Here is a 56,750-nt window from a genome sequence, read left to right as displayed (position 1 = left end):
CCCCATCCCGCTAGCTCCGACCGCGCAGCGCCCGGTACTTGGCGACCAGGGCCTTCGTGGACTCGTCCAGACCCGGCACCTCGGCGCCTTCCGTGAGGGCCGGCTCGACGCGCTTGGCGAGAACCTTGCCCAGCTCGACCCCCCACTGGTCGAAGGAGTCGATGTTCCAGACGGCGCCCTGGACGAACACCTTGTGCTCGTACAGCGCGATGAGCTGACCGAGGACCGACGGGGTCAGCTCCTTGGCCAGGATCGTGGTCGTCGGGTGGTTGCCCTTGAACGTCTTGTGCGGCACCAGCTCCTCCGGCACGCCCTCCGCCCGCACCTCGTCCGGCGTCTTGCCGAAGGCCAGTGCCTGGGTCTGGGCGAAGAAGTTGGCCATCAGGAGGTCGTGCTGGGCCTTGAGCGTGTCGCTCAGCTCGGCGACCGGCTCGGCGAACCCGATGAAGTCCGCCGGGATCAGCTTGGTGCCCTGGTGGATCAACTGGTAGTACGCGTGCTGCCCGTTCGTCCCGGGCGTGCCCCAGACCACCGGCCCGGTCTGCCACTCCACAGGCACCCCGTCCCGGCCCACGTACTTGCCGTTGGACTCCATGTCCAGCTGCTGGAGGTAGGCCGTGAACTTGGACAGGTAGTGGCTGTACGGCAGCACCGCGTGCGACTGGGCGTCGTGGAAGTTGCCGTACCAGATCCCCAACAGGCCGAGCAGCAGCGGCACATTGGACTCGGCGGGTGCCGTGCGGAAGTGCTCGTCGACGAGGTGGAACCCGTCGAGCATCTCCCGGAAGCGGTCGGGACCGATCGCGATCATCAGGGACAGCCCGATCGCCGAGTCGAACGAGTAGCGGCCGCCGACCCAGTCCCAGAACTCGAACATGTTGGCGGTGTCGATACCGAAGTCCGACACCTTCTGAGCGTTCGTCGACAGCGCCACGAAGTGCTTGGCGACAGCCTCGGGGCCGGCCTTCAGCTCGGTGAGCAGCCAGTCGCGCGCGGAGGTCGCGTTGGTGATCGTCTCGATCGTGGTGAACGTCTTGGAGGCGATGATGAACAGCGTCTCCGCGGCGTCCAGGTCCCGCACCGCCTCGTGCAGATCCGCCCCGTCCACGTTGGACACGAAGCGGACCGTCAGATCGCGGTCGGTGCAGGAGCGCAGCACCTCGTACGCCATCGCCGGGCCGAGGTCGGAGCCGCCGATCCCGATGTTGACGACGTTCTTGATACGCCTGCCCGTGTGGCCGGTCCACTCACCGGAGCGGATGCGCTCGGCGAAGCCGGCCATCTTGTCGAGCACGGCGTGCACGCCGGGCACCACGTTCTCGCCGTCGACCTCGATGACCGCGTCGCGCGGGGCGCGCAGCGCGATGTGCAGGACGGCACGGTCCTCGGTGGTGTTGATCTTCTCGCCGCGGAACATGGCGTCCCGCAGCCCGAACACGTCGGTCGCGGCGGCCAGCTCGCGCAGCAGCCGCAGCGTCTCGTCGGTGACCAGATGCTTGGAGTAGTCGACGTGCAGATCGCCGACCTCCAGTGTGTACCCGGCGCCGCGCCCCGGGTCGGCCGCGAACAGCTCACGCAGCTGGACGTCGCCCTGCTGCTCCCGGTGCTCGGCCAGCGCGGTCCACTCGGGCGTCTGGTTGAGCCTGGTACGGCTTTCTGCGTTCATCTCGGACTTCAGCCTTCTTTCCTACCTGGTCCTGCCTGCGTACCTTGCCCCGCTGCCGTTCCAACCTAATTGATCACGACGGAACACAAGCTGTCGTACTCCGGTCGTACGGCACAACAACAGATACGTCCGCCTGGAGCACCGGTGTCAGCGCGACGACGGACAGGACGAAGAAGGCGACGGCGAGCAGGTCGACCGCCCCGAACACATCCGGCCGGGCACCCTGGGTGCCCGGCCGGTGTACTGCCTAGATCTCGCCCCGCAGTTTGGCGAGCGCCTCGGCGAGGATCGCTTCGCCGTCCGCGTCGCTGCGCCGCTCGCGGACGTACGCGAGGTGCGTCTTGTAGGGCTCGGTGCGCGGTGGGTCCGGCGGGTTGTCCCGGTCCTGTCCGGCCGGGAAGCCGCAGCGCGGGCAGTCCCAGGTGTCGGGGACCTGTGCGTCGCTGGCGAAGCTCGGCTGGGTCTCGTGTCCGTTGGAGCACCAGAAGGAGATGCGCAGCCGGGGTGCGGACTCGCCGCGCTCGGCTTCGCCCATCGGCCCCGCCCCGACCCGGCTTCCTCGGATCGCGTTGCCACTTGCCACGGTCGTAACTCCCTGCGTGATGGTGCGGCGAAGCGAGTCGGCGTTTCGCTTCGCTGCGAGCGCCTCAGTCTACGTAAGGCCCAACGCGCGTCCAGTGATTGGAGTTACATCCCGCCCACAGACGCAAGCCCCATGATAGGCCGCGCTTGAAGTCGCGTACCCGGCATGGGGCTTTACGTGCGGAATGGTGCGTCCGTGACGCGTTGTTCGCCGGTGTCGGCCTGAGGGTCAGTTGTTGACCTTCATCAGGATGCCGAGTACGACAATGCACGCGAACCAGAGCAGACCGACCACGACGGTGATCCGGTCGAGGTTGCGCTCGGCGACCGAGGAGCCGCCGACGGAGGACTGCATACCGCCACCGAACATGTCGGAGAGGCCGCCGCCCTTGCCCTTGTGCATCAGCACCAGCAGCATCATCAGCAGGCTGAAGACGATCAGGGCGATCGAGAACCCCATAACCACGGCTGGACCAACTTCCTCGGATTCTGATGGACTGCGGGGACCGGCCGCGGCGGCCGGTCCCCGCAAGAGTACGACGTCTCGCTGCTACCGCCTACTCACTGGTCTTCGGTTCGCCGCCGGGGCGCTCCGATCCGGTGTCGACGAGCCGACCGTGCTCAGCCCTTCGGGCCTCCGCGCGCTCGGCTCGTCGACACCGGCCGCGCCCCGGCGACTCACTGGTCGCGGAAGCGCACGATCTTGACGAACTCGTCGGCGTCCAGCGAGGCACCGCCGACGAGGGCACCGTCGATGTCGGCCTGGGCCATGATCTCGGCGACGTTCCCGGCCTTGACGGAGCCGCCGTACTGGATACGGACCTTGTCGGCGAGCTCCTGGTCGTACAGCTCGGCGAGCTTGCCGCGGATGGCCGCGCACACCTCCTGGGCGTCCTCGGCACCGCAGACCTTGCCGGTGCCGATGGCCCAGACGGGCTCGTAGGCGATGACGACGGTCTCGGCGTGCTCGGCGGGTACGTCCTTCAGGCCGCCCTCGACCTGGGCGAGGGTGTGGGAGACGTGGTTGCCCGCCTCGCGGACCTCCAGCTCCTCGCCGACGCACAGGATCGGGGTGAGGCCGTGCTTGAAGGCTGCCTTGACCTTGGCGCCCACGATCTCGTCGGTCTCGTCGTGGTACTGGCGGCGCTCGGAGTGGCCGACCGCCACGAACGTGCACTTGAGCTTGGCCAGCATCGGGCCGGAGATCTCGCCGGTGTAGGCGCCGGAGTCGTGGGCCGAGAGGTCCTGGGCGCCGTACTTGATCTTGAGCTTGTCGCCGTCGACCAGGGTCTGGACCGAGCGCAGGTCGGTGAAGGGCGGCAGGACCGCGACCTCACAGGCCTCGTAGTCCTTGTCGGCGAGGGCGAAGGCGAGCTTCTGGACGTGCGCGATGGCCTCGAGGTGGTTGAGGTTCATCTTCCAGTTGCCCGCCATCAGGGGCGTACGCGTGCTCATTGAGGGTCAGTCCTCCAGTGCGGCGAGGCCGGGGAGCGTCTTGCCCTCGAGGTATTCGAGGGAGGCGCCGCCACCGGTAGAGATGTGGCCGAATGCGTTTTCGTCGAAGCCCAGGATCCGTACGGCCGCGGCGGAGTCGCCGCCTCCGACGACCGTGAAGGCGTCCGAGTCGAGGAGCGCCTGGGCGACGGCCTTGGTGCCCTCGGCGAAATCGGGGTGCTCGAAGACGCCCATGGGGCCGTTCCAGAAGACGGTGGCGGCGTCCGCGATCTTCGAGGCGTACAGCGTGGCGGACTCCGGACCGATGTCCAGGCCCATCTGTCCGGTCGGCATGGCGTCCGCGGCGACCGAGGTGGCGTCGGCCGGGGCCTTGCTCTTCAGGTCCGGGAAGGCGGGCGCGACGACGGCGTCGACGGGCAGGACCAGCTCGACACCGGTCTTCTCCGCCCGCTCCAGGTACTCGGTGACCGCGTCGAGCTGGTCCTCCTGCAGGAGCGAGCTGCCGACCTCGTAGCCCTTGGCCTTGAGGAAGGTGTAGGCCATGCCGCCGCCGATGAGGATGCGGTCGGCCTTGCCGAGCAGCTGGTCGATGACGGCGAGCTTGTCGGAGACCTTGGCGCCGCCGAGGGCGACCACGTAGGGCCGCTGGACGTCGTCGGTGAGCTTCCTCAGGACGCCGACCTCGGTGGCGATGAGGTACCCGGCGTAGTGCGGCAGCCGGGCCGGGAGGTCGAAGACCGAGGCGTGCCTCCGGTGCACCGCGCCGAAGCCGTCGCCGACGTAGACGTCCGCGAGGGCGGCCAGCTGATCGGCGAAGGCGCCGCGCTCGGCGTCGTCCTTGCTCGTCTCGCCGGCGTTGAAGCGAAGGTTCTCGACGACCGCGACCTGACCGTCGGTCAGACCGGCGACCGTGGCGGTGGCGGACTCGCCGACCGTGTCGGTCGCGAACGCCACGTCGGCGCCGAGAAGTTCACCGAGGCGGGCGGCGGCCGGGGCGAGGGAGAAGGCCGGGTCCGGGGCGCCCTTGGGGCGGCCCAGGTGGGAGGCGACGACGACGCGCGCGCCCGCCTCGGCGAGTGCCTTCACGGTGGGCAGGACGGCGCGGATCCGGCCGTCGTCGGTGATGGTGGTGCCGTCGAGCGGCACGTTGAGGTCGGCGCGGACGAAGACCCGCCGGCCGGCGACTGGCTCGGCGAGGAGCTCGTCGATCGTCTTCATGGAGAGGGCTCCCGAGGAGGACTTGTGGTGCTCGTGATCGTAGGAGGAACAGCTTGTGTACGTGAGTCAGGGCTCGGACGACGCGTCCTTGCGCCGCCCGAGCCCTGCTCTCACACGGAAGTGCCCGCTCTGCCGATCAGAGCTGGCCGCCGACGAAGACCGTGAGGTCGACGAGGCGGTTGGAGTAGCCCCACTCGTTGTCGTACCAACCGAGGATCTTCACCGAGTTGCCCTCCTGGACCATGGTCAGGGAGGAGTCGAAGGTGCAGGAGGCCGGGTCGCTGACGATGTCCGAGGAGACGATCGGGTCCTCGGTGTAGGCCAGGTAACCCTTGAGGTCGCCGTCCTCGGAGGCCTTCTTGAACGCGGCGTTGACCTCGTCCTTGGTGACCTCGCGCTGCAGCGTGACGACCAGGTCGGTGGCCGAGCCGGTCGGGACCGGGACGCGCATCGCGATGCCGTCGAGCTTGCCCTTGAGCTGCGGCAGGACCAGCGCGGTGGCCTTCGCGGCACCCGTGGTGGTCGGGATGATGTTCTCGGCGGCGGCGCGGGCGCGGCGCAGGTCCGAGTGCGGGAAGTCCAGGATGCGCTGGTCGTTGGTGTAGGCGTGGACCGTCGTCATCAGACCCTTGACGATGCCGAAGTTCTCGTCGAGGACCTTGGCCATCGGCGCCACACAGTTGGTGGTGCAGGAGGCGTTGGAGATGACGTGGTGGTTCGCCGGGTCGTACTTGTCCTGGTTGACGCCCATCACGATGGTGATGTCCTCGTCCTTGGCCGGAGCCGAGATGAGGACCTTCTTGGCGCCGCCGGCGAGGTGCTTCTCGGCGTCGGCCTTCTTCGTGAAGATGCCGGTGGACTCGATGACGATGTCGACGCCCAGCTCGCCCCACGGGATGTCCGCGGGGTTGCGCTCGGAGAGGACCTTGATGGTGTGGCCGTCCACGGTGATCGTGTCGGCGGTGTTCGACACCTCGGCCTTGAGACGGCCCAGGATGGTGTCGTACTTCAGCAGGTGAGCGGTGGTCGCGGTGTCACCCAGGTCGTTGACAGCCACGATCTCGATGTCCGCACCCTGCTCCAGCAGCGCGCGGAAGTAGTTACGACCGATGCGGCCAAAGCCGTTGATGCCTACGCGGATCGTCACGAACCGATCTCCTCGTTGGTACGCCGGCTCAGTGCCGGCGAGCTGTATGGGATGTCCCCGACCGCCTACGACCCTACCTCCCCGACACCCGTCGAGTGACATCGAGATGCCCTATACATGCCGGTGCGGTCCGTACTCGCCGGTAGGGGTACGGACCGCCCGGGTTTTACAAGGTGATTACCTTTTGAGCGGCCCCCCGATCATCTGATTTCAGACGCCCGGAGGGCCGCCCGCGAGGTCGTTCCTCGGCCGTTCGGCCCAGTCGGCGCTCAGTTCTTCAACGCCGCCAGAGCCTTGCCGAGCAGCGCCTTGCGGTCGGCCGCCGAGACGACCTGCTCCAGACCGAAGCCCAGCAGCACCGTGTCGTCCGTGGTGACCGCGCCGAAGGTCTTGAACAGTTCACCCGACAGTCCCCAGTCCTTCACGACGGCCGGGCTGCCCGCCGGCGGGCCGGGGGTGCTCCAGGCGCCGAGCGACGTCTCGAAGCCCTCGACCGCGCCGGGCGCGCCCCCGATGACGACGGTGGCGTTGTCGGCGAGGAGACCGCGACCACCGCTGCCGGGGTCGGTGACATAGCTGAGCGACACCTCGACCTTCTTGCCGGCGTACGCGGACAGGTCGAACTCGACCTGCTGCCAGCCGTCCGAGGCCCCGGTGAAGCTGTTCCAGGCGCCACTGGTGCCGCTGGGCGTGCAGCCCCCGGAGCCCACGGTCAGATACCGCTTCAGCGCCGGGTGCCCCTGGACGAAGAACCCGGCCTCGCACTCGGTGGGCACGGCGGTGGAGGTGGCGCCGCCGGTGTCCGGCAGCGTCGTCCAGTCGTCCGCGCCGACGGTGTGCGCCTCCAGGAGGGCGTGGTCGTAACCCTCCTCCGTGCTCCACAGCAGCTGGGTGCGCAGGGTCGGCTTGTCCGCCGCGGTGACCGAGGTGAGGTCGACGGTGCGGGTGAGACGGTTCCAGGCGTAGTCGGTGTGCGTGGCGGCCGCCATGGACGCGCCCTCGTACGGACCGTACGGGTTGACCGTCCCGGGGTACTGGCCCGCGCCGGCGCTCTTGAACTGCGGGAACGTCTCCACGGGCAGCGCGTCGGAGGTGACGCCGAACGATCCGGCGGTGTTCAGCGGGTTGCCGGGCGCGTCGCCGAGGGTTCCCGAGAAGCCGTCGAGCTTCGCGAGACCGGCGAAGGCGGTGGCGTTCGGCAGGGAGGTACGGCTGTAGGCACCCAGGTAGTACTGGCTGAAATCGTTCGACAGGGTGCCGCCGCCGAGGTCGACGGCGCCGCCGGCGCTCTCGCCCGCCTCGATCAGCTTGCCGCCCTCGTTGAGATAGGCGCGCAGGGCGAGCTGGGTGGCGACGCCCGGCCGGACGGCGCCCGTGTAGTGCACGACCTGCTTGAAGTGCTTCAGTACGCCGAGCGCGTCGGGCGCGCCCTGCGTCGCGACGTCCCAGACGAGCGCCTTCTTGCCGTTGGCCTTCAGCGCGTCCACATAGACCTGCGTCTGGGTCGCGGTCGCGCCCTCCTCGGCGACGACGAGCGTGTCGGCCTTGGGGCGTTCGGCGATCGTGTAGGTGAAGCGCTCGCTCTTCGTGGGCTTGCCGCTCTTCGTCTCACCGGTGAACCAGACCTCGACCTTGTCGCCCGGCTCGCCGTCCTGCACCTTGGCCCGGTACTCGTCGAAGTACAGGTTGTCGGCGCCGCCGAACGTCTCGCCGCCCTTCCATGCCTTGAGCGTCTGGTCGTACGTGGGACCGCGGCCGTTGATCCGGTACCTCAGCTCCTTGTCGCGCACGGACCTGCGGGCGACGACGGAGATCGTCTGGTCGGCGCCGCGCGAGTACGACGTGGTGAAGGCGGCCGGGGTGAAGTCGGGGGCGCCGATGCCGACCGAGGACTTCGGCTGGTCGGGCTTGACCGCGGACTCGGCGACGGAGAGCGCGAACGGGATGTTCTTCTCGAACTCCTGCTGGATCAGCTTCTCGTCGTCCGGGAACGTGAAGACCGAGGCGCAGTCCTCGGGCTTCCAGGCGTCGTCCGGGTCGATGTTCGACGCGGTCTGGCAGGTCGACATCTCGGGGGTGAAGAACGCCGCGCCGTTGACATTGGAGGCGTGGCCGTTCGCCTCGCCGTTCGTCGTGTACAGCTCGGAGGAGAGCTGCGGGTGGTAGCCGGGGATCGCGGGGTTCTCCGGGGTGCCGGCCAGCGACTTGTAGAGCACGTCGTCCGGGCTGGGGCTGGCCACCTGCCAGCCGACGCCGTAGAGGATGAGTTCTGCGGCCGAGTGGTAGTTGATGCCGTACTCGAAGCCGATGCGCTTCTCGAAGGCGTCCAGGACCTTGGTCTCGGGCTCCGAGTTCGGGCCGTCGCCGCGGTAGGTCTCGCTGGTGGGGAACGGGGAGGAACCCTCGTTGTCGTAGCCCCACTTGTAGGCGAAGTTGCGGTTGAGGTCGACGCCGTCGCCGACGGTGATGGCGTTGTCGCCGTTGACGTCCCGCAGGTTCTTGCGCCACTGGCGATTGCCGTCGGCCCGGTGGGTGAAGTCGTAGCCGTCCGGGTTGGCGGAGATCACGAACCACAGCTCGGTGGAGTCGACGATCTTCTTGATCCGCTTGTCCGTCTTGTAGTTGTCCAGGTAGTGGTGCATCAGGCGCCGGGTCATCTCCGGCGTGATCCACTCACGGGCGTGCTGGTTGGACAGGTACAGCACCGACGGCTTGGCGCCGTCCTTGGTCTTCTTCGCGTTCTTGGTCAGTTTGACCGCGAGGATGTCCTGGCCCCGCAGGGACTTGCCGAGGGAGACCACCTTGGTCAGGGAGGGGTGCTCCTGACCCGTCCGGAGGATCTCCTCCTTGAGGTTGCCGGCGCCGCTGTAGGGGCGGTAGACCCCGTCGCCCGCGGCTTCGACGCGCGCCTCGGCCTTGCTGCTGAGGCGGTGTTCCGTCAGCTCGACGCCCTGCTCCTCCAGGGCGTCCGCCTGCTTGTCGGTGAGGTAGACCTCGACCGAGGCGGTGCCCTTCTCCGGCGCCTGCTCGCTGAGTTCGTGACCGTCCTGCCCGGCCGCGAGCAGCAGCGGTATCTGCTTCTTCGTCACCTCGGCCCGGAAGACCTTGACCTCTTCCGCGTCCGAGCCGTCGTTCTCGGCCGCCTGAGCGAGCGGTGCGAGTCCCGCACCACCGCCCAGCAGGAGCGCGCCGGCAGCGAGGATCGATCTCGCTCTTCGTCTCATGAGCCCCCCTTGCAGTGGTTCGCCCCAGTAGCGAACAGACGCCAGGCTCATGTCAGATCTGGGACAAGTCAAGGAGGCCCCACCAGCCAATCACGGAATTCACGCAGAAAGCCGGAAGCCGGTGCCGACAGCCCCAAGTGAGCTTCGGCACCGGCGAGTTGAGGTCTCCGGGCGTTGTGTCAGCCCACGAGATTCTCGGCCATCTCCTCGGTGATGCTGGCCTCGGTCCCCGGGATGCCGAGGTCCGACGCGCGCTTGTCCGCCATGGCGAGCAGCCGCCTGATCCGGCCCGCGACGGCATCCTTGGTCAGCGGCGGGTCGGCGAGCGCGCCCAGCTCCTCCAGGGAGGCCTGCTTGTGCTCCATGCGCAGCCGTCCGGCGGCCGCGAGGTGCTCGGGGACGTCGTCGGCGAGGATCTCCAGGGCGCGGCCGACCCGGGCACCGGCGGCGACAGCGGCACGGGCCGAGCGGCGCAGGTTGGCGTCGTCGAAGTTGGCGAGCCGGTTCGCGGTGGCCCGGACCTCGCGGCGCATCCGCCGCTCCTCCCACGCCAGCACCGACTCGTGGGCGCCGAGCCGGGTCAGGAGCGCGCCGATGGCGTCCCCGTCCCGTACGACGACCCGGTCCACGCCCCGCACCTCGCGGGCCTTGGCCCCGATCGACAGCCGGCGGGCGGCGCCGACCAGCGCGAGGGCGGCCTCCGGGCCCGGGCAGGTCACCTCCAGGGAGGAGGAGCGGCCGGGCTCGGTGAGCGAGCCGTGGGCCAGGAAGGCGCCGCGCCAGGCCGCCTCCGCGTCGCAGGTGGCGCCGGAGACCACCTGGGGCGGCAGACCGCGGATCGGGCGGCCCCGGCCGTCCACCAGGCCGGTCTGACGGGCCAGCTGGTCACCGCCGGCGACCACCCGGACGACGTAACGGGAACCGCGGCGCAGACCGCCGGGCGCCATCACGATCAGTTCGGAGCCGTGGCCGAAGATCTCCGCGATGTCCCGCTTGAGGCGGCGGGCCGCCATCGCCGTGTCCAGCTCCGCCTCGATCACGATGCGGCCGCTCACCAGGTGCAGCCCGCCCGCGAACCGCAGGATCGCCGAGACCTCCGCCTTTCTGCAGCAGGTCCGGGTGACGGGTAGCCGGGAGATCTCGTCCTTCACCGCTGCCGTCATCGCCATGGGCCGATCCTTCCATGCATCCGAAAAATACGGTCGTACGCGGCGGCCAACAGCTCCGGATCATGCCGCGGAGATCCGTCGGTCCGGGCCACCGGCGCCAGCTCGACCGCGGCGCCGAACCGTTTGGCGGCGTCGGTCAGCAAGTCGCGGTCGGGCACGGCGGCCTCGTCGGCCAGCACCACGTCCAGGGCGAGTTTAGGGGCGTGTCGTGCCAAAACCTCCAAATGACGCTGCGGGGAGAAGCCATCGGTTTCTCCCGGCTGCGGGGCGAGGTTCAGCGACAGCACGAGCCGGGCCTTGGTCTCGGTGAGGGCGTCGAGCAGCTCGGGCACGAGCAGGTGCGGGATCACCGAGGAGAACCAGGAGCCGGGGCCGAGGACCACCCAGTCGGCGTCGCGGACCGCCGCCACGGCCTCCGGCACGGCGGGCGGGTCGTGCGGCACGACGTGCACGGACTGCACCTCGCCGGGCGTGAGCGCGACGGTCGCCTGCCCCCGCACGGTGTCGACCTCGTCCGGGCGGGCGGGGTCGTGACCCTTGACCAGGGCCTGGAGCTCCAGCGGTACGGCCGACATGGGCAGGACACGGCCCTGGGCGCCCAGCAGCCTGCCCACCAGGTCGAGGGCCTGGACGTGGTCACCGAGCTGCTCCCACAGGGCGACGATCAGCAGATTGCCGACCGCGTGCTCGTGCAGGTCGCCCTGGGACTGGAAGCGGTGCTGGATGACGCGGGCCCAGGTCTGGCCCCAGTCGTCGTCGCCGCAGAGCGCGGCCAGCGCCTTGCGCAGATCGCCGGGAGGCAGGACGCCCAGCTCGTCCCGGAGGCGTCCGCTGGAGCCGCCGTCGTCGGCCACGGTGACGACGGCGGTGAGGTCGCCGGTGATCCGGCGCAGCGCCGCGAGCGAGGCCGACAGGCCCATGCCGCCGCCGAGCGCGACGACCTTGGGCTGGGCGCCCCGGCGGCGCGGCTTGGCCCCGCGGGCCTCGGCGGGCTGGCCCGCTCGGCCCTCGGGGGTGACGCGGCGCAGTCTGCCCAACCGCAGAGCAGCACGTCCGGTCACTCGCGCCCCATGTCCCGGTGCACGACCACGGTCTCGACGCCCTGGGAGGCGAGGCGGGCGGCGAGCTTCTCGGAGGTGGCGACCGAGCGGTGCTTGCCGCCGGTGCAGCCGACCGCGATGGTCACGTACCGCTTGCCCTCGCGGCGGTAGCCGGCGGCGATCATCTGGAGCAGCTCGGTGTAGCGGTCGAGGAACTCCTTGGCGCCGGGCTGGTTGAAGACGTACGCGGAGACCTCCTCGTTGAGGCCGGTGTACGGACGCAGCTCGGGGACCCAGTGCGGGTTGGGCAGGAAGCGCATGTCCACGACCAGGTCGGCGTCGACCGGGAGGCCGTACTTGAAGCCGAAGGACATGACGGTGGCCCGCAGCTCGGGCTCCTCCTCGCCGGCGAACTGGGCGTCCATCTTGGCGCGCAGTTCGTGCACGTTCAGGCTGGAGGTGTCGATGACCAGGTCGGCGTCGCCGCGCAGCTCGCGCAGCAGTTCCCGCTCGGCGGCGATCCCGTCGGTGATGCGGCCGTCGCCCTGGAGGGGGTGCGGGCGGCGCACGGACTCGAAGCGGCGTACCAGGGCGTCGTCGGAGGACTCCAGGAAGACGATCCGCCGGGTGACGTTCTTCGTCTCCAGGTCGGAGAGGGAGTCACGCAGGTTGTCGAAGAAGCGGCGGCCTCGGACGTCGACGACGACCGCGATCCGGACCACGTTCCCCTGGGAGCGGGCGCCCAGTTCCACCATGGTGGGGATCAGGGCGGGTGGCAGGTTGTCGACGACGAACCAGCCGAGGTCCTCCAGACACTTGGCGGCCGTGGACCGTCCGGCACCGGACATGCCGGAGATGATGACCAGCTCGGGGATGGCCGCCTCGGGGACCCCGGCTGTTTCGATGGCCGTACTCACGTGTGCTCCGTCTTCCTGTGGCGCTGGGTGCCGGGGGACATCGTCGCCCACCGCGCTGTGGGCTTCCCCGCGCTCCGCTGTGTGCTCGTGGTGCTGTTGTCCTGGACGCTCTGTGCGCTCCGGGGGTTCTGCGTGTTCCGGGAGTCCCGGGCGCTCGTGGTGCTCGGTCATGTCTCCTGCCCTCGCCGCCGGTCCGGGGTGCCCGCGGCCACGGGCTCCCCAGAGGGGTCCGCCGTCGTACCGGGCTCCTCTTCCTCCATGATCTCTCCGGTCGCCGTGTTCACGGCGGGGGCGGCCGGAGCCGTCCGGGCGAGCGCCGCGGCGATCGTCTCGGCCGTCTTGCGCCCTATCCCGGGTACCTCGCAGATCTGCTCGATCGTCGCCGAACGCAGCTTCTTCAGCGAGCCGAAGTGCTTCAGCAGCGCCTGCTTGCGAGCCTCCCCGAGGCCGGGCACGTCGTCCAAGGGGCTCGCCCGGAAACGCTTGGCGCGTTTGGTCCGCTGGTAGGTGATGGCGAAGCGGTGGGCCTCGTCGCGGACGCGCTGGAGCAGATAGAGGCCCTCGCTGGTGCGGGGCAGCACCACCGGGTCGTCCTCGCCGGGCACCCAGACCTCCTCCAGGCGCTTGGCGAGGCCGCAGACGGCGATGTCGTCGATGCCCAGTTCGTCGAGCGCCCGGCGGGCCGCGGCCACCTGCGGCTGCCCGCCGTCGACGACGACGAGCTGGGGCGGGTAGGCGAACCGCTTGGGGCGGCCGTCCTCCTCGGTGAAGGCGTTCTCGTCCTCCACCCACTCGCCGGTCTTCTCCTTCTCCGCGAGGTAGCGCCGGAAGCGGCGGGCGATGACCTCGTGCATGGAGCGGACGTCGTCCTGGCCCTCGCCGTGCCAGACCTGGGTGTCCCCGACCCGGCCCTTGATCTGGAAGCGGCGGTACTCGCTCTTGCGGGCCAGTCCGTCCTCGAAGACGACCATGGAGGCCACGACGTCGTCGCCCTGGAGGTGGGAGATGTCGTAGCACTCGATCCGCAGCGGGGCGCTGTCCAGGTCGAGGGCCTCGGCGATCTCCTCCAGGGCGCGGGAGCGGGTGGTGAGGTCGGAGGCGCGCTTGGTCTTGTGCAGCACGAGCGACTGCTGGGCGTTGCGGGCGACGGTCTCCATGAGCGCCTTCTTGTCCCCGCGCTGCGGGATGCGCAGGGACACCTGGGCCCCGCGCCGCTCGGTGAGCCACTCCTGCACCGGTCCGACGGGGTCGGGCAGCGCCGGGACCAGCACCTCCTTCGGCACGGAGTCGCCCGTCTCCTCGCCGTACAGCTGCTGGAGCGCGTGTTCGACGAGGTCACCGGTGGTGACGGCCTCGACCTTGTCGGTGACCCAGCCGCGCTGGCCGCGCACCCGTCCGCCGCGGACGTGGAAGATCTGCACGGCCGCCTCCAGCTCGTCCTCGGCGAGGGCGATCAGGTCGGCGTCGGTCGCGTCGGCGAGCACGACCGCGTTCTTCTCCATGGCCTTCTTCAGGGCCTCGATGTCGTCGCGCAGCCGGGCGGCCCGCTCGTACTCCATCTCCTCGGCCGCGTCCGTCATCCGCTTCTCCAGGCGGCGGATGTAGGTGCCCGTGCGGCCGGCCATGAAGTCGCTGAACTCGTCGGCCAGTTCGCGGTGGTCCTCGGCGGAGATCCGGTCGACGCAGGGGGCCGAGCACTTGCCGATGTAGCCGAGCAGACAGGGGCGGCCGGTGCGGGCAGCGTTCTTGAACACCCCGGCCGAGCAGGTGCGCACGGGAAAGACGCGCAGCAGCAGGTCGACGGTGTCCCGGATCGCCCACGCGTGCGCGTACGGCCCGAAGTACCGCACGCCCTTCTTCTTGTGACCGCGCATCACCTGCACGCGCGGGTACTGCTCGTTCATCGTGACCGCGAGGTACGGATAGCTCTTGTCGTCGCGGTACTTGACGTTGAACCGGGGGTCGAACTCCTTGATCCAGGAGTACTCCAGCTGAAGCGCCTCGACCTCCGTGGACACCACGGTCCACTCCACGGAGGCGGCCGTGGTGACCATCGAGCGGGTACGCGGATGGAGGCCGGCCAGGTCCTGGAAGTAGTTGGCCAGGCGCTGACGCAGGCTCTTCGCCTTCCCGACGTAGATCACCCGGCGGTGCTCGTCACGGAACTTGTACACCCCGGGGGAGTCCGGGATCTGCCCCGGACTGGGGCGGTAGCTGGAGGGATCGGCCATGCTCCACACCCTACTGGCGGGGAGTGACAACCCGGGCGCCCTGTGGACAAGCGCCGATCCCCGCCCCCAGGCCCTGCCGTCACATTCCCGTCGTCGTCCGAAGGGCGGCCCCGCGGCGTCGTGGGGGTACCTCCCGGTCGAGCGCAGCCGAGACCGGGGGAGCGTGCTCTCGGCGTGCCGGGCACTGACCCGCGTACCGGACGTACTCGGGTCGGTGCCCGGTGCGTCGAGAGCACGTGCAGGGCGCCGCGGGGCAGGCGGGAATGTGACGCCAGGGCCTAGCGCGTCTCCAGGAAGGTGAGCACGGCCAGGACCCGGCGGTGGTCGTCCGGCTCCTCGGGGAGCCTCAGCTTCCCCAGGATGCTCCGCACATGCTTCTCGACCGTGCCCTCGGTGACCCAGAGCCGACGGCCGATGCCGGCGTTGGACCGGCCCTCGGCCATCAGCCCGAGAACCTCCCGCTCCCGGTTGCTGAGCATCGACAGCGGATCGTCGCGTCGCTGCGCGGCGACCAGCTCCTGCACCAGCGACGGATCCACCACCGACCCACCGCGGCGGATCCGGTCCAGTGTCTCCAGGAACTCGTCCACGACGGTGATGCGGCTCTTGAGCAGGTATCCGATGCTGCGCCCGCCGGCCAGCAGCTCCAGCGCGTCCTCGACCTCGACGAACGCCGACAGCACCAGGATTCCGACCGACGGATACCGCTCCCGGATCTCCCGCGCGGCCTTCAGCCCCTCCGTGGACTGCGTCGGCGGCATCCGGATGTCGACGATCGCGATGTCCGGCAGCTCGTTCTCCACCAGTTCCAGGAGCCCGGCGGCGTCGCCGGCCTGCCCGGCCACCTCGTAGCCGACACGCTCGCAGAGGCTCGCCAGGCCCTCCCGCAGGAGCACGTCGTCGTCCGCGAGCACCACCCGCCCGCGCACCGGATGCTGATCGACCTCCATGGTCTCGGTCTCCCCCTTGCCCGACCTGTCCCGTTCGTCCCGACAGCCTGCCTGAACTCGGTCTTACGGCTAGCCGGAAGCCTAGTTGGGGGCGGGCCGTGAAGACACCTGAACGTTTGGCCGCCATGCTCGAAGAAGCGCAGCCGCGGGTGGAAACCGGCGCCTCTGACGAGAGACGGCGAGACATCCGCATGCCCGTAGAGCCGGACGGCCGTCTCCGCCGTCCGATTCGACCGCCCGGAACGTACGCCCGTACCGAGACCCGGACTCCCCCCTTAGAACGGGCCTCACCGCGTACGCTTCGGGCGGTCACGGGCGCGTCGCGACGGTCGTCGCGGCCTCCTCGGGTGGCGTCAGCGGCAGCCGCACGATCAGCGTGGTCCCGGCGCCGGGCGGGCTGGTGACCGTCAACCTGCCGCCGATCGCTTCCACCCGGTCGATGAGCCCGATCAGGCCCGACCCCTTGCCGGGTTCGGCCCCCCCGACGCCGTCGTCCCGGATGATCAGCTCCAGCACCCCCGGGCGTTCCTCGGCCGTCACGGTCACCACGCTCGCGCGCGCGTGCTTGACGGCGTTGGTGATGCTCTCGGAGGTGACGTAGTACGCGGCCACCTCGACCTGTTCGGGGAAGCGGGTGCGGGTGAAGCCGAGGTCGAGCTCCACGGGGACGGCGGCGCGGCGGGCCAGGGCGCGCAGGGCGGGGCCCAGGCCGCCCTTGGACAGGACGGAGGGGTGGATGCCCCGGGCCACCTGGAGCAGGTCCTGGAAGGTGTCGTCCAGGCCCTTGGCCAGCTGGTCCAGGCGCCGGGCGAGTTCCGAGGAGGGGTCGTCCACCAGGGTCTCCGTCATCCGCAGCTCCAGCTGGAGGGAGACCAGGCGCTGCTGAACGCCGTCGTGCAGATCGCGCTCGATGCGGCGCCGTGAGGCGTCCCCGGCGGCCACCACGCGCGCGCGTGAGGCAGTCAGCTGGTCGCGGCTGTCGGCGTTGGCGATCGCGGTGGCGATCAGTCCGGTGAAGTCGGCGAGCCGGGCCTCGGCACCGCGGGGCAGCGGATCGATCAGCGAGGCCGCCACGACCACACCCCAGATCCGGCCGTCGACGACGATGGGAGCGCCCACGGAGGTCTCCGACCGGGCCGCGCGCCGGGTCCTGGCGACGTCGTCGATGGTCCTGGCGGACGTCTCGCGGCGGGTCAGACAGTCGGGCTCGCCGCCGTCCACGCGCGCGTGCGCGATCCCGAGGACCTTGACGCTGCCGTCGGGCTCGTAGCGGATGACGGCCGCCGCCGTCCCCAGCAGCGACGCGACCTCCTCCGCGACCGTCGCGAACACGTCGGACGGCTGCACGCCGCGCGCGACCGCGGTGGCGACCCGGCGCAGCGCGGCCTGTTCGAGCGCGGCCCGGCGGCTCTCCGTCACATCGCGGGCGGCGGCGTAGATGAGGCCCTCCTCCGGCACCGACCGGGCGCTCCACTGGAGCCAGCGTTCGCTGCCGTCGGCACGGAGGTAGCGGTTCTCGAACTCGGCTACCTCGGCGCCGCTCGCCAGCTGCGCCACGGCCGCCCGGGTGCTGTCGCGGTCGTCCTCGTGGACGAAGTCGAGGAACGGCCGTGAGGTCAGGGTCCGGACCGGATAGCCCAGGGTGCGTTCGAAGGCCGGGTTGACGCGCTTGAAGTAGCCGTCGACGCCGCTGATGCAGAGCAGGTCCAAGGAGAGGTTGAAGATGCCCTCCAGTTCCCGTTCGGCCCGGCGGCGCCGGCCGTGAGCCGCGGCGAAGGACGCCATGGTGCCGTTCATCCCGCCCAGCAGCTGGGCCCAGGTGCCGTCGAAGGAGTCGACGTCGGCCCGGTGTCCGAGCCGGCCCGCGTCGATCGCGGTGTTCATGGCCCGGATCTCGCCGGCCAGCCGCTCGCTGGTCACCCGCAGCTCGCGGAACGTGTCGGCGACGTCGCCGAGTTCGTCGCGTCCGGTATAGCGGATGTCGTACGAGAGGTCGCCGTCCGACAGGGCCCGGGCACCCTCGGAGACCTGGCCGAGGGGGCGGGTGATCGAGCGGCGCAGGGCCAGCGCGAGGAAGGTGACGAGGGCCAGGACGACGACGCAGATCGTCAGTTCGGTGTAGGTCCGGGCGCGGGTGGTGCGCAGGTCGCGGTGGGCGGTGTCGTCGAGTTCCCGGCCGGCCCGGTCCCGGATGCCGCGCAGGGCGTCGGTGTACTGCGCGGACTCGCTGAGCCAGTCGTCGTAGGAGGGCCATTCGACGGGCTGGGGATCGGGGTCGGCGACCAGGTCGCGGGCGATACGGACCGCGCGGCCGGGAGCCCGGAACTTCACGGTGTGCAGTTCGGCCTTCAGCGTGTCCGACGCGGTCTGCTGGAACGCCCTGAGCTGGGCCTTCTCCAGTTCGGTCCAGCGGCCGGCGGCGGCGGTGGCGTGTCCGTCGCCGGGCGCGTGGAAGAGGATGGCGAGCTCCGCGCGTTCGCTCTCGGCGGCGGCTACGGCCCGCAGCATCGCGATGTGGGCGTCCGCCGCCCGGCCCGAGGCCCTGGTGGGACGTCCGGCTTCGAGGTCGGCCACGATGTCGAGCACCTTGTTCTCGATGGCCTCGTACCGCTGGGCGACGGTCTGTGCCGGGAGCGACCCGGTGCCCGTCTGGACCCGCACGGCGTGCAGTTGACGGCGTACGGCGTCGAGGATCCCGGCGTCGTCGGACCGGGTCCGGCCGACGGTCTCCTCGAAGGCCCGTCGCAGCGCGTGGTCGGTGATCCGCTGGGCCTCCGCCCGCGCGCGCAGGGTGTCCGGTTCGGCGTTCAGCCGGGCTTCCACGGCCACGATCCGCTCGCGGGCGACGGCGTCGGCGGCCTCGCTGATCTCGAAGGACACCTCGATCGCGGTGTCGAAGTCGCCCAGGGTCCGCGCCTCCTGCCACTGGGCGACGGCGGCGAACGCCGTGACGGCCAGCAGGACGGTGACCGGCAGCATGACGAGCAGCATCAGCTTGGGACCGACACGCAGCCGGGCCAGGAACGGCACGCTGTCCACGGCCGTGGCGCGCCGGTGCGCCGGCTCCGCCAAGGGGTGCGGGGCGGGGGCCGGTCGGCTGGGCGGTGGGCGGAGCACGGCCGGGCCTCACGGTCCGGTCGGGGGGTAGTGGTCGTGGTCCGCCAGGTCCTTGTCGACGGCGCGCACGGCCGCGTCCAGGGCAGGCCGTACCGCCGCTCCCCGCATGATCTTCGCGAACGCCTCGGCGAAGGCGTCGGTGATCGCCGGGTAGGCGGGGGTCTGCGGCCGGGGACGGGCGGTGCCCCCGCGCAGCTGCTCTATGTAGAGGCGGGCGGGCCCGCCCTCGGCGAACGCGTCGGTGCGCTCGATCGCGGTGCCGGTGGCGGGGACGGCGCCGTTGGCGTCCGTCATCCGCAGGACTTCGTCGGGGCTCAGCAGGAAGGACAGGAAACGCCAGACGGCGTCGCCGTCTGCCGCGCCCGCGGGAACGCCCCACTGCCAGGACCCCATCCCGGTGGCGCTGCCCGTGCCGAAGTCGGGCAGCGGCACGAGCGCCACGTCGCCCGGGTGGGCCTCGGTGTAGTGCCCGTACCACCAGTGGCCGGTCCAGGACACGGGACTGCGGCCCTTCTGGAAGGCGTCCAAGTCCTTGTTCGCGTCCACGTATCCCGCCTTCACCCAGCCCTGGAGCGTCGTCAGCGCCTCGACCGTGCGCGGCCCGTTGAGCACTCCGTCGGCCGTGCGGTAGGTGGAGCGTTCGATCAGGTCGCCGCCCGCCGACCAGACGGCCGGCGCGAAACCGTACGTGCCCCATTCGGTGCCGGCCCACGGCAGCTGGAGGTCGAGGGGCCTGTCGTAGCCCAGGGTGCGCAGCTTCTTCAGGATGCCGGTGAACTCGTCGGCGGTCCAGGCGTCCTGGACGCCCTTCGGGATGCGTATCCCGGCCTCCTTCAGCACCGACGGCCGTACGTACAGACCGAGTCCGGAGTCGAACGTGCCGAGGCCCCACAGCCGGCCCCGGTAGGTGCCCTGTTCGAGGACCGACGGGAGCAGATCCGCGCGCAGTGACTTCGGGACGCACGAGTCGATCGGCCGGAGGTGGCCGGACCAGGCGTGACTGAACAGCTTCGGCGCGTCGAAGTCGAGCAGGTCGGGCAGTTCGCCGTCGGCTGCGGCCGTGCGGACAAGGTCGTCGTAGTCGCCCCGGGGGAGGTCGACGAGGCGGACCGTCACCTCGTCCTGGCCGGTGTTGAACGCCTGGACCTGGGCGCGCACGGCGTCCAGTTCACCGGGCATCGACGGCTGGTGGAACCACATCGTGATCTGCGCGGGGGCGTCGATCCGTCCGTCACAGGTCGCGTCCGCGGCCCGCCGGGGACGCTCGCCGTCGTCCCCGCCCGTCTCACAGCCCGAGAGCAGCAGGGTCATGCAGAGCAGCAGCGCCGCGCGGGCGCGGGACGTCCTCGGGGCGCCGAGCCGTCCGGTGCCCCGGGGAGCGCCTCGCCGGGGCACCGCGGCGCGGGTCACGGACCGCTCTTCGGGTAACCGTCGTGGGCGGCGAGGTCCTGGTCGATGGCCTCGACCGCGTCGTCCAGTGTCCTGTCGACCGGCGCTCCGGAGAAGACGATGTCGGCGACCGCCTGCGAGAAGGCGGCGGTGACCGCCGGGTACGCCGGTGTCTGCGGCCTGGGCCGGGCGGTCCCGCCGCGCAGCTGCTCGATGAACAGCCGCTCCGCGCCGTTCTCGCCGTACAGCGGGGAGCGCTTCACCGCTCCCTCGGTCCCCGGGATCGCGCCGTTGGCCTCGCTCATCCTGGCCACCTGCTCGGGTCGCAGCAGGTACTCCAGGAAGCGCCACACCGCGTCGCCGTCGGCCTCCCCGGAGGGGATGCCCCACTGCCAGGACCCCATGCCGGTGACGGTGCCCGTGCCGAAGTCGGGCAGCGGCACGATCGCCACGTCGCCGGGGTGCGCCTCGCTGTACTCGCCGTACTTCCAGTGCCCCATCCAGGAGATGGGCGTGCGGCCCTTCACGAAGGCGCTCTTGTCCTTCTTGCGGTCCCTGTCGACGTACCCCTCCTCCACCCAGCGCCGCATGGTGGTGAGCGCCTCGACGGACTCGGGGCCGTTGAGGAACCCGTCGGCCGTGCGGAACTCCTCAAGGTCGATGAGGTCGCCGCCGGCGGACCACACGGCCGGTGCGAAGGCGTAGGTGTTCCACTCGTCGGCGAGCTTCGAGTCGGTGAAGTTCAGGTCGAGCGGCGCCTCGTAGCCCGCTTTGCGCAGCGTGCGCAGGACCTCCGTCAGCTCGTCGGCGGTCCAGGCGTCGTCGACGCCCTTCGGTATGCGCACGCCCGCGTCCTTCAGCACCGACGGCCGGACGTACAGGCCGAGCCCGGAGTCGAACGTGCCGACCCCCCACAACCGTCCGTCGTACGTGCCCTGTTCCCTCAGAGAGGGCAGCAGGTCCTTCCTGGTCCTCGCGGGTACGCAGGAGTCGATCGGCCTGAGGGTGCCGGACCAGGCGTAGCTGTAGAGGTTCGGGCCGTCGAAGTCGAGCAGGTCCGGCAGATCGCCGCTGGCGGCCGCGGACAGCACCAGTTCGGTGTACGGGCGCTGCTCGGGCAGGGTGACCAGTTCGACCCGCACCTGTTCCTGGGCTCGGTTGAACTCCTTGACCTGGCTCTTCAGCGTGGTCTGCTCACCGCTCTGGCCCGCGTGGAACCACATCGTGATGTGGGCGGTGCCCTCGACCCTGCCGTCGCAGGTCGTGTCACCCGCCGCCTTGTCCTTCTCGTCCACCCGGCCGTCGCCGTCGCTCGCGCCGCAGCCGGACAGGAGCAGCAGGGCCACCGCCGCGCCCGACATCAGGGCACGGCGGACAGGACGTTTTCCGAGGTCCCGGCGTTGCGTCTGCATCGCACACCCCCACTCGACCGGACGGGACGGCCCCCAGGGCGACGACATGCTACTCCTCGTGTCGTGTGCGATTCCCTGAGTGAGAGCGAACCCGTCCACCCGGCGCAGGACTTCAGCACATTCCCGCCGACGGGCGTCCGTCGGCGACGACACTTTACGGCTAGCCGGAATGTATGCCCCTGACCCCCCTTGGGAGGCTGTGCCCATGCCCATGCGCTGTCTCATCGTCGATGACAGTGCCCGGTTCCTGGAGGCCGCCCGTACGCTGCTGGAACACGACGGCGTGCACGTCGTCGGTGTGGCGTCCACGGGCGCGGAGGCGCTGGCACGGGCCGTGGAACTGGCCCCGGATCTGGTGCTGCTGGATGTCGACCTCGCCGGCGAGAGCGGACTGGAGCTCGCGCCGAGGCTCGCTCGCTCGGCCGCCTCCGTCATCGTCCTCATCTCCACGCACCCGCTGGACGACATCCAGGAGCTCGTCGCCGCCAGTCCCGCCCGCGGTTTTCTGCACAAGTCGAAGCTCTCGGGCCAGGCGCTGCGGGACCTGTCGGGGCCCGATCCGGGGCCGCCTGCGCGGTGAGGAACCCAGCGACGGTGTCCGGCCATGTCGCGCGGCAGGTGTTGTCGGGACTTGGTCAACACGCTTCAATGCGGAGGAACTCGGGGTGAGGAACGCGGCCGTACGGATGTGAAGACGGACGGCCGCCGAGGGTTCCTGGAGCCCGAGCGTCCGCCGGGCGCCCGATCGGCACGCGCGGTCCCGATCACACGTCGCGCACAGCACTCGTCTACGGAAAGGTTCCTGCATGCGGCACGCCACAGAGCACGCGGACGTCGCGGCGGTCACGGACGCCGCCGCCGTCGCGGACGTCGCCACGGCGGAGCTGGAGTCGGTCCTGCGGGGCGGCCCCTTCCATGTCGCCCTGCGCGCCGCGATCGCCGCCCGCGGACTGCCGCTGCAGCGCGTGCAGCACCACCTGACGCGGCACGGCGTCAAGGTCGGTGTCACCAGCCTCAGTTACTGGCAGCAGGGCGCCCGGCGTCCGCAGCGCCCCGAGTCGCTGCGGGCCGTGCGCGCCCTGGAGGAGATTCTCCAGCTCCCGGACGAGTCGCTGATCCGGCTGCTCGCCGGGGCCGACGAGCAGTCCGGTCCTGACGAGCCCGCCGGCCGCTCGTACCGCTCCGTCGTGGAGGCCACCGGCGTCCTCGAACGGCTGCTCGCCGAACTGGGGGCGTCGCCCGACAGCGGGATGCACACCGTCGGCCACCACGAACGGGTCCGCATCGGCGCCCGCCGCGAGCTGCTCGGCCGCGAGTCCCAGCAGATCGTGCGCTCCCACCGGGACGGGGTGGACCGCTATGTGGCCGTCCACCACGGCGACCCGGGCTGCGCACCGGAGCGGATCGCCGTCCGCGCCCTGGAGAACTGCCGCAGGGGACGGGTCCGCTGGGACCAGGACACCGGTGTCCTGGTCGCCGAGCTGCTCTTCGACACCCGGCTGCGCAGCGGCGACACCCACCTCTTCCGCTACGGCTTCGACGACGGCACGGCCGGTGCCTGCACCGAGTACGTCCGCGGGTTCCGCTCCACCGGCGGCCAGTACGCCCTCCAGGTCCGCTTCGACGAACGTGCCCTCCCGCTGCGCTGCCACCGCTTCAGCCAGCACTCCGCCGCGGCCCCACGCGGGGGCCGGCAGAACCTCGCCCTGAGCGACCTCCACCGCTCGGTGCACCTCGTCGAACCGCGGGTACGCACGGGCATCGTGGGGATCGGCTGGGCCTGGGAGTGAGCGGGCCGACCGGGCGGTCAGGGCCTGGCGGCGGCTGAGGCCATGGCTGGGCCGGAGGGTGAGCGGTCACGGGGCAGGGCTGGGCTTGCGCCGCCGCCTCCACGGCGGGGTGAGCGGTCGCGGAGCGGGCGGCCCTGGGGCCGGGCGGGAGCCCGGCGCGAGGCACGCGCCTTTGCGATACTTTCCGGCCGAGAGCCCCCAGAGAGGATCGTCCCGTGATCGTCGTCGCCGGTGAAGCCCTGATCGACCTCGTCCCGCAGGGCGCGGGCGCGCTCGTGGATCTGCGGCCGGCCCGCGGCGGCGGCCCCTACAACACGGCCGTGGCGCTCGGCCGTCTCGGCTCCCCCACCGCCTTCTGCTCCCGGGTGTCGTACGACGCCTACGGAGAGGCCCTGCTGGACGGCCTGCGCGAGGCCGGCGTGGACGTGACCGCCGTGCAGCGGGGCTCCGAGCCCACGACCCTCGCCCTGGCCTCGATCGGCACGGACGGCTCGGCCCGGTACTCCTTCTATGTCGAGGGCAGCGCCGACCGTCTGTTCGAGACCCCCGACCGGCTTCCCCGAGGAACCCGGGCCGTCTCCTTCGGCACCTGCTCACTCGTCCTGGAGCCCGGCGCGAGCGCGTACGAGAAGCTGCTGCACTCGACCGCCGCCCAGGGCGTGTTCACCGCCCTCGACCCCAACGTCCGACCGGGTCTGATCCCGGACGCGGACGCCTATCGGGCCCGCTTCCTGAGCTGGCTGCCCTCGGTGTCCTTGCTCAAGCTCTCCGAGGAGGACGCTCGGTGGCTGGGCGGCACCCCGCGGCTGTGGCTGGACTCCGGCCCCGCCGCCGTCGTCGTCACCCACGGCGGCGACGGCCTGACCGTCCACACCCGGGCCGGCGCGGAGCACTGCGTACCGGGTGAGAAGGTCGACGTCGTCGACACCATCGGCGCCGGTGACACCGTCAACGCGGCCCTCCTGCACGGCCTGGCGGCCCAGGACGCCCTCTCCGACTCCGCCCTCGCGACGCTGGGCGCCGACGACTGGATCCGCCTGCTGCGCTTCGCGGCCCGTGCGGCGGCGATCACCTGCTCCCGGGCGGGCGCCGAACCGCCGTACGCGGCGGAGGTGGGCGAACCGCGGTCCCTCGTGCCCGAGGTGCGCGAGGGCTGACGGTCGCGCGGAACACGGCGGCTCGCCGCGCAGGCCGACGAGTCGACAGGCGGCGGCTCGCGGGGAGTTCCCGCGAGCCGCCGTGTTCTGCTCGACGCGACGACTGCTGTCGCCCGGCCGCCGCACTCAGGCCTTGCGCGCCCGCGTGGCCTTCTTTGCGGGAGTGGCCTTCTTGGTGGCGGTCGCGGCAGCCTTCTTGGCGGGAGCGGCAGCCTTCTTGGCGGCCGTGGTCCCGGTCGGCGTGGTCCCGGCGGCCGTGGTGGTCCGGGCCGTCGCCGTCCTCCGCGCCGTCGAGCCGGCGGCGACGGCCTTCTTCGCCGTGGCCTTGCGCGGGGCCTTCACAGGGGCCGCGTCACTGATCCGGTCGGCGCCGAGGATCTCCCGCAGGAACTTGCCCGTGTGGCTGGCCGGAACCCCGGCGACCTGCTCGGGCGTGCCCTCCGCGATGACGAGTCCGCCGCCGGCGCCGCCCTCGGGCCCCATGTCCACGACCCAGTCGGCGGTCTTGATGACGTCGAGGTTGTGCTCGATGACGATCACCGTGTTGCCCTTGTCGACCAGGCCGGACAGCACCTTGAGGAGCTTGCTGATGTCCTCGAAGTGCAGACCGGTGGTCGGCTCGTCCAGGACGTAGACCGTACGACCGGTGGACCGGCGCTGCAGCTCGCTGGCGAGCTTGACGCGCTGTGCCTCACCGCCGGACAGGGTGGTCGCGGACTGGCCGAGGCGGACGTAGCCGAGGCCGACGTCCTTGAGCGTCCTGAGGTGGCGGGCGATCGCGGGGACCGCCTCGAAGAAGTCGGTCGCCTCCTCGATCGGCATGTTCAGCACATCGGCGATGGACTTGCCCTTGTAGTGGACCTCCAGCGTCTCCCGGTTGTACCGGGCGCCGTGGCAGACCTCGCACGGGACGTAGACGTCCGGGAGGAAGTTCATCTCGATCTTGATCGTGCCGTCGCCCGCGCAGTTCTCGCAGCGGCCGCCCTTGACGTTGAAGGAGAAGCGCCCGGGCAGATAACCGCGGACCTTCGCCTCGGTGGTCTCGGCGAACAGCTTGCGGACGTGGTCGAAGACGCCGGTGTACGTGGCCGGGTTGGACCGGGGGGTGCGGCCGATCGGCGACTGGTCGACGTGCACGACCTTGTCGACGAGGTCGTCCCCGTCCACGCGGGTGTGGCGGCCGGGGACGCTGCGGGCGCCGTTCAGCTCGCGGGCCAGGTGCGTGTACAGGATGTCGTTGACCAGCGTGGACTTGCCGGAGCCGGACACCCCGGTGACGGCGGTGAAGACACCCAGCGGGAAGGACACGTCGATGTCCTGGAGGTTGTTCTCCCGGGCGCCGTGCACCGTGAGCTGCCGGGTCGGGTCGAGCGGGCGGCGGATGTCGGGCAGCGGGATGGCCTTGCGGCCCGACAGGTACTGCCCGGTCTGCGACTCGGCGTTGCCCAGCAGCTCCTTCAGGGAGCCGCTGTGCACGACCTTGCCGCCGTGCTCACCCGCGCCGGGGCCGATGTCGACGATCCAGTCGGCGGTCTTGATGGTGTCCTCGTCGTGCTCGACGACGATGAGCGTGTTGCCCATGTCGCGCAGCCGGACGAGGGTCTCGATGAGCCGGTGGTTGTCCCGCTGGTGCAGACCGATGGAGGGCTCGTCGAGGACGTAGAGCACACCGACGAGGCCGGAGCCGATCTGCGTGGCCAGACGGATGCGCTGGGCCTCGCCGCCGGAGAGCGTGCCGGCCGCGCGGTTCAGCGACAGGTAGTCCAGGCCGACGTCGACCAGGAACCGCAGCCGCTCGTTGACCTCCTTCAGCACCCGCTCGGCGATCTTCTTGTCGCGGGCGGTGAGCTTCAGCTCGCCCAGGAAGTCCGCGCAGTCGCTGATCGACATGGCGGAGACCTCGGCGATCGACTTCTCCATGATCGTGACCGCGAGGACGATCGGCTTCAGGCGGGTGCCCTCACAGGTGGGGCAGGGCACCTCGCGCATGTAGCCCTCGAAGCGCTCACGGCTCGCGTCGCTCTCGGCCTCGCTGTGCCGGCGCTTCACGAAGGGGACGGCGCCCTCGAAGGCCGTGGTGTACACGCGCTCGCGGCCGTACCGGTTGCGGTAGCGGACCTCGATCTGGGTCTTGTGGCCCTGCAGCAGGGCCTTCTTCGCGCGCTGCGGGAGACCGGCGAAGGGGATGTCGGTCCGGAAGCCCAGGGCGTCCGCGAGGGCTCCGACGAGGCGGCCGAAGTAGTCCTTGGTGTGGCCGTGCGACCAGGGGTGGATGGCACCCTCGTCGAGCGACTTGTCCTCGTCCGGGACGATCAGCTCGGGGTCGACCTCCATGCGCGTACCGATGCCGGAGCAGTCGGGGCAGGCGCCGAAGGGCGAGTTGAAGGAGAAGGAGCGGGGCTCCAGCTCCTCGAAGGACAGGTCGTCGTACGGGCAGTACAGGTGCTCCGAGAACATGCGCTCGCGCTCGGGGTCGTCCTCCGGGAGGTCGACGAAGTCGAGCACGACCATGCCGCCGGAGAGGCCGAGGGCGGTCTCCACGGAGTCGGTGAGGCGGCGCTTGGCGGATTCCTTCACCGTGAGACGGTCGACGACCACCTCGATGGTGTGCTTCTCCTGCTTCTTCAGCGTGGGCGGGTTGGAGAGCTGGACGGTCTCGCCGTCCACCCGGGCCCGGCTGTACCCCTTGGTCTGGAGGTCCGCGAAGAGGTCGACGAACTCGCCCTTGCGCTCCCGCACGAGCGGGGACAGCACCTGGAAGCGGCTGCCCTCCGGCAGCTCCAGCACCCGGTCGACGATCGCCTGGGGCGACTGGCGGGAGATGGGCCTGCTGCACTGCGGACAGTGCGGCTTGCCGATGCGCGCGAAGAGCAGACGCAGGTAGTCGTAGACCTCGGTGATGGTGCCGACCGTCGAGCGCGGGTTGCGCGAGGTCGACTTCTGGTCGATGGAGACCGCCGGGGACAGACCCTCGATGAAGTCGACGTCCGGCTTGTCCATCTGCCCGAGGAACTGCCGGGCGTAGGAGGAGAGCGACTCGACGTACCGACGCTGCCCCTCGGCGAAGATCGTGTCGAAGGCCAGCGAGGACTTGCCCGACCCCGACAGGCCCGTGAAGACGATGAGCGAGTCGCGTGGCAGGTCGAGCGAGACGTTCTTCAGGTTGTGCTCGCGCGCGCCACGGACGATGAGACGGTCGGCCACGCCGGTCCGCACCTTTCTTGAGTGGAGGACAGGGGCCAAAGCCCCCGTCCTCCACAGACTAGGGGGAGCCACTGACAGCGCCGGTCCTGTTTCCCCGTTCCACAACAATCCCGGGCCTTCCAGCATGCCCGACGCCACTCCCGACCATATAGCACGTGCATTCGATTTACGGCCCTGGTCCGCCCACTTCACCCGAAGGTGTGGCCGGGGCTAGGGTCGGCGGCATGATGGATCACGCCCGCGACCTGGCCTCTGTATGTGAAGCGACGGACCGGCTACTCAGCGCGGTCGCCGACCTGGACGACGCGGCTGTGACCGAGCCGTCACGACTGCCCGGCTGGACCCGTGGTCACGTCCTCGCCCACCTCGCCCGCAACGCGGACGCCCTGGTGAACGTCTTCGAAGGGCGCCCCATGTACATCTCCGGCGAGGCCCGGGATGCCGACATCGAGCGGGACGCGCCGCGCCCCCTGCAGACCCACCTCACCGACGTGCGCGACAGCGCGCACCGCTTCCAGGACGCGGCCTCGCTCTCCCAGGACTGGTCCCGCACGGTCGAGCTGCGCAACGGAGTCCTCGACACCGCGGACCGGCTGCCCTGGCGGCGCCGGATCGAGGTGGAGCTGCATCACGTGGATCTGGGGATCGGGTACGAGCTGGAGGATCTGCCGGGTGAGTTCGCACAGCGCGAGATCAACTTCCTCGCGAACCGGTTCCGTGACCACCCCGGGGTCCCCGCACTGATGATCAGACAGGACGACGGGCGCCTGATCCCCACCGGAGATGTCAGGTCCACCACTCCGGAACGACTGCAAAGCGGCGAACACCTCATGATCACCGGCACCCGGGCCGACCTCCTCGGCTGGCTGGCCGGCCGTCGCGACGGCACCGCGCTGGGCGTCGAAGGAGGCACGCTCCCCTCGCTGCCCCCGCTATAGGCTGCCCTCATGACGTACAGCGGAGCGGTGAAGGTCGGCGGTCCTGCGGATGTGCACGAGCTGCAGAGCCTGATGATCTCCAAGGTCGCGGTGGGCCCGATGGACAACAACGCGTATCTGCTGCGCTGCCGGGCCACCGACGAGCAGCTGCTGATCGACGCCGCGAACGACGCCGGCACGCTGCTCACCTTGATCGGTGACGACGGGATCGCGTCCGTCGTCACCACGCACCGGCACGGCGACCACTGGCAGGCGCTCGCCGAGGTCGTGGCGGCCACCGGCGCCCGTACGTACGCCGGCCGGGAGGACGCCGAGGGCATCCCGGTACCGACCGACGTACCGGTCGACGACGGCGACACGATCCGGGTGGGGCGCGTGGAGCTCACCGCGCGCCACCTGGTGGGACACACCCCGGGTTCGATCGCCCTGGTCTACGACGACCCGCACGGACATCCGCACGTGTTCACCGGGGACTGTCTCTTCCCGGGCGGTCCTGGTAGGACAACACGTCCGGAAGAGTTCAACTCCCTGATGGGCGGCCTGGAGACCAAGCTCTTCGACGTCCTGCCCGACGAGACGTGGATCTACCCCGGCCACGGCAACGACACCACCATCGGCACGGAACGGCCCCACCTCGCGGAGTGGCGCGCACGAGGCTGGTAACCGGGGGAAAGTTGCGTCCACAGCTCCGGCTTCGGGTCGGTCGGCGGGCGCTCACCCTGGCGCCGTACGTGCGAAGCAGCTGACCGCCGAGTCCTCCTCGTCGCCGTGTCGGATGGTCCCCGCTTGGTCAGCAAGACCGGGCGGGGGGCCATCCGCATGTCCGGCTCACAGATCCTCGGTGTCACGCACGTCGATCTCCCACTCCAGGTCGGGAATCACATCAAGCTGCTTCTTCACCGCCTCACGGGCGTCACCGGTCAGCGAGACCGATACCCCGGCGGGGACGTCGGGAGCGTCCGAGCGGTTGACAGCGGCCACGATCGCATCCGGATCCACATCCTCCAGCGCGTGGAGAACGTCGTCGACACGGTCGTTCCGCACAGTCGTCGAGACGTAGGTACGGATAGTCATGGTTGTCTCCCTGGTGGTATTCCCGCTCTTCCGGCCCGCCGCCCGCCATCCTCGTCAGGCAGGTACGACCACCGGGCGGAAGCCATGCCGCCAGCCTCGCCCCGGCAGAGGCTGAGCGCATCCGCACCGGTTTGCGCGATCACGAAAGGCCATTGCCCTGTCGCCCGCCTTGTGCACGGTGCTTCGGCGTCAGTCCCGGACCCGCATGACCGCAGACGACACGCGCCGACCCTGGTCAGCACCCGGCGTCCTCCGGGAGCCACTCGACCGGCCCTCTCGTCGGCGGCGAGGAACAGCAGGGCGAACAGCAGAAGAGCCGTGCCGGTGAGGACGATCGCGTTCAGCCGCTCACCGAGGACCAGGACGCCGATGACCGCCGCGGTGGCGAGGGGCGTCGCCGGTCTGATGCTGCTATCGGGGGTGCGGACGGGAGCACCGGCCCCGCTCCCCTTCTGGGCATGGGACACGCCCTGCTCTCCGCCGCCGACTACGCGGGCGTGACGTTGCTGGGCCGCTTCTCCGACCGGGAGAACGCGGGTGGCGCGTTCGAGTCCACGGTGACCGGCTTCGCGGTGGACACGGTGTGCCTTCCACCGATGGCTCTGCTGGAAGGCCTCCTGCCCGCCTCAAGCGGCGGGCGGCGGAGGCGTCAGAGCCAGCTGTATGTGATCACGCCACCGGGCAGGGGGAGGCGTCCCGGCACGGGATGGGATCTGTCCACCGCTCGGAGCCAGGTCCCCTGGCGTGACCTGCATGTCGAGTTCCCCGGCGGCGTGGGCAACACCCGTAAGGACCCGGAGGCGTTCGCCGGCCTGGTCCGCGACGTGGAGACGAAGATCTTCGACGTGCTGCCCGACGAGACCTGGGTCTACCCGGGCCACGGCAACGACACGACGCTCGGCGCGGAGCGGCCGCACCTGCCGGAGTGGCGCGCACGGGGCTGGTGAACTCTCCGGTGCCGCAAGGCAGTTGGTGAGGCGAACGACAGGGGGCGCGACCACTCCCGCACGCGCCCCGTGTGAATCGAACGCACACGCCGGTGTCCCGCGCGCGCTCCCGGCGTACGCCGTGGCGTAGTCCACTGGAGACAGGTCCGCACGGGATGACGGCTCCCGCGTGGATGGGCCGCCGGCCTCACCAACCCCGCCCTCGGCCGGCGGCCCCGCCCTCGAGGTCGCACGCGTTCACAGAACCGCAACACCCGTTCCCAGAATGCGGACAGAACCGCAGGTGACCTCGACAGACGGGACGTCCCGCTGTCAATCTCACGCCATGCGTCCTGTCCTGCGAGCCGCGCGCTCCCCGCGCCGTGCCGCCTCCGCCGCCATAGCCGCCCTGCTCGCCGTCGTCGCGGTGGGCTGCGCCCCGCAGCCGGAGGAGGACGCCACCGGCTCGGCCTCCTCCTCGGCGTCCGGAGCGTCCTGCGCCAAGGGCGACCTGAGCACGAAGACCTCCGGCAAGCTGACGATCGCCACCGACCAACCGGCGTACGAACCCTGGTTCAAGGACGACGACCCGAAGAACGGCGAGGGCTTCGAGTCGGCGGTCGCGTACGCCGTGGCGAAGCAGCTCGGCTACGACAAGGCCGACGTCGTCTGGCAGAGCGTGCCCTTCAACAAGGCCTTCGCACCGGGGGCGAAGACCTTCGACCTCGACATCAACCAGGTCTCGATCAGCGACGAGCGCAAGAAGGCCGTCGACTTCTCGTCCGGCTACTACGACGTGCGCCAGGCCGTCGTCGCGCTCAAGGACTCCGCCGCCGCCAAGGCGACGAGCATCGCGGACCTCAGGAAGCTGCATCTGGGCGCCCAGGTCGGCACCACCAGCCTGAACTACATCGAGGACGTGGTGAAGCCCACCCGTCAGGCCGCCGCGTACGCGAAGAACGACCAGGCCAAGTCCGCGCTGAAGAACGGCCAGATCGACGCGATCGTGGTGGATCTGCCGACCGCGTTCTACATCACCTCGGCCGAGGTGACGGACGCGAGGATCGTCGGCCAGTTCGAGAACCAGGGCGGCACGCCCGAGCAGTTCGGGCTCGTCCTCGACAAGGGCAGCGCCCTCACCTCCTGCGTGACGACCGCCGTGGACGCCCTGCGCGAGGACGGCACGCTGACGAAGATCGAGCAGGAGTGGCTCTCCGACGCCGTCGACGCCCCGGTCCTCAAGTGACCGTGGTGAAGCAGGATCCCGGCCCCGAGGACGCGGACACGGACGACCGCGGCGACCCGCCCGGCGCGGACGACGGCTACGTCCCCTCGCGCCGACGGCTGGACCGGGAGCGCTACAAGCGCGACCGGGCCCGCCGGGCCACCGCCGTCGCCGCCCTGTCGACCCTGGTCACGGCCGTCGTCCTCTACCTGGTCGTCGTGGGCGCCCCCGGCTGGCCCCGCACCAAGGAGACCTTCTTCAGCGCGGAGTACGCGCGCGAGGCGCTCCCCAGGGTCCTCGAAGGGCTCTGGCTCAACGTACGGCTGCTGCTGGTCTGCGGCGCCGCCGTGCTCGTCCTCGGCATGCTCATCGCCGTCGCGCGGACCCTGCGCGGCCCGGTGTTCTTCCCGCTGCGGGTGCTGGCGGCCGCGTACACCGACTTCTTCCGCGGGCTGCCTCTGATCATCAACCTGATGATCGTGGTCCTGGGCGTCCCGGCGCTCCGGCTCCAGGGAGTGACGGTCGACCCGGTGCTGCTCGGCGGCACCGCGCTGACGCTCACGTACTCGGCGTACGTCGCCGAGGTGTTCCGCGCCGGCATCGAGTCCGTGCACCCCTCCCAGCGCGCGGCGGCCCGCTCGCTGGGCCTGACCAACCGGCAGGCGCTGCGGCACGTCGTGCTCCCCCAGGCGGTTCGCCGTCAGGTGCCGCCCCTGCTCAACGACCTGGTGTCGCTGCAGAAGGACACCGGCCTGGTCTCGATCGGCGGTGCGATCGACGCCGTACGCGCCGCCGACATCATCGTGGGCCGCAGCCTCAACTACACGCCCTACATCGTCGCGGGACTGGTCTTCGTCGCCCTGACCATCCCGATGACCCGCTTCACCGACTGGGTCACGGCCCGCATGGACCGGCAGCGGGCGCAGGGAGGGACGACATGAGCGACAGCCGCGAAGCCCTGGAGCCGGTCGGGCCGGTGGAGTCCGCGCGCGCCTCCGAGGGCGCCCCCGTGCTGCGGATGGAGTCGGTGCGCAAGACCTTCGGCGGCTCGGTCGTGCTGCGGGACGTCGATCTGGAGGTCGCCCCGCACACCGTGACCGCGCTGATCGGCGCCTCCGGGTCCGGCAAGTCGACGCTGCTGCGGTGCGCCAACCTCCTGGAGGACATCGACGACGGAGCGATCTGGCTGGACGGCGAGGAGATCACCGACCCGCGCGTCGACCAGGACGCGGTGCGGCGGCGGATCGGCGTGGTCTTCCAGTCGTACAACCTGTTCCCGCACATGACGGTGCTGGACAACATCACCCTCGCTCCGCGCCGGGTGCACGGCGTCCCCCGCGCGGAGGCCGAGGAACGGGCCCGGGCCCTCCTGGAGCGGCTGGGGCTGGGCGGGAAGGCGGGCGCGTATCCCGACCGGCTCAGCGGCGGTCAACAGCAGCGCGTGGCGATCGTGCGCGCCCTGGCCGTACGCCCCCGGCTGCTGCTCCTCGACGAGATCACCGCGGCCCTCGACCCGGAGCTGGTCGGCGAGGTCCTGAACGTCGTCCGTGACCTGAAGGCCGACGGGATGACGATGGTGCTGGCCACGCACGAGATGGGCTTCGCCCGTGACGTCGCCGACCAGGTCTGCTTCCTGGACGGCGGCGTCGTGCTCGAACGCGGCACCGCGGACGAGGTCTTCGGCGACCCGCGGCAGGAACGTACGCGGCAGTTCCTGCGCCGGATCGTCGAGGCGGGCCGCCTGTAAGGGACGCCCGCCAGGAGACCGGGCATTACCCGCCGGCCTCGGGCGCGGGGCTCAGGCGTCCGCCCGGCTCGCCCCGGCGAGCGCGGCGACCCGCTCCACGCCGAACACATAGCCCTGTACCCCGCACCCGGCGATCACCCCGTCGGCACGCAGGGAGACGTACGAGTGGTGCCGGAACGTCTCGCGCCGGTGGATGTTGGAGATGTGCACCTCCAGCACCGGCAGCCCGTCGCAGGTGTTGAGGGCGTCCAGGATCGCCACGGAGGTGTGCGAGTAGGCGCCCGGGTTGATGACGATCCCGCTGTGGTGGAGCCGGGCCTCGTGGATCCAGTCGACCAGTTCGCCCTCGTGGTTGGACTGCCGGAAGTCCACCGTGCCGCCGTGCGCGCCCGCCGCCTTGGCGCACATCGCCTCGACGTCGGCGAGGGTGTCCGAGCCGTAGATCTCTGGCTGGCGCTGCCCCAGGAGGTTCAGGTTGGGGCCGTTGAGAATCATGATCGGGGCGTGGGCCAGGCTGCGGGGCACGGTTCCTCCGGTCCGTTCGGGGTGGGCGACCCGTCGGGACCGCCGCTCGCCCCCGGTTTATCACGGCGAAACCGCCGGCAGGAGGCCGTACCCTCCCCGCATGATCACGCCTGCGCCCACGCCCTTGTACCCTCCCAAGCCCTCCCCCGGCGACCGGGTCGCCGTCGTCTCGCCAGGTGCCGGTCTGCCCGAGCTGTTCCCGCGCCCCTTCGAACTGGGCCTGGAGCGGCTGCGCGAGGAGTACGGTCTCGTGCCGGTGGAGTATCCGACGACACGGAAGATGGGCACGACGCCGAAGGAGCGGGCAGAGGACCTGCACGCGGCCTTCGCCGACCCGGACGTCAAGGCGGTGCTGACGTCGATCGGCGGCGACGACCAGATCACCGTGCTGCCCTTCCTCGACCGGGAGTTGCTGCGGGCCAACCCCAAGCCGTTCTTCGGGCTGAGCGACAACACCAACCTGCTGGCGTACCTGTGCAACACCGGGATCGTCGGCTACCACGGCGGCACCGTGATGACCGCGCTGGGCAGGCCGGGCGCCATGGACCCGCTGACCACCGACTCCCTGCGCGCCGCTCTGTTCACCTCGGGGCCCTACGACCTGCGGCCCGCCGAGCGCTTCAACGACATCGACCGCGACTGGGCCGACCCGGCGACCTTCGCCGCGGAGCCGCCCTCCGTACCGGGCGCCGGATGGACCTGGGTGAACGCCGACCGCGTGGTGGAGGGCCGCAGTTGGGGAGGCTGTCTGGAGATCGTCGGCTGGCTGCTGATGGCCGACCGCGAGGTGCCGCGCGATCTGTCCGTGTTCGACGGCGGGGTGCTCTTCCTGGAGACCTCGGAGGAACTGCCCAGTGGCGAGGAGGTCTTCCGCACCCTGCGCAACATGGGGGAACGCGGCCTGCTGCGGCACTTCTCCGCCCTGCTGATGGGCCGCCCCAAGACCTGGTCCTTCGAACGGCCCAACAGCCCGGAGGAGGCTGCTCGTCACGCGGCCGGGCAGCGGAAGGCCGTGCTGCGCGCCATGCGGACGTACGCCCCCGACGCCACGATCGTCTTCGACGTGGACCTCGGGCACACCGATCCGCAGCTCGTCGTCCCCTACGGAGGCGTGATCCGGGTGGACGGGCCCGCCCGGCGCATCACGGTGACCTACTGAGAACCGTTGACGCCTCCTGAACCACCTTGGCCTCGCACGGGCCTCCGCACGCCCCCGTAACCGCCCGTCACCGTGGGTAGTTGACGCGGCATGCAACCTGCACGCACCGTGAAACCGCCCTCCATGCTGCGACTCGCGTCCGCCTCGCTCGCCGGAACGGCCATCGAGTTCTACGACTTCTTCGTCTACGGCACGGCGGCGGCCCTCGTCCTCGGGCCGCTGTTCTTCCCGACGTTCTCGCCCCTGGCCGGGACCCTCGCGGCCTTCGCGACCTTCGGGGTCGGGTTCGTGGCGCGGCCGCTCGGCTCGGTGCTGTTCGGGCACATCGGGGACCGGTACGGGCGGCGGCCGGTCCTCGTGGCCTCGCTGCTGCTGACCGGGGGCGCGACCGTGGCCGTCGGCTGCGTCCCCACGTTCGACTCGATCGGTGTCACGGCCCCCTTCCTCCTGCTCTTGCTGCGTTTCCTGCAGGGCCTCGGGCTCGGCGGGGAGTGGGGTGGGGCGGTGCTGTTGACGGCGGAGCACGCGCCGGCGGACCGGCGCGGACTGTGGTCGAGCTTTCCGCAGGTCGGACCGGCGGTGGGGTTCCTGCTGGCCAACGGGGTGATGCTGGCGCTGTCGGCGAGCCTGACGGAGGCCCAGTTCGCCGCGTGGGGATGGCGGGTGCCGTTCTGGACGGCGGGTGTGCTCGCCCTCGCGGGCCTGTGGCTGCGGTCGTCGCTCACGGAGAGCCCGCGGTTCCTGGAGATCACCGAGCCCGCGCGTGTGCCGCTCGCCGAGGTGGTGTGCGGGCACTGGCGCCTGGTCCTGCTGACGGCCGGCGCGCTCGCGATCGGGTACGCGGTCTTCTACTCGGTGACGACCTGGTCCCTCGCGTACGGCACGGAGCGGCTCGGCGTGAGCCGCACGGTCATGCTGACCTGCATCATGGGCGCCGTGGTGGTGAAGGGCGCCCTGACACCGGTGGCGGCGGTCCTCGGCGACCGGTACGGGCGGCGCCCGATGTGCCTGATCGGCTGTGGCGTCACCGTGCTATGGATGTTCCCCATGGTCGCGCTCCTGGCGACGGGCGAACCCCTGCTGATCTTCTTCGGTTTCCTCGTGGCGATGCTCGCCTTCGTCACCATGTTCGCCGTCATCGCCGCGTACCTGCCCGAGCTGTACGAACCGCGGGTGCGCTGCACGGGGGCCGCCGTCGGCTACAACCTCGGTGGGGTGCTCGGCGGAGCCCTGACCCCGATCGTGGCCACCGCCGTGGCGCAGGGCGGCCGGGTGCCCTGGGGTGTGGGCGCCTATCTCACCGGGATCGCGCTGCTGAGCCTCGGCTGTTTCGCGCTGCTGCCGGAGACCCGGCCGGTACGCGTGGCGGCGACGACGGCGGAGGCCGAGCCCGTCGCCGGATGAGGGACGGCGCCGCGCGTCGGGGCGGCCGAGTGGGTGCGTTGCGTTGCCGGGTGCGGGTGGGTGGGGCTTCTCGCGCAGTTCCCCGCGCCCCTGAAGAGCAGGGACTGCGCCCCATGCTCTTCATGCCACCGCCCCGTCCCCGTTCGTTCGTCCGTCCGTCGGTGTCCCGGAACCCGGGTCTACGGGTTCACCGCCAGCTCCAGGTACGCCGCGAACAGCACCAGGTGCACTCCGCCCTGGAGCGGTGTCGCGCGTCCCGGGACCACGGTCAGCGAGGCCACCACGACGGTCAGGGCGAGCAGCACCATATGAGTGGCGCCCAGGCCGAGGACGAGTGGGCCGGAGAGCCAGATCGAGGCGAGGGCAACGGCCGGGATGGTGAGGCCGATGCTGGCCATGGCCGAGCCGAGGGCCAGGTTGAGGCTGGTCTGGACCCGGTCGCGGCGGGCGGCGCGCAGCGCGGCTATCGTCTCCGGCAGCAGCACCAGCAGCGCGATGATCACACCGACCACCGCGTGCGGCAGCCCGGCCTTCTCGACTCCGGACTCGATGGTCGGCGAGACGCCCTTGGCGAGGCCGACCACGCCGACGAGGGCGAGGCCGAGCAGTCCGAGGCTGATCCCGGCCGTGCGGGCCGACGGCGCCTCGGCGTGGTCGTCCTGGGTGATCACCTCGCCCAGCCTGGTGATCGGCAGGAAGTAGTCCCGGTGGCGCACGGTCTGTGTCGCCACGAACAGCCCGTACAGGGCCAGTGAGGACAGGGCCGCGAAGGTGAGTTGGGCCGTGGAGAACTCGGGGCCGGGCTTGCTGGTGGTGAAGGTGGGGAGCACCAGGCTGAGCGTGGCCAGCGTCGCGACCGTGGCGAGGGCGGCGCCGGTCCCCTCGGGGTTGAAGACGGCGAGCCCGTGGCGCAGCGAGGCGACGAGCAGGCAGATGCCGACGATGCCGTTGCAGGTGATCATCACGGCGGCGAAGACGGTGTCGCGGGCGAGGGTCGAGCTCTTGTCCCCGCCGTCGGCCATCAACGTGACGATCAGGGCGACCTCGATGATCGTGACGGCGACGGCGAGGACGAGGGATCCGAAGGGTTCACCGACCCGGTGTGCGACGACCTCGGCGTGGTGCACGGCGGCCAGGACGGCTCCCGCGAGCACCAGGGTCACCAGGGCGACGGCCGCCGGGGGTAGATCGCGTCCCCAGGTGAGAGCCAGCAGGACGACCGCGGCAACCGGGACGACAGCAGTCCATCGCGTCGTGAGCGACCGGAGCCGAACGAGCATGCGGTGATCCTTTCAGACGTGCAGGGGCCCCGCACGGCAGTGGACGCGTGGAACTGCGTCTCCGTCGTGCGGGACCCCATCCGTGTGTGCTTGGGTGCGGGTCGGCCTCCGTCAGGCCTCGATGCTGTCCTTCTCCGCGCCTTCTGCCTTGTTCTGCTCGGCCTCGGCCTGCGCCTGCTTCTTGGACGCGATCAGGCTGGTGATCGTGGTGACGATCAGCACCGCGCAGATCACGCCGAGGGACACCGGGATGGAGATCTCCGGAACGTGTACCCCGGACTCGTGCAGTGCGTGCAGCACCAGCTTCACACCGATGAAGCCGAGAATGACCGACAGACCGTAGGACAGGTGGACCAGCTTCTTCAGCAGACCGCCGATGAGGAAGTACAGCTGCCGCAGGCCCATGAGCGCGAACGCGTTGGCCGTGAACACGATGTACGGGTCCTGGGTCAGGCCGAAGATCGCGGGGATGGAGTCCAGGGCGAAGAGGACGTCGGTGGTTCCGATGGCGAGCATCACGACGAGCATCGGCGTCATGACGCGCTTGCCGTTCTCCTCGATCCAGAGCTTGGTGCCGTGGTACCGGTCGGCGACACCGAAGCGCTTCTCGGCGGCCTTGAGGAGCTTGTTCTCCTCCCAGTCCTCGTCGTCCTCCTCGGCCCTGGCCTCCTGGATGAGCTTCCAGGCGGTGTAGATCAGGAACGCGCCGAAGATGTAGAAGACCCAGGCGAAGCTGGCGAGGATGGCCGCGCCCGCCGCGATGAAGATCGCGCGGAGCACCAGGGCTATCAGCACACCGATCAGCAGCACCCGCTGCTGGTACTGCGAAGGCACCGAGAACTTCGCCATGATCAGCACGAAGACGAAGAGGTTGTCGACGCTCAGCGACTTCTCGGTGATGAAGCCGGCGAAGAACTCTCCGGCCGGCTGCCCGCCGCCGAAGACGAGGAGCCCCAGTCCGAAGAGGGCGGCCAGGACGATCCAGACGATCGTCCAGATCCCGGCTTCCTTGATGGACACGTCATGCGGCTTGCGGCCGATGAAGAAGTCGACCGCGATGAGGGCGGCAAGGCCCACCACTGTGAGGACCCAAAGGGTCACGGAAACATCCACTGCGCCTCCGGCAGTACGTAACGGCAAATTTCAGCGTCGTCGCTACCGGAGGTCTCTTCCACCCGGTCCTCCAGGGCGTTCCACAACGCCTGGTGCCGCCGGGCCGACGCCCCGGGATCGGATCGATCCGTATTGACGGGTACGCCGCAGCATGTAGGGAGTACTCCCCTCCGCACGAAAAAGAGTACCCAATCACCAAGAGAAGGTAAAGGGTAAGGTAAAGAAAGGATCAAAACCGCAGTTCAAAACGCTTTGCGAGGACTTGGTACGGGCTGCCGGGGGCCGACGGTCCTCAGCGGTTCCAGGAGCGGCGAGCCTCCGCGACCCGGGCGAGCACGTCGTGCATGACCCTGCTGCCGGGCGGGACGGTCGACGGCTCGTACGTCCACGCGTGCCCGACCCACGGGTCGGCCAGGTGGTCGTCGGGGGTGGGGGTGAGTCGCATCAGCGAACGCCACAGCGGGTCGAGCAACGGCCCGTAGGCGGCGGCCTCCTGACGGTCGGCGACCATCATCAGGTGCACCCCGACGGCGGGGCCCTCGTCCGCGAGGTAGCGGAGCTGGGTGACGGCGCGGTCGTCGAAGCCGTGCGGGAAGTCGTTGACGATCAGCAGCTGTTCGGCCGTGTCGAAGCCAGGGGGCAGTGCGTCCGGCGCGCCACCGCGCACCGCCATCTGCACGAGGTCGACACGCTGGGTGAGCCGCCCCAGCACCTCGGAGACACCCGCCGCTCCGGCGGCGGGCCGCCCGGCGAGCACACCGGCCCGGGTCAGGGGCGTCAAGGCGGACGAGCCGGCCCCGGCCGCGTCGATGACGTGCACGGCGAACTCGCCCGGCGGGTAGACCGCGAGCAACCGGGCGGCGAGAGCCACCGCGGTGTCGAGCGCGAGGCGGCGCAGCTCGTCGGAGTCGGCGAGCGCGTCTCGGGAGCCGGAGCGGCCGCTGTCGATCCACAGGCCGCGCTCCAGCGGCAGCCGGACCAGCATCGGGATGCGCACGTCCTCGCTCTCCGGTAGATGGAGGTCGCCCAGCCGCAGGGCCATCGGGATCTCCATCGGTACCCGGTAGCCGTGCCAGACCGGGTTGTCCCAGCTCGCGTACGCCGGGGGCAGTGCGGGCTCGACGACGTCCGCCTCGGCACCGAGCTGGGCCAGGTCCCGGTCGAGGGCGGCCCTGGCCTGGTCGACGAGCTGGGCGCGCTTGGCCCGGGCCGCCTCGCGCGCGGCGTCGCCCTGCCCGCTGATGCGGCTGCGCGGGTCGGACAGGACCTTGTCCAACTCCTGTTCCATCCGCGACTCGGCGAAGTCGACGGCACTGCGGTACGCGGCCGTGGTGCGGGCGAGGTCCTCGAACATGCCCCACACCTGGTTGTAGAGCCGCTCCTCCATGGACCAGCCGGTCGCGTCCCCGGCGACGGGCCGCGCGGGCTGTCCCGGCTCGGCCGGGGGCGCGGTCGGCGCTGGCGGGGGCGGCGCGGTGGTCTGGCGGCCGGGGTGGCTGTAGTTGACCGGACCGCCGGCCGTGGCCTGGGCGGGCTGGCCGGTGGCCGGGTCCGCCGGGGTGGGGCCGCCGTGCTGCGCCGCCGCGTGGTCGGGCAGCGTGCCGTCGCGGGGAGAGCCGTACGGGGGTGTCGTGCCGCACGGAGAGGTGGGCTGGTGGCCCGGGGACGGCGCGGTGGTGCCGGGCACGCCCTGGGGGGTCCCGCCGCCGTGGGTCTCGTCCGGGCCGGTCGCGGGGGCGGCCGTCCGACGGGATCGTTCCGCGTCCGGCAGGCGGGGCGGAGGGGCGGCCACCGAGCGGGCGAGGCCCTGGGCCACTGCCTCGTTGATGCTGCCGGCCAGTTGCTGGGCCTGTGGCAGGCCCTGGTCGGCGAGCAGCGCCGCGAGGCCGCCCGCGTATCCCTGGCCGACCGCGCGGACCTTCCAGGCACCCTGCCTGCGGTACAGCTCCAGGGCGACGACGGCCGACTCCGGTTCGAGGTCGGTGATGGTGTAGCTGGCGACCTCGGTGCCGTCGAGGCCGGTGACCGCGACGAAGGGGGCGGCCACGGCGCCGAAGCGCGCCGGGCCGCCGGTCCCTGCGGGGAGGGCGAGCAGCACGCTCACCCGGTGCACGGACGGCGCCAGGGCGTCGAGGTCCACGGCGAGGCGGTGGTCGGCCGCCGCCTGCTTGGGGACCTCCAGGCCCGGGAGAGTGGGCGCGCCCGGGTGGGCGACCCATTCGACACCGTGCACCCGGCCGTGCTCGTCGCCGAGGGTGGCCCCGGCCACGATCGGTGTGCCGGCCGAGACGCGGATCTCCAGTCGGACCTCGGGCAGCGGATGGTTCTGCCCCCGGACCAGCTCGGCCGTCATCGACTTCGTCCCCCTGCGTCGCGTGCTCTGTGTACTCGGTGCGTGCCTACAGCACCGGCAGGATCGCCGGCATCAGGTCCTGGAAGGTGCGACCGTTGGCGGGCGAACCGATGGCGGTCATCTGCCAGCCCGCGCCCGCGCGGTGCACCTTGGCCATGATCTGGGCGGTGTACTGGCCGCCGCCCGCGAGGGTGTAGCGCGCCAGCTCCTGGCCGTTGGTCTCGTCGACCAGTCGGCAGAACGCGTTCTGCACCTCCTGGAAGGTCTGGCCCGTGAAGGAGTTCACGGTGAAGACGATCTGGTCGATGTGGACCGGCACCCGGGCCAGGTCGACGAGGATCGCCTCGTCGTCGCCGCCCTGGCCGACGCCGCCGACCAGGTTGTCGCCGGTGTGGCGGACGGAGCCGTCGTCGCTCACCAGGTGACGGAAGAAGACGACGTCGACGGGCTGCTTGTCCGCGAACAGCACGGCGGAGGCGTCGAGGTCGATCTCACGGGTGCGGGATCCGAACAGGCCGCGCCTGGGGGCAGCCTGCCAGCCGAGACCCATGCGCACCGCGGTCAGGCTGCCTCCGTCGTTCTTCTGCAGACTGATGGCCTGACCCTTGGTCATGTTGACGGTCACGCGCTGATTCCCCTCTCGACTGTCCCCTGTTCCCGCGGAGTCCGCGGATGTGCAGCACCTTACGCAGCGGCACTGACATTTCCGCAGCCTGTGTCGCACTTTGTGTCGGTCTTGCAACACAGCGCGCCGGCGCCGGGGGCACGTCCCCTCCCCCGGCGCCGGAAGGGAAGGTCAGGCCAGTCCCGCCTCCCTCATCTGCCGCAGTTCCTTCTTCATCTCGGAGACCTCGTCACGCAGCCGGGCGGCGATCTCGAACTGCAACTCGGCGGCGGCCGCGCGCATGCGCTCCGTCATGTCCTCGATCTGCTGGGCGAGCTCGGCCGCGGGACGGTCGGTCGGGACGGTCTCCTCAGCCTTGCTCCTGCCCTTGGCGGACTTGGCCACCTTGCCGCCCAGGGAGGGCACGGGCGCCTTGGCGGCCTTACCGTCCTTGCCCTTGCGATAGCCCGAGCCGAGCAGCTGCTCGGTGTCGACGTCCTCGCGGGCGATCTGCGCGACGATGTCGTTGATCTTCTTGCGCAGCGGCTGCGGGTCGATCCCGTTGGCCTTGTTGTACGCGACCTGCTTCTCCCGGCGCCGGTTGGTCTCGTCGATGGCCTTCGCCATCGCCGGGGTGATCTTGTCGGCGTACATGTGGACCTGGCCCGACACATTGCGCGCCGCGCGGCCGATGGTCTGGATCAGCGAGGTCCCTGAGCGCAGGAAGCCCTCCTTGTCGGCGTCGAGGATCGCCACCAGGGAGACCTCGGGGAGGTCGAGGCCCTCGCGCAGGAGGTTGATGCCGACCAGGACGTCGTACTCACCGGCGCGCAGCTCGCGCAGCAGTTCGACGCGGCGCAGGGTGTCGACGTCGCTGTGGAGATAGCGGACCTGGATGCCCAGTTCCAGGAAGTAGTCGGTGAGGTCCTCGGCCATCTTCTTGGTGAGGGTGGTGACGAGGACGCGCTCGTCCTTCTCGGTGCGCTGCCGGATCTCGTGCACCAGGTCGTCGATCTGACCCTCGGTGGGCTTGACGACGACCTCGGGGTCGACCAGACCGGTGGGGCGGATGATCTGCTCGACGTGGCCGTCGGAGCGGGACAGCTCGTACTGGCCGGGGGTCGCCGAGAGGTACACCGTCTGGCCGACGCGCTCCTGGAACTCCTCCCACTTCAGGGGGCGGTTGTCCAGGGCGGAGGGCAGTCGGAAGCCGTGGTCGACGAGGGTGCGCTTGCGGGAGGCGTCGCCCTCGTACATCGCGCCGATCTGGGGGACGGTCACATGGGACTCGTCGATGACGAGGAGGAAGTCGTCCGGGAAGTAGTCCAGCAGGGTGTTCGGCGGGGAACCGGGTTCGCGGCCGTCGAAGTGCATCGAGTAGTTCTCCACGCCGGAGCAGGAGCCGATCTGGCGGAGCATCTCGAGGTCGTAGGTGGTGCGCATCCGCAGGCGCTGGGCCTCCAGGAGCTTGCCCTGCTTCTCCAGCTCCGCCAGGCGCTCCCCCAGTTCCTTCTCGATGTCGTTGACGGCCCGCTCCATGCGCTCGGGGCCGGCGACGTAGTGAGAGGCGGGGAAGACGTACAGCTGCTGGTCGTCGCTGATGATCTCGCCGGTGAGGGGATGGAGGGTGGAGAGGGCCTCGATCTCGTCGCCGAACATCTCGATGCGGACGGCGAGCTCCTCGTAGACCGGGAAGATCTCGATGGTGTCGCCGCGGACGCGGAAGGTGCCGCGGGTGAACGCCAGGTCGTTGCGGGTGTACTGGATGTCCACGAAGCGGCGCAGCAGCGCGTCCCGGTCGAACTCCTCGCCGACCTTGAGGGGGACCATGCGGTCCACGTACTCCTGCGGTGTGCCGAGACCGTAGATGCACGAGACGGAGGCGACCACGACGACGTCGCGGCGGGTGAGCAGCGAATTGGTCGCGGAGTGACGCAGGCGTTCCACCTCCTCGTTGATGGAGGAGTCCTTCTCGATGTAGGTGTCCGACTGCGGGACGTATGCCTCGGGCTGGTAGTAGTCGTAGTACGAGACGAAGTATTCGACCGCGTTGTTGGGCAGCAGTTCGCGGAATTCGTTGGCCAGCTGGGCGGCCAGGGTCTTGTTCGGCGCCATCACCAGGGTCGGGCGCTGGAGCTTCTCGATCATCCACGCGGTGGTGGCGGACTTGCCGGTGCCTGTCGCGCCGAGCAGGACGACGTCCTTCTCACCTGCTCCGATACGCCGGGCGAGGTCGGCGATGGCCGTGGGCTGGTCGCCGCTCGGCTGGTAGGGGCTGACGACCTCGAAGGGCGCCACCGTGCGTTCGATCTTGGAAACGGGCCGCATGCAATCCACCGTACGACCCCGCACTGACAACGGGTCGCGATCAGCGATTCTGCGGTGTGCGGGCATGCCGCTCGCGGTGCTGCGGGGCGGTGCGGGACTCGGGGTGCCGGCAGACGTGGGCGGTGGCCTGGGCCGGGATGCCGGGCCGGCGCTCGACGGGGTTCGCGTGGAACCTGCCCATGATCATGAACGGGTCGAACATCACGACGACTCCCGCGAGGAGCAGGAACACCAGCGGGCCGATCATCAGCGGAGCCAGCAGAGCGGCGGACGACGAACCGACGGCCGGGTCGGGGCCCGCGCCGCTGTGCAGATGGACGCTGAGCGCGGCCATACCCGTGTAGTGCATGCCGCTGACGGCGACCCCCATGACGAGGCTGGCGCCCACGCTCCACAGGAAGCCGCGGACCTGCCCGGCGGCCCACAGGGCGGCGATCGCGGCCACCACGGCGATGACGACCGAGGCGGCCACGGTGACGGTGTTGTACTCGAACGTGCCGTTGAGCCGCATGCCGGCCATGCCCAGGTAGTGCATCGAGGCGATGCCCAGACCGGTGATGGTTCCCCCGGTGAACAGCGCGGCCCCGCCGGCCCCCTTGGAGCCGACCATGAAGATCCCGATGCCGACCATGACGATCGCCACCGCGAGGCTCGCGAACGTGGTCAGCGGGTCGTAGTGGATCGGGGTCTGCAGGACCTTGAAGCCCATCATCGCGACGAAGTGCATGGTCCAGATGCCGGAGCCGATGGCCGCCGAGCCAAGCGCGAGCCAGCCGATCCGCCAGCGGCCGTCCACGAGCATCGATCTGGTGGTGCAGCGCAGGCCGAGCGCGCCCCCGAGGCAGGCCATGAGATAGGCCACCACCGGTGTGACGAGTCCGTAGCTGAAGCCGTCGACCGTGCCCTGCATTCGCGGCTGCCTTTCCCGCCCTGTCGCGTCCCTGGAATTCCTGCAATGCCCCCAGCCCCGGCACCGCCACGACGGTCAGGGTTGTCGCAGAGAGTATGACCCCCACCGGAATGGTCGAACGATTTTCCGGCAAAGAAACACGGCCTTGCCCCACTTGTGCGGTGCCCGTGAGCGGACTTGGGCAACTCCATTCAATTCATGGCCATCCTGCGCACCTCTCCCGTTGACCCTCTGCTGTCACTCTTGAGCTGACCGTGATCGATCGACGCGAGGAGTACGCATGCACGTGCGCGCAGTTGCCGCCGCGACCACAGCGTTCTTGGGGGCCACCGTCCTCCTGCTCCCCACTTCCGCTGCTCACGCGGCCGCCGACGCCGGGAATCCGCTGGTCGTCGCGCATCGTGGAGCTTCCGCCTACGCGCCCGAGAACACCCTGGCCGCTGTCGACAAAGCCCACGAGATGGGCTTCGACTGGGTCGAGAACGACGTCCAGCGCACCAGTGACGGCAGACTCGTCGTCCTCCACGACGCGACGCTGGCGCGGACGACCAACGTCGAGGAGCTTTATCCCGAGCGCGCCCCATGGAACGTGGCGGACTTCACCGCGGCGGAGATCGGGCACCTGGACGCGGGCAGCTGGTTCGGCGCCGACTACGCGGGCGCGCGCGTGCCCACGCTGGAGCAGTACATGCGGCGGGTGTCGCGCAACCATCAGAAGCTCGTCCTGGAGATCAAGAACCCGCAGCTCTACCCGGGGATCGAGCAGCAGACCCTGAAAGTGCTGAGCAACGAGGGCTGGCTCGGCCCGGCGCAACTGGAGAAGCTGGTGATCCAGAGCTTCAGCGCCGACACCGTACGCCGGGTCCATGAGCTGGACCCGGCGGTGAAGACCGGTCTGCTCGGCACCCCGGACATCGCCGACCTCCCCGAGTACGCGACGTTCAGCGACCAGATCAACTCCTCGTACACGACCATCTCCGAGTCCTACGTGGCCACGATCCACGCGCTCGGAGGTCCGCACGGCAAGCCGCTGGAGATCCTCACCTGGACCGTGAACGACGCCACCAACGCCCGACGGGTGGCCGACTACGGCGTGGACGGCATCATCACCAACAAGCCCGACGTGGTCAGGGACGCCACACAAGGCTGATGCGGGGGTTTGCGGCCGGTGGTGAGCGCTGCAGGGCCGAGCGCGCACCACGGTCGTTGTCGGTGGCGGCCCGTACGGTGGTCCCATGAACAGCCATGCACAGGACGAGCAGCGGGTCGTCTGGGCCGTCGTCGGCTCGGACATCGGCCCGCTGCTGCTGGCCGCGACGGACGAGGGCCTCGTCAACGTCGTCTTCCACGCCACGGAGCCGGTGCGCGACCGGACCCTGGACCGGCTCGCCTCCCGCCTCGGCACCACTCCCGTGGAGGCGCCCGACGCACCTCAGCTGGCCGAGGCCATACGTCAGTTCGAGGCTTACTTCGCGGGCGAACGGCACGACTTCGCGCTGCCGCTCGACTGGTCGCTGATATCAGGGTTCAACCGCCAGGTGCTGCGCGAACTGGTGTCGGGCGTGCCCTACGGCTCGGTCGTGGGGTACGGCGATCTCGCGCGGCGCGTGGGGCAGCCCGGCGCGGCCCAGGCCGTCGGCGTGGCGATGGGGTCCAATCCGCTGCCCGTGGTGGTGCCGTGCCACCGGGTGGTGGAGAGCGACGGCGGCATCGGCGGGTTCGGCGGCGGACTGGAGACCAAGCGGAGACTGCTGGCGCTTGAAGGGGTGCTTCCGCAGCCGTTGTTCTGAAGGGGTTGCCCGAAACCGCGACGGCCGCCGGGCGGTGCGCTACTCGTAGTGCCGCGCCTCGAAGACGTTGCCGTCCGGGTCCCGGAAGTAGAAGCTGCGCCGGGCGGGTCCGCGGGCGCCGAAGGAGTCGTGGGAGATCTCCGAGACGGGGACCTCCCGCTCCTCCAGTCGGCCGCGCAGTTCGTCGAAGGCGGGGCCGGGCATGGCGAGGCACACGTGGTTGACGGGATGTCCGGCACCGGCGGCGGCGGCCGGCACCATCCGCATCTCCGAGGCCATGGCCAGGGGCATGAGATCGATGATGGTCTCGTCGTTGACCCGGACGGAGGGAAAGGGTGCCTGCCCCGCCGTGTACTCGTCGACCCTCACGGGTTCGAGGCCCACGGCCTTCTCGTAGAACCCGGCCGCGGCGACCGGCTCCCGCACCCAGAGGACGACGTGGTCGAGGCGTGTCGTGTTCTCCTTCATGCACCTCAGGCTGGTGTCCTGCACCACAGCGCGCAAGGGTTTGGCCGGGCGCGCCGTCCGCCAGGGATGAGGGAAGAACGTCCGACAGGAGGCAAGCGCGTGCTGATGGTGTCCGAAGAGGTGCGGGAAGCGGTTGACGCGCGTCGCCCCGTGGTGGCGCTGGAGTCGACGATCATCGCGCACGGGCTGCCCCGCCCCCGCAATCTGCAGGTGGCGCTGGAGCTGGAGGAGGTCGTACGGCAGGAGGGCGCCGTACCCGCGACGATCGCCGTACTGGACGGGCGGCCGCACATCGGCCTCGACAAGCAGCAGTTGGACCGGGTCGCGAACGAGGACGGCATCCGCAAGCTCGGGCACCGCGATCTGCCGTCGGCGGTGGCGGCGGGCGTGAGCGGGGCGACCACCGTGTCGGCGACCGCCCAGCTGGCAGCCCTCGCGGGCGTACGGGTGTTCGCGACGGGTGGGCTCGGCGGTGTGCACCGGGAGTGGACGGTGACCCAGGACGAGTCCGCCGACCTGGGGCTCCTCGCACGTACCCGGATCACGGTGGTGTGCGCGGGTGTGAAGTCGATCCTGGACGTGCCGGCGACCTTGCAGCGGCTGGAGACGCTCGGTGTCGCGGTCGCGGGGTACGGCACGGACCGCTTCCCCGGATTCTATCTGTCCGACTCGGGCCATCCGGTGGAGTGGACGCTCGGGTCGCCGGGCGAGGTCGCGGACGTCATGCGGGCGCAGGACGCGCTCGGCGGCCCCGAGTCGGCACTGATCGTCGCCAACCCCGTGCCGGAGGAGGAGCAGCTCGATCCCGAGCTGCACGCGCGCGTGCTCGCGGAGGCTCTGGCGGCGTGCGAGGCGAAGGGCGTCACGGGCCAGGCGGTCACACCGTTCCTGCTGAGCTATCTCGTACGGCACACCGACGGCGCCTCCCTGAGCGCCAACCTCGCGGCGGTGCGCGGCAACGTACGGCTCGCGTCACGTATCGCGGCGGCCTGGGCCGGGGCGTGAGGTGAACCACCGGCGAGGTGCGAACGGGCCCGGTGGTGCGGCGGGTGAGCCCGATGGCGCTGCGGGTGGTGCGATGAGCGGGGCCGGTAACGGGCGCGGGGCGCTGCTCGTCGTGGGGGACGTCGTGACGGATGTCGTCGCCCGGCACCGCGGGCCGCTCGCGGCGGGCACGGACACGGTCTCCGCGATCCGGACGCTGCCGGGCGGGGCGGGCGCCAACGTGGCCTGTTGGGCGGCTCATCGCGGCTGTGCGGACGTGCGGCTGCTCGGGCGGGTGGGCACGGACGCGGCCGCGTGGCACGAGCGGGAACTGCGGGCCTCGGGTGTGCGACCCCATCTGGTGGTCGACCCTGAGGCAGCCACGGGGACGGTCATCTGCCTGGTGGACACGGGCGCCGCGGCCGAGCGCACGTTTCTCACCGACAGCGGTGCCGCGCTGCGGCTGGACCCGGACGACTGGTCGCCGTCCCTGCTCGACGGGGTCGCGCGGCTGCATCTGTCGGGCTATCTGTTCTTCGCCGAGCCGAGTCGCGCGCTGGCTTCCATGGCCCTTGCGTCGGCACGCACGCGTGGAGTGCCGGTGAGCGTGGATCCCGCGTCGACGGGGTTCCTCACACGGCTCGGCGTGGACCGTTTCCTCACGCTCGTCGAGGGGATCGATGTGCTGCTGCCCAGCCGCGACGAGGCCCATCTGCTGACCGGGCTGCCCGATCCGGCCGACGCGGCGGCCAAGTTGAGCCGTCTCGTCCCCCTGGTGGTGGCCAAGCAGGGGCCGGACGGTGCCCTCGTCGCGCGCGGGGGCGTCGTCGTGTCACGGATCCCGGCGGCACCCGCCACGCCCCGCGACACCACCGGCGCGGGCGACGCGTTCACGGGCGCGTTCCTGGCGGCGCTGCTCGCGGGCGCGGACGCCGAGGGCGCGGCGGCCGAGGGGTGCGGTGCGGGTGCGCTGGCGGTGGAGAAGGTGGGCGGGAGACCGCCGGGGACCGACCTGGCCGGCTGACCGGGTGAACGGGCGGTTATGCCTTTCGCCCCCAGGCCGAGATCAGGGGTGGGGCGGCGATGTCCAGCGCGCCGGAGGCGACGGCCGACAGATGACGGTCGATCTCCTCCGACGTGGCGAGGTTCGCCGTGACGAGCGCTTCGCGGAGCCGGTCCACGGTGGTCGACTCCAGGGCGGCACAGGCCGGTGCGGCCACGGGGAAGTACGCGTCGGCTCCCACACCGCGCAGGCCGGCGTTCCGCAGCAGGCGGGGAAGCCTGCGACCGTGCGCCGAGTCGATCCCGCGTTCGGCCAGCAGTTCACGCACCGCCTGGCGAAGCCGGTTGGCCAACTGGTGCTCGGGGCCGGACTCCTCCAGGCAGGCCAGGGGTTGGAGGGCGGCGTCGCTGTCCTCGATCAGGAGCCGGCCACCGGGACGCAGCGCCTTGATCATCGACGACAACGCCTGCTCCTGGTCGGGTACGTGGGCCAGGGCGAGCCGGGCGTGCACCAGGTCGAAGCCGTCCCCCGGGGGCTCGTCGACGCCCACGTGATGGACGAGTGCCTCGACCGGCGGGCGGGTGACCGAGGGAACGGCCCAGGAGATGTCGGTGTCCGTCGCGATGACCTTGCCCGTCGGCCCGACCTTCTTGGCCAGCCAGGAGACGACCGAGGCGCCGCCCGCGCCGACCTCCCAACAGCGCCAGCCGGACCCCAGACCGAAGGCCTCCATGTGCCGGAACGTGGTGGGGTCGAAGAGCGTGGCGAAGGCGTCGGGGCCCTGCCCCGTCTCGGTCCGCCGCTGGTTCAGGAGATACCCGTCGGTTCGCATCATGCACCGATCCTCCCATTTGACCGACTTGCCCTACGCGGCGACGCTCCCGCATCCGTGCAGCAGTCACCGCTGCGACCGGCCGGAAGCAAACCGGATCGAGACGGCCGGATCGGAACGGCCCCACCGCCCGGGACGTCTACAAGTGAAGCGGAACGCTCCGTTCCCACAGCCTTACCCGGCACTCGTTCGGCCCTGGCAAACTGGCGCCACAAGGCACGGAGTGCGGTGCGAGGAGATCCACGCAAGGAGAGACCAGATGTCCATGGCGGGGAATCTGCGGAAGGTCACCGGCCTCGACAGGGTCGTCGGCCTGCGCACGATGGCACGGCTGGCCCGGCGACGTCCTCGCGTCGACCTGAGCCATCCGGCTCGCTCCCCGCTGGGCACCTCGGTGGTGAACTGCGTGACCTACCACAAGGGGGTCCGATCCCCCGCGGTCCGCGATGTCGTCGAGGCGCTCAAGCAGGTCCGCCGGCACGACCACGGCTTCGTCTGGCTGGGGCTGCACGAGCCGACGCAGCGCGAGTTCGCGGGCATCGCCGAGCTCTTCGGCCTGCACCCGCTGGCGGTGGAGGACGCGATCGAGGCCCATCAGCGGCCGAAGCTGGAGCGCTACGACGACACGCTGTTCGCGGTGTTCAAGACGGTCTGCTACGTCGAGCACACCGAACTGACCGCGACCAGCGAAGTGGTGCACACCGGCGAGATCATGGTCTTCGTCGGCGCCGACTTCGTGATCACCGTCCGCCACGGACGGCACGGCTCACTCGGTCCGCTGCGGGAGGAACTGGAGGCGAATCCTGAGCAGTTGGCCAAGGGACCGGCCGCGGTGCTGCACGCGATCGCGGACCATGTGGTCGACGACTATCTGAGCGTCACGGATTCCGTCCAGACGGACATCGACCAGGTCGAGACCGATGTCTTCGCCGCGAACGGCGCCCGTGTGGACCCCGGCCGCATCTACCAGCTCAAGCGCGAACTGCTCGAACTGAAGCGGGCGGTGGCCCCGCTCGCCCGCCCGCTCCTGGAGCTCACCTCACGACCGATCCGGGTGGTCGACCCGGAGATACAGGCCTACTTCCGCGACGTCTCCGACCACTTGCTGCGGGCCACCGACCAGATCGCCGCATTCGACGAACTGCTGAACTCGATTCTGCAGGCGCATCTCGCGCAGGTCAGCGTCGCGCAGAACGAGGACATGCGGAGGATCACGGCATGGGCCGCGCTGATCGCCGTGCCGACCATGGTGTGCGGGGTCTACGGCATGAACTTCCAGTACATGCCGGAGCTGCACTGGAAGTTCGGCTATCCCCTGGTCCTGGGAGTCATAGCCGCCGCCTGCACCACCCTCTACCGGGGCTTCAAGCGCAACGGATGGCTGTGACTCCCGGAGCGGGGAGGTGATCGAGCGGCCGGGCGTCACACCCGACGCCGACGGTCAGTGCGTCCCGCTCTTGGCGTAGACGCTCTCGACCCAGGAGGCGATCTGGTCGTCCGACAGGTGATGGGCGAGGTCGGCTTCGCTGATCATGCCGACGAGACGCTTGTTCTCGATCACCGGAAGCCGGCGGATCTGGTGCCCCTTCATCTCCTGGAGCACCTCGCTGACGTCGGCGCCCGCGTCGATCCAACGCGGTGTGCCCTTGGCCATCTCGCCGGCCGTGATCGTCGACGGGTCGTGGCCCAGGGCGACACAGCCGACGACGATGTCGCGGTCGGTGAGGATGCCGCAGAGCCGTTCGTTCTGGTCGCTGATGGGCAGAGCACCGACGTTCAGCTGGCGCATCAGCTGGGCGGCGCGGTCGAGGGTCTCGTGGGCGGGGATCCACTGGGCGCCGCGGTGCATGATGTCTCCGGCGGTGGTCATGTAGTACCTCCCGTTGCCGGACGGCCGGCGCGGCGCAGGGCGCACCGCTAGTCCCGGCGCCCTTCATTCTTGCCGCGACCGGGCCGAGGCGCACGCGGAGCGACGCGCGGCGCCCCCCACCGCGCGAGGGCGGGGCTCGGTCGACGCGGAGGCCGGATGCCCGCACCGGTCAGCCGTGCCAGGCAGGGTGGCGTGGGTCGTCGGCACGGACCAGGACATCCGCCGTGGCAGCCGGGTCGGTCTCGGTCTCGTAGCGCTCGAAGGCGGGGAGGGTCCAGTGCTCGCCCTCGGGGGTACGGCGGCGCAGGGCGCCCGGGGAGAGGAGGACATGGACGGTCCGGTCGAAGGGGAACCAGTGTTTCAGGAGGAGGGGGCCGTGCGTCAGCAGGATCGCGCCGGGCGGGAGAGTGACGTAGGGGCTGCGGGTCGCGCGGTCGGTGGTGGGGTCCCAGAGGTCGGGCAGGACCCGCCCCGTGCCGCCTGGGTCGAGCGGGCCGAAGACCTCGCGCCACAGGGCGGCGGTGTCGAACCAGCCGTCGTAGTACGCGTCCACGTCCTCGTGGCCGTACTCGAACCGCAGCGACGCCGGCCGGAGGAAGCCCTCGGTCCCCACGACGAGCGAGGACCGGCCGCGTATGCGCAGCGCCTCGGAGACCAGGGCGGCGAGATCACCGGGGCGGGCCGCGGGGGCGCCGTCGAAGGCGATCCGCGGCCAGGGCGAGCCGTCGTCCGGCTTCAGGTCGAGGAAGCGGTCGGCGAGAAGGTCGGCGAGCCGCTCCCAGGTGATCGCTTCGAATCGCACACGGCCCATGATGCCGCGCGCCACGAGCGGTGCCTGACCCGGTCGGCGTTACGGCCGGGGGTTCGGCCGGGGGTCTGGGCGGCGGTCCCGTCGGAGGACCGCGTGACCATGCGGTCACCAGGGGGCATGAACCGCGTATGGCAGCGCTCGCTACTCCCCCGCCCCGTACCGGACTTGTCGTCGTGCAGGCACTCAGGAAGAAGCACTGCGCCGAGTGCCGGAGCGGTCCCGTGGCACTGCTGGTCCTGGACGAGGGAGCGCCGCGTTGCCTGGACTGCGCGGACCTCGGGCACCTGGTGTTCCTGCCCCGGGGCGACACCGCGCTCACCCGGAGGGCGCGGGAGGAGAGCGCGCTGTCGGCGGTGGTCGTCCGGTTCAACCGGCGGCGCAGCCGGTACGAGCGGCAGGGCGTCCTGGTCGAGGAGGCGGGGCTCGCCCGGGCCGAGGAGCGGTGCCTGGCGGACGCGGAGGCGCGACGCCGCCGCCGGGTACGGGACGCGCGGCGCCGGGCGGCCGAGGACGTGCGCTTCACTGACGCGTTCGCCGCGGAGGTGCTGCGGCTGTTCCCCGACTGTCCCTCCGAGCGGGCCCGGGAGATCGCCTCCCACGCCTCGCTGCGCGGCAGCGGCCGCGTCGGGCGCAGCGCGGCGGGGCGCGCGCTCACGGAGTTCGCGGTGACCTCGGCGGTCATCGCGTCGGTACGCCATGTGGACACGCCGTACGACCACCTCCTGATGAGCGGCGTCCCCCGGTACGAGGCGCGCCGACGGATCACGGCCACGGTGGAGGCGACGCTGCGGGGGTGGCGGGGGGTGGGGTGAAGGGAGGGGAGGGGAGGGGGCGGGGCGGGGCGGGGACCCCCCCCGGAGCCGTGGTCGGGAGGGCGGGGTCGGTCTCGCGCGTAGGCGGTGAGCGGCTCGGCCATGGGGCTGGGGGTTGTGCGGAGGTTCACTTGTGGGGAGGTCGGGCGGTGGGCAGGATTTTCGGGGGATCTAGGTGGGAGCGGACATGATCGATGGGCCGTACTTCGTGCTGACGGTGCTGGGCCTGCTCGGGACGGCGATCGTGGCGGGCGTGTTCTGCGGGTTCTCGACGTTCGTGATGAAGGGGCTGGCGTCGCTGCCGCCCGCGCAGGGCGTGGCGGCGATGCAGGCGATCAACGTGAGCGCTCTGACGCCGGCGTTCATGCTCGTGTTCGTGGGTACGGCGGTGCTGTGCGCCGTGCTGGCCGTCGTGACGTTCGTGCTGTGGCCGGACGGAGGCAGAGTCGAACTGCTGCTGGGCAGTGCGCTGTATCTGTTCGGCTGCTTCGGGGTCACGATGGTGGCGAACGTGCCGCGCAACGAGACACTCGCCAGGCTGGAGGCGGGCACGTCGGAGGCGGCGACGTACTGGCGCGACTATGTGAGCCGGTGGACCACGTGGAACCACGTGCGGGCGGTCGCCGCGGGCGCCGCGGCCCTGTCGTACCTGCTGGCGCTCGCCTGAGGCGGGGGCGGCGGGCGCGTCGTATCGTGGCCCGTACGCGTACCTCTCCGTGAGGGAGACGGCTATGGCCGATCCCAAGGGTTTTCTGACCACACCACGTGAGGACTGGCCCCGTCGCCCCGTGGAGGAGCGGGTCCGGGACTGGGACGAGGTGTATGTTCCCGGGGCCCTGCTGCCGATCATCAGCAGGCAGGCGGACCGCTGCATGGACTGCGGGATCCCGTTCTGTCACGACGCCTGTCCGCTGGGGAACCTGATCCCCGAGTGGAACGATCTCGTGTCGCGGGAGGACTGGCGGGCGGCGAGCGACCGGCTGCACGCCACGAACAACTTCCCCGAGTTCACGGGGCGGTTGTGTCCCGCGCCCTGTGAGGCGGGGTGTGTGCTGGCGATCAACCAGCCCGCGGTGACCATCAAGAACGTGGAGGTGGCCATCGCGGACCGGGCCTGGGAGGACGGTTTCACCCCGCCGCGTCCGCCCGACCGGCTGTCCGGGAAGACGGTGGCCGTGGTCGGCTCCGGGCCCACGGGGCTGGCGGCGGCGCAGCAGTTGACGCGGGCCGGGCACACGGTCGCGGTGTACGAGCGTGCCGACCGGATCGGGGGTCTGCTGCGGTACGGGATCCCGGCGTTCAAGATGGAGCGGCGTCATCTGGACCGGCGGTTGGAGCAGATGCGGGCGGAGGGCACGAAGTTCCGGACGTCGACCGCGGTGGGGGTGGACGTCGAGGCGGCGGAGCTGCGGGCCCGGTACGACGCGGTGGTGATCGCGACGGGGGCCACGGCGTGGCGGGAACTGGACGTGCCCGGCCGGGAGTTGGCCGGGGTTCACCAGGCGATGGAGTATCTGCCGTTGGCCGACCGGGTGTGCGAGGGGGATCTGGCGGTGTCGCCGTTGTCGGCGGCCGGGAAGCATGTCGTGATCGTCGGGGGTGGCGACACGGGTGCGGACTGTCTGGGGACGGCGGTGCGGGAAGGGGCCGCGTCGGTGACCCAGTTGGACATCTACCCGCTGCCGGAGGCGGAGCGTGACGAAGACGTCGATCCGTGGCCGACGTATCCGAAGGTGTACCGGCTCTCGGCGGCGCACGAGGAGGCGCGTGACTTGCGGTCCGCGCCGGCGGCGGACGCGGACGCGCGGCTCTTCGCGGCGTCCACGCTCCGCTTCACCGGGGACGGGTCGGGGCGGGTGCGGGCGTTGCACCTGGTCGAGGTGGACGAGCGGCGGCAGACCAGGCCGGGTACCGGGCGGACGCTGCCCGCGGATCTCGTCCTGCTCGCGCTCGGCTTCTCCGGTCCGGATCGTCATGACGGGCTCGTGGACCAGCTCGGGCTGGCCCTCGACCCGCGCGGCACGCTCACGCGCGGGCCGGACTTCGCGACGAACGTGCCCGGGGTCTACGCCGCCGGGGACGCGGCCCGTGGGCAGTCCCTGATCGTGTGGGCGATCGCCGAGGGGCGGGCCGTGGCCGCCGCGGTCGACCGTGGTCTGACCGGAGCGGACCGCCTGCCGGCACCGATCGGGCCGTACGACCGTCCGATGACGGTGTAGCCGGGGGCGGGTGCCCGAAGCCGGAGGCCGAAGGGCTTGAGGGCTTGAGGGCTTGAGGGCTTGAGGGCTTGAGGGCTAACGGTTGTCCGTGCCGGCTTGTTTGGCGGTGGCGAGGGCGATGCGGTTCCACGTGTTGATGGTGAGGATCAGGGCGAGGACGTGAGCCAGTTCGGTGTCGTCGAAGTGGGTGGCGGCTTCGGCGTAGACGGCGTCGGGGACACCGCCGTCGGCGACGAGGGTGACCGCTTCGGTGAGGGCGAGGGCGGCCTGTTCGCGGGCGGTGAAGAAGTGCCGGGCCTCGCGCCAGACCGGGATCATGTGCAGCCGGTCCTCGCTCTCGCCGGCCTTGCGGGCGTCGTTGGTGTGCAGGTGGAGGCAGTAGGCGCAGTGGTTGAGGTGGGAGGCGCGGATCTGGATCAGTTCGACCAGGGCCGGGTCGACGCCCTCGCGGGCCGCCGCGTCGAAGCCGATGAGGGCGCGGAAGGCGTTCCTGGCCGACTTCGCGTAGTCGAGCCGGGGCGCGGCGCCCGCCGTCACGTCCGTCGCCGTCGTGTTCTTCGCCGTCGTGTTCGTCGTGTTCGTCGTCATGACCATGAATCTATGGGGCGGAAAGACCTGTCATAGGGTGCAATTCCATGGTGGATTCATGGGTCAATTCGGCGGAGCTGTTCGGGGCCGATCTACATCTCGAACTGTCCGGTGGGGGC

At 70.7% G+C, this 56,750-nt stretch carries 49 protein-coding genes and 1 pseudogene (1 of these 50 cut by a window edge); 20 read left to right on the top strand and 30 right to left on the bottom strand.

Going from position 1 to position 56,750, the window contains the following annotated elements:
- Positions 1-10 precede the first annotated feature (10 nt).
- The 16 genes from pgi to P8T65_RS36145 form a co-directional block, all read right to left on the bottom strand.
- A complete protein-coding gene (gene pgi / locus P8T65_RS36220; RefSeq protein ID WP_316729420.1) occupies positions 11-1,666 on the bottom strand; it encodes a glucose-6-phosphate isomerase in 1,656 nt (551 codons plus the stop codon).
- A gap of 73 nt (positions 1,667-1,739) precedes the next feature.
- Positions 1,740-1,874: a hypothetical protein gene (locus P8T65_RS36215; protein WP_316729419.1), complete on the bottom strand. Its 135-nt coding sequence runs from the start codon at positions 1,872-1,874 to the stop codon at positions 1,740-1,742.
- 39 nt (positions 1,875-1,913) lie between these two features.
- On the bottom strand, positions 1,914-2,249 hold the full coding sequence (locus tag P8T65_RS36210; protein WP_003957010.1) for an RNA polymerase-binding protein RbpA: 336 nt from the start codon (positions 2,247-2,249) through the stop codon (positions 1,914-1,916).
- A 228-nt stretch (positions 2,250-2,477) separates the two neighbouring features.
- Complete coding sequence (gene secG, locus P8T65_RS36205) at positions 2,478-2,708, bottom strand: preprotein translocase subunit SecG (RefSeq protein ID WP_029181151.1); 231 nt, start codon at positions 2,706-2,708, stop codon at positions 2,478-2,480.
- 218 nt (positions 2,709-2,926) lie between these two features.
- Positions 2,927-3,703 (bottom strand): triose-phosphate isomerase, encoded by a 777-nt coding sequence (gene tpiA, locus P8T65_RS36200; protein WP_316729391.1) that lies wholly within the window; start codon positions 3,701-3,703, stop codon positions 2,927-2,929.
- 6 nt (positions 3,704-3,709) lie between these two features.
- Entirely contained in the window at positions 3,710-4,921 is a 1,212-nt protein-coding gene (locus tag P8T65_RS36195) for a phosphoglycerate kinase (protein ID WP_316729390.1), read from the bottom strand.
- 136 nt (positions 4,922-5,057) lie between these two features.
- On the bottom strand, positions 5,058-6,068 hold the full coding sequence (gap, locus tag P8T65_RS36190; protein WP_033526621.1) for a type I glyceraldehyde-3-phosphate dehydrogenase: 1,011 nt from the start codon (positions 6,066-6,068) through the stop codon (positions 5,058-5,060).
- A 269-nt stretch (positions 6,069-6,337) separates the two neighbouring features.
- On the bottom strand, positions 6,338-9,292 hold the full coding sequence (locus tag P8T65_RS36185; protein WP_316729388.1) for a M14 family zinc carboxypeptidase: 2,955 nt from the start codon (positions 9,290-9,292) through the stop codon (positions 6,338-6,340).
- Positions 9,293-9,471: 179 nt separating this feature from the next.
- Entirely contained in the window at positions 9,472-10,461 is a 990-nt protein-coding gene (whiA, locus tag P8T65_RS36180) for a DNA-binding protein WhiA (protein WP_184895496.1), read from the bottom strand.
- Positions 10,452-11,522, bottom strand: coding sequence for a uridine diphosphate-N-acetylglucosamine-binding protein YvcK (yvcK, locus tag P8T65_RS36175; protein ID WP_316729387.1), 1,071 nt, complete (start codon positions 11,520-11,522; stop codon positions 10,452-10,454). Before yvcK ends, whiA begins: the two co-directional genes overlap by 10 nt.
- On the bottom strand, positions 11,519-12,589 hold the full coding sequence (gene rapZ, locus P8T65_RS36170) for an RNase adapter RapZ (RefSeq protein ID WP_316729385.1): 1,071 nt from the start codon (positions 12,587-12,589) through the stop codon (positions 11,519-11,521). Before rapZ ends, yvcK begins: the two co-directional genes overlap by 4 nt.
- Positions 12,586-14,649, bottom strand: coding sequence for an excinuclease ABC subunit UvrC (gene uvrC / locus P8T65_RS36165; RefSeq protein ID WP_316729383.1), 2,064 nt, complete (start codon positions 14,647-14,649; stop codon positions 12,586-12,588). Before uvrC ends, rapZ begins: the two co-directional genes overlap by 4 nt.
- Before the next feature lie 278 nt (positions 14,650-14,927).
- Entirely contained in the window at positions 14,928-15,599 is a 672-nt protein-coding gene (locus P8T65_RS36160; RefSeq protein ID WP_316729382.1) for a response regulator transcription factor, read from the bottom strand.
- A 309-nt stretch (positions 15,600-15,908) separates the two neighbouring features.
- Positions 15,909-18,590 (bottom strand): PAS domain S-box protein, encoded by a 2,682-nt coding sequence (locus P8T65_RS36155; protein WP_316731836.1) that lies wholly within the window; start codon positions 18,588-18,590, stop codon positions 15,909-15,911.
- 135 nt (positions 18,591-18,725) lie between these two features.
- Positions 18,726-20,126: an ABC transporter substrate-binding protein gene (locus P8T65_RS36150; RefSeq protein ID WP_399101634.1), complete on the bottom strand. Its 1,401-nt coding sequence runs from the start codon at positions 20,124-20,126 to the stop codon at positions 18,726-18,728.
- A complete protein-coding gene (locus P8T65_RS36145; protein ID WP_316729380.1) occupies positions 20,123-21,517 on the bottom strand; it encodes a sugar ABC transporter substrate-binding protein in 1,395 nt (464 codons plus the stop codon). The genes P8T65_RS36150 and P8T65_RS36145 overlap by 4 nt, the downstream gene beginning before the upstream one ends.
- A 205-nt stretch (positions 21,518-21,722) precedes the next feature.
- On the opposite strand from P8T65_RS36145, the gene P8T65_RS36140 reads away from it, so the two are divergent.
- The 3 genes from P8T65_RS36140 to P8T65_RS36130 all read left to right on the top strand — a co-directional run bounded on the left by P8T65_RS36140 (position 21,723) and on the right by P8T65_RS36130 (position 24,464).
- Positions 21,723-22,097 (top strand): response regulator transcription factor, encoded by a 375-nt coding sequence (locus P8T65_RS36140; RefSeq protein WP_316729378.1) that lies wholly within the window; start codon positions 21,723-21,725, stop codon positions 22,095-22,097.
- Between the two features lie 226 nt (positions 22,098-22,323).
- Positions 22,324-23,307, top strand: coding sequence for a hypothetical protein (locus P8T65_RS36135; RefSeq protein WP_316729377.1), 984 nt, complete (start codon positions 22,324-22,326; stop codon positions 23,305-23,307).
- Between the two features lie 215 nt (positions 23,308-23,522).
- Positions 23,523-24,464, top strand: coding sequence for a carbohydrate kinase (locus P8T65_RS36130; protein WP_316729376.1), 942 nt, complete (start codon positions 23,523-23,525; stop codon positions 24,462-24,464).
- 126 nt (positions 24,465-24,590) lie between these two features.
- On the opposite strand, the gene uvrA is transcribed toward P8T65_RS36130, so the two are convergent.
- Positions 24,591-27,668 carry an excinuclease ABC subunit UvrA gene (gene uvrA / locus P8T65_RS36125; protein WP_316729375.1) on the bottom strand — a complete coding sequence of 1,026 codons (3,078 nt, stop codon included), beginning with the start codon at positions 27,666-27,668 and terminating at the stop codon, positions 24,591-24,593.
- Between the two features lie 224 nt (positions 27,669-27,892).
- Here uvrA and P8T65_RS36120 point away from each other — a divergent pair, with 224 nt between their 5' ends.
- Both P8T65_RS36120 and P8T65_RS36115 read left to right on the top strand, forming a co-directional pair.
- The gene (locus P8T65_RS36120) at positions 27,893-28,606 is read left to right on the top strand and encodes a maleylpyruvate isomerase family mycothiol-dependent enzyme (protein WP_316729374.1); all 714 of its coding nucleotides are present in this window, start codon (positions 27,893-27,895) and stop codon (positions 28,604-28,606) included.
- A gap of 9 nt (positions 28,607-28,615) precedes the next feature.
- Positions 28,616-29,269, top strand: a complete 654-nt coding sequence (locus P8T65_RS36115; protein WP_316729372.1) for an MBL fold metallo-hydrolase — start codon at positions 28,616-28,618, stop codon at positions 29,267-29,269.
- A gap of 165 nt (positions 29,270-29,434) precedes the next feature.
- Here the strand turns inward: P8T65_RS36115 and P8T65_RS36110 are convergent, their stop codons facing one another.
- The gene (locus P8T65_RS36110) at positions 29,435-29,680 is read right to left on the bottom strand and encodes a hypothetical protein (RefSeq protein WP_316729371.1); all 246 of its coding nucleotides are present in this window, start codon (positions 29,678-29,680) and stop codon (positions 29,435-29,437) included.
- Between the two features lie 761 nt (positions 29,681-30,441).
- Between P8T65_RS36110 and P8T65_RS36105 the strand changes: the two are divergent.
- The 4 genes and pseudogenes from P8T65_RS36105 to P8T65_RS36090 all read left to right on the top strand — a co-directional run.
- Positions 30,442-30,627, top strand: a pseudogene (locus P8T65_RS36105) (MBL fold metallo-hydrolase); the annotation flags it as partial.
- Between the two features lie 325 nt (positions 30,628-30,952).
- Positions 30,953-31,852 carry an ABC transporter substrate-binding protein gene (locus tag P8T65_RS36100; protein ID WP_316729370.1) on the top strand — a complete coding sequence of 300 codons (900 nt, stop codon included), beginning with the start codon at positions 30,953-30,955 and terminating at the stop codon, positions 31,850-31,852.
- Entirely contained in the window at positions 31,849-32,772 is a 924-nt protein-coding gene (locus P8T65_RS36095) for an amino acid ABC transporter permease (protein WP_316729369.1), read from the top strand. The genes P8T65_RS36100 and P8T65_RS36095 overlap by 4 nt, the downstream gene beginning before the upstream one ends.
- Before the next feature lie 77 nt (positions 32,773-32,849).
- Positions 32,850-33,578 carry an amino acid ABC transporter ATP-binding protein gene (locus tag P8T65_RS36090; protein ID WP_184898640.1) on the top strand — a complete coding sequence of 243 codons (729 nt, stop codon included), beginning with the start codon at positions 32,850-32,852 and terminating at the stop codon, positions 33,576-33,578.
- Between the two features lie 51 nt (positions 33,579-33,629).
- Here the strand turns inward: P8T65_RS36090 and aroQ are convergent, their stop codons facing one another.
- A complete protein-coding gene (gene aroQ, locus P8T65_RS36085; protein ID WP_316729368.1) occupies positions 33,630-34,103 on the bottom strand; it encodes a type II 3-dehydroquinate dehydratase in 474 nt (157 codons plus the stop codon).
- A 100-nt stretch (positions 34,104-34,203) separates the two neighbouring features.
- Here aroQ and P8T65_RS36080 point away from each other — a divergent pair, with 100 nt between their 5' ends.
- Together P8T65_RS36080 and P8T65_RS36075 are read left to right on the top strand one after the other, a co-directional pair.
- Positions 34,204-35,262, top strand: a complete 1,059-nt coding sequence (locus P8T65_RS36080) for an LD-carboxypeptidase (RefSeq protein WP_316729367.1) — start codon at positions 34,204-34,206, stop codon at positions 35,260-35,262.
- A gap of 123 nt (positions 35,263-35,385) precedes the next feature.
- The gene (locus tag P8T65_RS36075; RefSeq protein ID WP_316729366.1) at positions 35,386-36,666 is read left to right on the top strand and encodes an MFS transporter; all 1,281 of its coding nucleotides are present in this window, start codon (positions 35,386-35,388) and stop codon (positions 36,664-36,666) included.
- A gap of 179 nt (positions 36,667-36,845) precedes the next feature.
- On the opposite strand, the gene P8T65_RS36070 is transcribed toward P8T65_RS36075, so the two are convergent.
- From P8T65_RS36070 to P8T65_RS36045, 6 genes are all read right to left on the bottom strand, one after another.
- A complete protein-coding gene (locus tag P8T65_RS36070; protein WP_316729365.1) occupies positions 36,846-37,946 on the bottom strand; it encodes an ionic transporter y4hA in 1,101 nt (366 codons plus the stop codon).
- A 111-nt stretch (positions 37,947-38,057) separates the two neighbouring features.
- Positions 38,058-39,059 (bottom strand): TerC/Alx family metal homeostasis membrane protein, encoded by a 1,002-nt coding sequence (locus P8T65_RS36065; protein WP_215454533.1) that lies wholly within the window; start codon positions 39,057-39,059, stop codon positions 38,058-38,060.
- Positions 39,060-39,351: 292 nt separating this feature from the next.
- Positions 39,352-41,412: a TerD family protein gene (locus P8T65_RS36060; protein WP_316729363.1), complete on the bottom strand. Its 2,061-nt coding sequence runs from the start codon at positions 41,410-41,412 to the stop codon at positions 39,352-39,354.
- A 46-nt stretch (positions 41,413-41,458) separates the two neighbouring features.
- On the bottom strand, positions 41,459-42,037 hold the full coding sequence (locus tag P8T65_RS36055; protein WP_184895455.1) for a TerD family protein: 579 nt from the start codon (positions 42,035-42,037) through the stop codon (positions 41,459-41,461).
- A 171-nt stretch (positions 42,038-42,208) separates the two neighbouring features.
- The gene (uvrB, locus tag P8T65_RS36050) at positions 42,209-44,344 is read right to left on the bottom strand and encodes an excinuclease ABC subunit UvrB (RefSeq protein WP_316729361.1); all 2,136 of its coding nucleotides are present in this window, start codon (positions 44,342-44,344) and stop codon (positions 42,209-42,211) included.
- A 40-nt stretch (positions 44,345-44,384) separates the two neighbouring features.
- On the bottom strand, positions 44,385-45,254 hold the full coding sequence (locus P8T65_RS36045; protein WP_316729360.1) for an MHYT domain-containing protein: 870 nt from the start codon (positions 45,252-45,254) through the stop codon (positions 44,385-44,387).
- A gap of 280 nt (positions 45,255-45,534) precedes the next feature.
- Here P8T65_RS36045 and P8T65_RS36040 point away from each other — a divergent pair, with 280 nt between their 5' ends.
- The gene (locus tag P8T65_RS36040; protein ID WP_316729359.1) at positions 45,535-46,404 is read left to right on the top strand and encodes a glycerophosphodiester phosphodiesterase family protein; all 870 of its coding nucleotides are present in this window, start codon (positions 45,535-45,537) and stop codon (positions 46,402-46,404) included.
- A gap of 85 nt (positions 46,405-46,489) precedes the next feature.
- Entirely contained in the window at positions 46,490-47,044 is a 555-nt protein-coding gene (locus tag P8T65_RS36035) for a methylated-DNA--[protein]-cysteine S-methyltransferase (RefSeq protein ID WP_316729358.1), read from the top strand.
- Positions 47,045-47,083: 39 nt separating this feature from the next.
- On the opposite strand, the gene P8T65_RS36030 is transcribed toward P8T65_RS36035, so the two are convergent.
- Positions 47,084-47,512, bottom strand: coding sequence for a VOC family protein (locus P8T65_RS36030; RefSeq protein WP_316729357.1), 429 nt, complete (start codon positions 47,510-47,512; stop codon positions 47,084-47,086).
- A gap of 105 nt (positions 47,513-47,617) precedes the next feature.
- Between P8T65_RS36030 and P8T65_RS36025 the strand changes: the two genes are divergently transcribed.
- Complete coding sequence (locus tag P8T65_RS36025; protein ID WP_316731834.1) at positions 47,618-48,517, top strand: pseudouridine-5'-phosphate glycosidase; 900 nt, start codon at positions 47,618-47,620, stop codon at positions 48,515-48,517.
- 73 nt (positions 48,518-48,590) lie between these two features.
- Positions 48,591-49,520 carry a PfkB family carbohydrate kinase gene (locus P8T65_RS36020; protein WP_316729356.1) on the top strand — a complete coding sequence of 310 codons (930 nt, stop codon included), beginning with the start codon at positions 48,591-48,593 and terminating at the stop codon, positions 49,518-49,520.
- A 16-nt stretch (positions 49,521-49,536) separates the two neighbouring features.
- Here P8T65_RS36020 and P8T65_RS36015 read toward each other — a convergent pair whose 3' ends face one another.
- Positions 49,537-50,334, bottom strand: coding sequence for a methyltransferase domain-containing protein (locus tag P8T65_RS36015; RefSeq protein ID WP_316729355.1), 798 nt, complete (start codon positions 50,332-50,334; stop codon positions 49,537-49,539).
- Positions 50,335-50,590: 256 nt separating this feature from the next.
- Here P8T65_RS36015 and corA point away from each other — a divergent pair, with 256 nt between their 5' ends.
- On the top strand, positions 50,591-51,718 hold the full coding sequence (corA, locus tag P8T65_RS36010; RefSeq protein ID WP_184895438.1) for a magnesium/cobalt transporter CorA: 1,128 nt from the start codon (positions 50,591-50,593) through the stop codon (positions 51,716-51,718).
- A gap of 54 nt (positions 51,719-51,772) precedes the next feature.
- Here the strand turns inward: corA and P8T65_RS36005 are convergent, their stop codons facing one another.
- Complete coding sequence (locus P8T65_RS36005) at positions 51,773-52,201, bottom strand: CBS domain-containing protein (RefSeq protein WP_316729353.1); 429 nt, start codon at positions 52,199-52,201, stop codon at positions 51,773-51,775.
- Positions 52,202-52,370: 169 nt separating this feature from the next.
- Entirely contained in the window at positions 52,371-53,012 is a 642-nt protein-coding gene (locus tag P8T65_RS36000; RefSeq protein WP_316729352.1) for a uridine kinase, read from the bottom strand.
- 128 nt (positions 53,013-53,140) lie between these two features.
- Between P8T65_RS36000 and P8T65_RS35995 the strand changes: the two genes are divergently transcribed.
- From P8T65_RS35995 to P8T65_RS35985, 3 genes are all read left to right on the top strand, one after another.
- On the top strand, positions 53,141-53,824 hold the full coding sequence (locus P8T65_RS35995; protein WP_316729351.1) for a DUF2293 domain-containing protein: 684 nt from the start codon (positions 53,141-53,143) through the stop codon (positions 53,822-53,824).
- A gap of 187 nt (positions 53,825-54,011) precedes the next feature.
- Positions 54,012-54,491 (top strand): anthrone oxygenase family protein, encoded by a 480-nt coding sequence (locus P8T65_RS35990; protein ID WP_316729350.1) that lies wholly within the window; start codon positions 54,012-54,014, stop codon positions 54,489-54,491.
- 64 nt (positions 54,492-54,555) lie between these two features.
- Positions 54,556-56,043 (top strand): glutamate synthase subunit beta, encoded by a 1,488-nt coding sequence (locus tag P8T65_RS35985; protein ID WP_316729349.1) that lies wholly within the window; start codon positions 54,556-54,558, stop codon positions 56,041-56,043.
- A gap of 75 nt (positions 56,044-56,118) precedes the next feature.
- Here P8T65_RS35985 and P8T65_RS35980 read toward each other — a convergent pair whose 3' ends face one another.
- The gene (locus P8T65_RS35980; RefSeq protein WP_316729348.1) at positions 56,119-56,631 is read right to left on the bottom strand and encodes a carboxymuconolactone decarboxylase family protein; all 513 of its coding nucleotides are present in this window, start codon (positions 56,629-56,631) and stop codon (positions 56,119-56,121) included.
- 47 nt (positions 56,632-56,678) lie between these two features.
- Here P8T65_RS35980 and P8T65_RS35975 point away from each other — a divergent pair, with 47 nt between their 5' ends.
- Positions 56,679-56,750, top strand: partial view of a PLP-dependent aminotransferase family protein gene (locus tag P8T65_RS35975; protein ID WP_316729347.1) — the start only. Its footprint extends 1,335 nt past the window's final position; 72 of the gene's 1,407 nt are visible here — the first part of the coding sequence; it begins with the start codon at positions 56,679-56,681; the stop codon falls past the right edge of the window.

Origin of the sequence: Streptomyces sp. 11x1 (genome assembly GCF_032598905.1) — a bacterium.
Lineage (GTDB): Bacteria > Actinomycetota > Actinomycetes > Streptomycetales > Streptomycetaceae > Streptomyces.
The sequence above is the reverse complement of the archived record's forward strand: the minus strand, read 5'-3'. Positions and strand labels throughout refer to the sequence as shown.

Bases quoted from the DNA above. Each gene is read 5' to 3' on its own strand.
- pgi (WP_316729420.1), bottom strand. From the start codon at position 1,666: ATGAACGCAGAAAGCCGTACCAGGCTCAACCAGACGCCCGAGTGGACC.
- secG (WP_029181151.1), bottom strand. From the start codon at position 2,708: ATGGGGTTCTCGATCGCCCTGATCGTCTTCAGCCTGCTGATGATGCTG.
- tpiA (WP_316729391.1), bottom strand. From the start codon at position 3,703: ATGAGCACGCGTACGCCCCTGATGGCGGGCAACTGGAAGATGAACCTC.
- P8T65_RS36195 (WP_316729390.1), bottom strand. From the start codon at position 4,921: ATGAAGACGATCGACGAGCTCCTCGCCGAGCCAGTCGCCGGCCGGCGG.
- P8T65_RS36185 (WP_316729388.1), bottom strand. From the start codon at position 9,292: ATGAGACGAAGAGCGAGATCGATCCTCGCTGCCGGCGCGCTCCTGCTG.
- whiA (WP_184895496.1), bottom strand. From the start codon at position 10,461: ATGGCGATGACGGCAGCGGTGAAGGACGAGATCTCCCGGCTACCCGTC.
- rapZ (WP_316729385.1), bottom strand. From the start codon at position 12,589: ATGACCGAGCACCACGAGCGCCCGGGACTCCCGGAACACGCAGAACCC.
- uvrC (WP_316729383.1), bottom strand. From the start codon at position 14,649: ATGGCCGATCCCTCCAGCTACCGCCCCAGTCCGGGGCAGATCCCGGAC.
- P8T65_RS36160 (WP_316729382.1), bottom strand. From the start codon at position 15,599: ATGGAGGTCGATCAGCATCCGGTGCGCGGGCGGGTGGTGCTCGCGGAC.
- P8T65_RS36155 (WP_316731836.1), bottom strand. From the start codon at position 18,590: ATGCTGCTCGTCATGCTGCCGGTCACCGTCCTGCTGGCCGTCACGGCG.
- P8T65_RS36145 (WP_316729380.1), bottom strand. From the start codon at position 21,517: ATGCAGACGCAACGCCGGGACCTCGGAAAACGTCCTGTCCGCCGTGCC.
- P8T65_RS36140 (WP_316729378.1), top strand. From the start codon at position 21,723: ATGCCCATGCGCTGTCTCATCGTCGATGACAGTGCCCGGTTCCTGGAG.
- P8T65_RS36135 (WP_316729377.1), top strand. From the start codon at position 22,324: ATGCGGCACGCCACAGAGCACGCGGACGTCGCGGCGGTCACGGACGCC.
- P8T65_RS36120 (WP_316729374.1), top strand. From the start codon at position 27,893: ATGATGGATCACGCCCGCGACCTGGCCTCTGTATGTGAAGCGACGGAC.
- P8T65_RS36115 (WP_316729372.1), top strand. From the start codon at position 28,616: ATGACGTACAGCGGAGCGGTGAAGGTCGGCGGTCCTGCGGATGTGCAC.
- P8T65_RS36110 (WP_316729371.1), bottom strand. From the start codon at position 29,680: ATGACTATCCGTACCTACGTCTCGACGACTGTGCGGAACGACCGTGTC.
- P8T65_RS36100 (WP_316729370.1), top strand. From the start codon at position 30,953: ATGCGTCCTGTCCTGCGAGCCGCGCGCTCCCCGCGCCGTGCCGCCTCC.
- P8T65_RS36090 (WP_184898640.1), top strand. From the start codon at position 32,850: ATGGAGTCGGTGCGCAAGACCTTCGGCGGCTCGGTCGTGCTGCGGGAC.
- P8T65_RS36080 (WP_316729367.1), top strand. From the start codon at position 34,204: ATGATCACGCCTGCGCCCACGCCCTTGTACCCTCCCAAGCCCTCCCCC.
- P8T65_RS36075 (WP_316729366.1), top strand. From the start codon at position 35,386: ATGCTGCGACTCGCGTCCGCCTCGCTCGCCGGAACGGCCATCGAGTTC.
- P8T65_RS36070 (WP_316729365.1), bottom strand. From the start codon at position 37,946: ATGCTCGTTCGGCTCCGGTCGCTCACGACGCGATGGACTGCTGTCGTC.
- P8T65_RS36060 (WP_316729363.1), bottom strand. From the start codon at position 41,412: ATGACGGCCGAGCTGGTCCGGGGGCAGAACCATCCGCTGCCCGAGGTC.
- uvrB (WP_316729361.1), bottom strand. From the start codon at position 44,344: ATGCGGCCCGTTTCCAAGATCGAACGCACGGTGGCGCCCTTCGAGGTC.
- P8T65_RS36045 (WP_316729360.1), bottom strand. From the start codon at position 45,254: ATGCAGGGCACGGTCGACGGCTTCAGCTACGGACTCGTCACACCGGTG.
- P8T65_RS36040 (WP_316729359.1), top strand. From the start codon at position 45,535: ATGCACGTGCGCGCAGTTGCCGCCGCGACCACAGCGTTCTTGGGGGCC.
- P8T65_RS36035 (WP_316729358.1), top strand. From the start codon at position 46,490: ATGAACAGCCATGCACAGGACGAGCAGCGGGTCGTCTGGGCCGTCGTC.
- P8T65_RS36030 (WP_316729357.1), bottom strand. From the start codon at position 47,512: ATGAAGGAGAACACGACACGCCTCGACCACGTCGTCCTCTGGGTGCGG.
- P8T65_RS36025 (WP_316731834.1), top strand. From the start codon at position 47,618: ATGGTGTCCGAAGAGGTGCGGGAAGCGGTTGACGCGCGTCGCCCCGTG.
- P8T65_RS36020 (WP_316729356.1), top strand. From the start codon at position 48,591: ATGAGCGGGGCCGGTAACGGGCGCGGGGCGCTGCTCGTCGTGGGGGAC.
- P8T65_RS36015 (WP_316729355.1), bottom strand. From the start codon at position 50,334: ATGATGCGAACCGACGGGTATCTCCTGAACCAGCGGCGGACCGAGACG.
- corA (WP_184895438.1), top strand. From the start codon at position 50,591: ATGTCCATGGCGGGGAATCTGCGGAAGGTCACCGGCCTCGACAGGGTC.
- P8T65_RS36005 (WP_316729353.1), bottom strand. From the start codon at position 52,201: ATGACCACCGCCGGAGACATCATGCACCGCGGCGCCCAGTGGATCCCC.
- P8T65_RS36000 (WP_316729352.1), bottom strand. From the start codon at position 53,012: ATGGGCCGTGTGCGATTCGAAGCGATCACCTGGGAGCGGCTCGCCGAC.
- P8T65_RS35995 (WP_316729351.1), top strand. From the start codon at position 53,141: ATGGCAGCGCTCGCTACTCCCCCGCCCCGTACCGGACTTGTCGTCGTG.
- P8T65_RS35990 (WP_316729350.1), top strand. From the start codon at position 54,012: ATGATCGATGGGCCGTACTTCGTGCTGACGGTGCTGGGCCTGCTCGGG.
- P8T65_RS35985 (WP_316729349.1), top strand. From the start codon at position 54,556: ATGGCCGATCCCAAGGGTTTTCTGACCACACCACGTGAGGACTGGCCC.
- P8T65_RS35980 (WP_316729348.1), bottom strand. From the start codon at position 56,631: ATGACGACGAACACGACGAACACGACGGCGAAGAACACGACGGCGACG.